This is a genomic window from Janthinobacterium sp. GW822-FHT07A03 (assembly GCF_058798815.1).
In genome coordinates this window covers 1-55,441 of sequence record NZ_JBXAKW010000005.1, presented here as the reverse complement: position 1 = coordinate 55,441, position 55,441 = coordinate 1, and the positions used below count along the sequence as shown (strand labels likewise).

The 55,441-nt window shown below is 65.0% G+C and carries 52 protein-coding genes (1 of these 52 cut by a window edge); 29 read left to right on the top strand and 23 right to left on the bottom strand.

Annotated elements, in window-relative coordinates; translation table 11 throughout:
• The 5 genes in view from motA to AC1RJW_RS15090 are tightly spaced (at most 16 nt apart) and all read left to right on the top strand, a layout consistent with a single transcriptional unit that may run on beyond the window.
• Positions 1-569, top strand: the 3' portion of a protein-coding gene (gene motA / locus AC1RJW_RS15110; protein WP_034757817.1) for a flagellar motor stator protein MotA. The gene continues 346 nt to the left of window position 1, outside the view; 569 of the gene's 915 nt are visible here — the last part of the coding sequence; the start codon falls outside the window, past its left edge; it ends in the stop codon at positions 567-569.
• Positions 496-1,557 (top strand): flagellar motor protein MotB, encoded by a 1,062-nt coding sequence (locus AC1RJW_RS15105; RefSeq protein ID WP_493045629.1) that lies wholly within the window; start codon positions 496-498, stop codon positions 1,555-1,557. The genes motA and AC1RJW_RS15105 overlap by 74 nt, the downstream gene beginning before the upstream one ends.
• Positions 1,558-1,573: 16 nt before the next feature.
• A complete protein-coding gene (gene flgM / locus AC1RJW_RS15100) occupies positions 1,574-1,864 on the top strand; it encodes a flagellar biosynthesis anti-sigma factor FlgM (RefSeq protein ID WP_493045628.1) in 291 nt (96 codons plus the stop codon).
• Positions 1,861-2,301, top strand: coding sequence for a flagellar export chaperone FlgN (flgN, locus tag AC1RJW_RS15095; RefSeq protein WP_493045627.1), 441 nt, complete (start codon positions 1,861-1,863; stop codon positions 2,299-2,301). Before flgM ends, flgN begins: the two co-directional genes overlap by 4 nt.
• The gene (locus tag AC1RJW_RS15090) at positions 2,288-3,040 is read left to right on the top strand and encodes a glycoside hydrolase family 73 protein (RefSeq protein WP_493045626.1); all 753 of its coding nucleotides are present in this window, start codon (positions 2,288-2,290) and stop codon (positions 3,038-3,040) included. The genes flgN and AC1RJW_RS15090 overlap by 14 nt, the downstream gene beginning before the upstream one ends.
• 7 nt (positions 3,041-3,047) lie before the next feature.
• Here AC1RJW_RS15090 and flgA read toward each other — a convergent pair whose 3' ends face one another.
• On the bottom strand, positions 3,048-3,587 hold the full coding sequence (flgA, locus tag AC1RJW_RS15085; protein WP_493045625.1) for a flagellar basal body P-ring formation chaperone FlgA: 540 nt from the start codon (positions 3,585-3,587) through the stop codon (positions 3,048-3,050).
• A 362-nt stretch (positions 3,588-3,949) separates the two neighbouring features.
• Here flgA and flgB point away from each other — a divergent pair, with 362 nt between their 5' ends.
• The 14 genes from flgB to AC1RJW_RS15015 all read left to right on the top strand — a co-directional run bounded on the left by flgB (position 3,950) and on the right by AC1RJW_RS15015 (position 16,092).
• On the top strand, positions 3,950-4,312 hold the full coding sequence (gene flgB, locus AC1RJW_RS15080) for a flagellar basal body rod protein FlgB (protein ID WP_493045624.1): 363 nt from the start codon (positions 3,950-3,952) through the stop codon (positions 4,310-4,312).
• Between the two features lie 8 nt (positions 4,313-4,320).
• A complete protein-coding gene (gene flgC / locus AC1RJW_RS15075; protein WP_034757795.1) occupies positions 4,321-4,737 on the top strand; it encodes a flagellar basal body rod protein FlgC in 417 nt (138 codons plus the stop codon).
• Between the two features lie 3 nt (positions 4,738-4,740).
• Positions 4,741-5,397 carry a flagellar hook capping FlgD N-terminal domain-containing protein gene (locus AC1RJW_RS15070; RefSeq protein ID WP_493045623.1) on the top strand — a complete coding sequence of 219 codons (657 nt, stop codon included), beginning with the start codon at positions 4,741-4,743 and terminating at the stop codon, positions 5,395-5,397.
• A 58-nt stretch (positions 5,398-5,455) separates the two neighbouring features.
• A complete protein-coding gene (locus AC1RJW_RS15065) occupies positions 5,456-6,634 on the top strand; it encodes a flagellar hook protein FlgE (RefSeq protein WP_493045622.1) in 1,179 nt (392 codons plus the stop codon).
• Between the two features lie 26 nt (positions 6,635-6,660).
• Positions 6,661-7,389, top strand: a complete 729-nt coding sequence (locus tag AC1RJW_RS15060) for a flagellar basal body rod protein FlgF (protein WP_046684898.1) — start codon at positions 6,661-6,663, stop codon at positions 7,387-7,389.
• A 30-nt stretch (positions 7,390-7,419) separates the two neighbouring features.
• A complete protein-coding gene (gene flgG, locus AC1RJW_RS15055) occupies positions 7,420-8,208 on the top strand; it encodes a flagellar basal-body rod protein FlgG (protein ID WP_170909686.1) in 789 nt (262 codons plus the stop codon).
• Positions 8,208-8,882, top strand: coding sequence for a flagellar basal body L-ring protein FlgH (flgH, locus tag AC1RJW_RS15050; RefSeq protein WP_493045621.1), 675 nt, complete (start codon positions 8,208-8,210; stop codon positions 8,880-8,882). Before flgG ends, flgH begins: the two co-directional genes overlap by 1 nt.
• A gap of 9 nt (positions 8,883-8,891) precedes the next feature.
• Positions 8,892-10,004 carry a flagellar basal body P-ring protein FlgI gene (locus AC1RJW_RS15045; protein WP_215409599.1) on the top strand — a complete coding sequence of 371 codons (1,113 nt, stop codon included), beginning with the start codon at positions 8,892-8,894 and terminating at the stop codon, positions 10,002-10,004.
• Positions 10,001-10,393 carry a flagellar biosynthesis protein FlgJ gene (locus AC1RJW_RS15040; RefSeq protein ID WP_414654670.1) on the top strand — a complete coding sequence of 131 codons (393 nt, stop codon included), beginning with the start codon at positions 10,001-10,003 and terminating at the stop codon, positions 10,391-10,393. The genes AC1RJW_RS15045 and AC1RJW_RS15040 overlap by 4 nt, the downstream gene beginning before the upstream one ends.
• 81 nt (positions 10,394-10,474) lie before the next feature.
• Complete coding sequence (gene flgK, locus AC1RJW_RS15035) at positions 10,475-11,836, top strand: flagellar hook-associated protein FlgK (RefSeq protein ID WP_493045620.1); 1,362 nt, start codon at positions 10,475-10,477, stop codon at positions 11,834-11,836.
• Positions 11,837-11,846: 10 nt separating this feature from the next.
• A complete protein-coding gene (gene flgL / locus AC1RJW_RS15030; RefSeq protein WP_493045619.1) occupies positions 11,847-12,758 on the top strand; it encodes a flagellar hook-associated protein FlgL in 912 nt (303 codons plus the stop codon).
• A gap of 5 nt (positions 12,759-12,763) precedes the next feature.
• Positions 12,764-13,807 (top strand): hypothetical protein, encoded by a 1,044-nt coding sequence (locus tag AC1RJW_RS15025; protein ID WP_493045618.1) that lies wholly within the window; start codon positions 12,764-12,766, stop codon positions 13,805-13,807.
• 170 nt (positions 13,808-13,977) lie between these two features.
• Positions 13,978-14,946, top strand: a complete 969-nt coding sequence (locus tag AC1RJW_RS15020) for an IS1595 family transposase (RefSeq protein WP_493045617.1) — start codon at positions 13,978-13,980, stop codon at positions 14,944-14,946.
• A gap of 45 nt (positions 14,947-14,991) precedes the next feature.
• Entirely contained in the window at positions 14,992-16,092 is a 1,101-nt protein-coding gene (locus tag AC1RJW_RS15015) for a glycosyltransferase family 9 protein (protein ID WP_493045616.1), read from the top strand.
• Here AC1RJW_RS15015 and AC1RJW_RS15010 read toward each other — a convergent pair.
• The gene (locus AC1RJW_RS15010; RefSeq protein WP_493045615.1) at positions 16,077-18,251 is read right to left on the bottom strand and encodes a putative bifunctional diguanylate cyclase/phosphodiesterase; all 2,175 of its coding nucleotides are present in this window, start codon (positions 18,249-18,251) and stop codon (positions 16,077-16,079) included. The genes AC1RJW_RS15015 and AC1RJW_RS15010 overlap by 16 nt on opposite strands.
• 117 nt (positions 18,252-18,368) lie before the next feature.
• Positions 18,369-18,827: a hypothetical protein gene (locus AC1RJW_RS15005; protein WP_493045613.1), complete on the bottom strand. Its 459-nt coding sequence runs from the start codon at positions 18,825-18,827 to the stop codon at positions 18,369-18,371.
• A gap of 194 nt (positions 18,828-19,021) precedes the next feature.
• Here AC1RJW_RS15005 and AC1RJW_RS15000 point away from each other — a divergent pair, with 194 nt between their 5' ends.
• The gene (locus AC1RJW_RS15000) at positions 19,022-19,489 is read left to right on the top strand and encodes a PACE efflux transporter (protein WP_314608180.1); all 468 of its coding nucleotides are present in this window, start codon (positions 19,022-19,024) and stop codon (positions 19,487-19,489) included.
• Here the strand turns inward: AC1RJW_RS15000 and AC1RJW_RS14995 are convergent.
• Positions 19,465-20,346, bottom strand: a complete 882-nt coding sequence (locus AC1RJW_RS14995; RefSeq protein ID WP_493045612.1) for a LysR family transcriptional regulator — start codon at positions 20,344-20,346, stop codon at positions 19,465-19,467. The two genes, AC1RJW_RS15000 and AC1RJW_RS14995, sit on opposite strands and share 25 nt — an antisense overlap.
• Before the next feature lie 87 nt (positions 20,347-20,433).
• Here AC1RJW_RS14995 and AC1RJW_RS14990 point away from each other — a divergent pair, with 87 nt between their 5' ends.
• Positions 20,434-20,637 (top strand): DUF3460 family protein, encoded by a 204-nt coding sequence (locus tag AC1RJW_RS14990; protein ID WP_475415815.1) that lies wholly within the window; start codon positions 20,434-20,436, stop codon positions 20,635-20,637.
• Between the two features lie 6 nt (positions 20,638-20,643).
• On the opposite strand, the gene AC1RJW_RS14985 is transcribed toward AC1RJW_RS14990, so the two are convergent.
• Positions 20,644-21,393 (bottom strand): YcbK family protein, encoded by a 750-nt coding sequence (locus AC1RJW_RS14985; RefSeq protein WP_373633025.1) that lies wholly within the window; start codon positions 21,391-21,393, stop codon positions 20,644-20,646.
• A gap of 99 nt (positions 21,394-21,492) precedes the next feature.
• Positions 21,493-22,329 (bottom strand): EAL domain-containing protein, encoded by an 837-nt coding sequence (locus tag AC1RJW_RS14980; RefSeq protein WP_493045611.1) that lies wholly within the window; start codon positions 22,327-22,329, stop codon positions 21,493-21,495.
• A 232-nt stretch (positions 22,330-22,561) separates the two neighbouring features.
• Between AC1RJW_RS14980 and AC1RJW_RS14975 the strand changes: the two genes are divergently transcribed.
• Positions 22,562-23,374, top strand: coding sequence for a class II glutamine amidotransferase (locus AC1RJW_RS14975; protein ID WP_493045610.1), 813 nt, complete (start codon positions 22,562-22,564; stop codon positions 23,372-23,374).
• Positions 23,375-23,450: 76 nt separating this feature from the next.
• On the opposite strand, the gene AC1RJW_RS14970 is transcribed toward AC1RJW_RS14975, so the two are convergent.
• Positions 23,451-23,981: a GNAT family N-acetyltransferase gene (locus tag AC1RJW_RS14970; protein WP_493045609.1), complete on the bottom strand. Its 531-nt coding sequence runs from the start codon at positions 23,979-23,981 to the stop codon at positions 23,451-23,453.
• A gap of 301 nt (positions 23,982-24,282) precedes the next feature.
• On the opposite strand from AC1RJW_RS14970, the gene AC1RJW_RS14965 reads away from it, so the two are divergent.
• Complete coding sequence (locus tag AC1RJW_RS14965) at positions 24,283-25,338, top strand: sulfate ABC transporter substrate-binding protein (RefSeq protein ID WP_326456096.1); 1,056 nt, start codon at positions 24,283-24,285, stop codon at positions 25,336-25,338.
• Positions 25,339-25,381: 43 nt separating this feature from the next.
• Here AC1RJW_RS14965 and AC1RJW_RS14960 read toward each other — a convergent pair whose 3' ends face one another.
• The gene (locus tag AC1RJW_RS14960; protein WP_493045608.1) at positions 25,382-26,644 is read right to left on the bottom strand and encodes a helix-turn-helix transcriptional regulator; all 1,263 of its coding nucleotides are present in this window, start codon (positions 26,642-26,644) and stop codon (positions 25,382-25,384) included.
• Between the two features lie 48 nt (positions 26,645-26,692).
• Between AC1RJW_RS14960 and AC1RJW_RS14955 the strand changes: the two genes are divergently transcribed.
• Positions 26,693-27,940 (top strand): hypothetical protein, encoded by a 1,248-nt coding sequence (locus AC1RJW_RS14955; protein WP_493045607.1) that lies wholly within the window; start codon positions 26,693-26,695, stop codon positions 27,938-27,940.
• A 17-nt stretch (positions 27,941-27,957) separates the two neighbouring features.
• Here the strand turns inward: AC1RJW_RS14955 and AC1RJW_RS14950 are convergent, their stop codons facing one another.
• Positions 27,958-28,443: a hypothetical protein gene (locus AC1RJW_RS14950; RefSeq protein ID WP_493045606.1), complete on the bottom strand. Its 486-nt coding sequence runs from the start codon at positions 28,441-28,443 to the stop codon at positions 27,958-27,960.
• A 173-nt stretch (positions 28,444-28,616) separates the two neighbouring features.
• Here AC1RJW_RS14950 and AC1RJW_RS14945 point away from each other — a divergent pair, with 173 nt between their 5' ends.
• Positions 28,617-28,835, top strand: a complete 219-nt coding sequence (locus AC1RJW_RS14945) for a TOBE domain-containing protein (protein WP_034757699.1) — start codon at positions 28,617-28,619, stop codon at positions 28,833-28,835.
• 53 nt (positions 28,836-28,888) lie between these two features.
• On the opposite strand, the gene AC1RJW_RS14940 is transcribed toward AC1RJW_RS14945, so the two are convergent.
• Genes AC1RJW_RS14940 through AC1RJW_RS14930 form a run of 3 tightly spaced genes read right to left on the bottom strand, consistent with a single transcriptional unit; the run spans position 28,889 to position 31,357 of the window.
• A complete protein-coding gene (locus AC1RJW_RS14940) occupies positions 28,889-29,317 on the bottom strand; it encodes a DsrE family protein (RefSeq protein ID WP_493045605.1) in 429 nt (142 codons plus the stop codon).
• A 43-nt stretch (positions 29,318-29,360) separates the two neighbouring features.
• Positions 29,361-30,110, bottom strand: coding sequence for a LytR/AlgR family response regulator transcription factor (locus tag AC1RJW_RS14935; RefSeq protein WP_493045604.1), 750 nt, complete (start codon positions 30,108-30,110; stop codon positions 29,361-29,363).
• The gene (locus tag AC1RJW_RS14930) at positions 30,107-31,357 is read right to left on the bottom strand and encodes a sensor histidine kinase (RefSeq protein ID WP_493045603.1); all 1,251 of its coding nucleotides are present in this window, start codon (positions 31,355-31,357) and stop codon (positions 30,107-30,109) included. Before AC1RJW_RS14930 ends, AC1RJW_RS14935 begins: the two co-directional genes overlap by 4 nt.
• Positions 31,358-31,773: 416 nt before the next feature.
• Here AC1RJW_RS14930 and AC1RJW_RS14925 point away from each other — a divergent pair, with 416 nt between their 5' ends.
• Complete coding sequence (locus tag AC1RJW_RS14925) at positions 31,774-32,652, top strand: serine hydrolase (protein ID WP_493045602.1); 879 nt, start codon at positions 31,774-31,776, stop codon at positions 32,650-32,652.
• On the opposite strand, the gene AC1RJW_RS14920 is transcribed toward AC1RJW_RS14925, so the two are convergent.
• Positions 32,653-33,585 carry a DMT family transporter gene (locus AC1RJW_RS14920; protein WP_493045601.1) on the bottom strand — a complete coding sequence of 311 codons (933 nt, stop codon included), beginning with the start codon at positions 33,583-33,585 and terminating at the stop codon, positions 32,653-32,655. It lies immediately after the preceding gene.
• A 119-nt stretch (positions 33,586-33,704) separates the two neighbouring features.
• On the opposite strand from AC1RJW_RS14920, the gene AC1RJW_RS14915 reads away from it, so the two are divergent.
• Positions 33,705-34,604 (top strand): LysR family transcriptional regulator, encoded by a 900-nt coding sequence (locus tag AC1RJW_RS14915; RefSeq protein WP_436501537.1) that lies wholly within the window; start codon positions 33,705-33,707, stop codon positions 34,602-34,604.
• Between the two features lie 7 nt (positions 34,605-34,611).
• On the opposite strand, the gene AC1RJW_RS14910 is transcribed toward AC1RJW_RS14915, so the two are convergent.
• Positions 34,612-36,489 (bottom strand): methyl-accepting chemotaxis protein, encoded by a 1,878-nt coding sequence (locus tag AC1RJW_RS14910; RefSeq protein ID WP_493045600.1) that lies wholly within the window; start codon positions 36,487-36,489, stop codon positions 34,612-34,614.
• 198 nt (positions 36,490-36,687) lie between these two features.
• Between AC1RJW_RS14910 and AC1RJW_RS14905 the strand changes: the two genes are divergently transcribed.
• Positions 36,688-37,350, top strand: coding sequence for a thiol:disulfide interchange protein DsbA/DsbL (locus AC1RJW_RS14905; RefSeq protein ID WP_493045599.1), 663 nt, complete (start codon positions 36,688-36,690; stop codon positions 37,348-37,350).
• 1 nt (position 37,351) lies between these two features.
• On the opposite strand, the gene recD is transcribed toward AC1RJW_RS14905, so the two are convergent.
• The 5 genes from recD to AC1RJW_RS14880 form a co-directional block, all read right to left on the bottom strand.
• Positions 37,352-39,310 (bottom strand): exodeoxyribonuclease V subunit alpha, encoded by a 1,959-nt coding sequence (gene recD / locus AC1RJW_RS14900; protein ID WP_493045598.1) that lies wholly within the window; start codon positions 39,308-39,310, stop codon positions 37,352-37,354.
• Positions 39,300-42,971 (bottom strand): exodeoxyribonuclease V subunit beta, encoded by a 3,672-nt coding sequence (gene recB, locus AC1RJW_RS14895; RefSeq protein WP_493045597.1) that lies wholly within the window; start codon positions 42,969-42,971, stop codon positions 39,300-39,302. Before recB ends, recD begins: the two co-directional genes overlap by 11 nt.
• Positions 42,968-46,402: an exodeoxyribonuclease V subunit gamma gene (gene recC / locus AC1RJW_RS14890; RefSeq protein WP_493045596.1), complete on the bottom strand. Its 3,435-nt coding sequence runs from the start codon at positions 46,400-46,402 to the stop codon at positions 42,968-42,970. The genes recB and recC overlap by 4 nt, the downstream gene beginning before the upstream one ends.
• 75 nt (positions 46,403-46,477) lie before the next feature.
• Positions 46,478-49,504 carry a CHASE domain-containing protein gene (locus tag AC1RJW_RS14885; RefSeq protein WP_493045595.1) on the bottom strand — a complete coding sequence of 1,009 codons (3,027 nt, stop codon included), beginning with the start codon at positions 49,502-49,504 and terminating at the stop codon, positions 46,478-46,480.
• A 143-nt stretch (positions 49,505-49,647) separates the two neighbouring features.
• Positions 49,648-50,538, bottom strand: coding sequence for a LysR family transcriptional regulator (locus AC1RJW_RS14880; protein WP_493045594.1), 891 nt, complete (start codon positions 50,536-50,538; stop codon positions 49,648-49,650).
• Positions 50,539-50,646: 108 nt separating this feature from the next.
• Between AC1RJW_RS14880 and AC1RJW_RS14875 the strand changes: the two genes are divergently transcribed.
• The gene (locus AC1RJW_RS14875; RefSeq protein ID WP_493045593.1) at positions 50,647-51,630 is read left to right on the top strand and encodes a cyclase family protein; all 984 of its coding nucleotides are present in this window, start codon (positions 50,647-50,649) and stop codon (positions 51,628-51,630) included.
• Between the two features lie 12 nt (positions 51,631-51,642).
• Here AC1RJW_RS14875 and cobA read toward each other — a convergent pair whose 3' ends face one another.
• The 4 genes from cobA to mmsA form a co-directional block, all read right to left on the bottom strand.
• Complete coding sequence (cobA, locus tag AC1RJW_RS14870) at positions 51,643-52,407, bottom strand: uroporphyrinogen-III C-methyltransferase (protein WP_493045592.1); 765 nt, start codon at positions 52,405-52,407, stop codon at positions 51,643-51,645.
• A 14-nt stretch (positions 52,408-52,421) separates the two neighbouring features.
• Complete coding sequence (locus tag AC1RJW_RS14865) at positions 52,422-53,600, bottom strand: CmpA/NrtA family ABC transporter substrate-binding protein (protein WP_493045591.1); 1,179 nt, start codon at positions 53,598-53,600, stop codon at positions 52,422-52,424.
• Positions 53,601-53,757: 157 nt separating this feature from the next.
• On the bottom strand, positions 53,758-54,396 hold the full coding sequence (locus AC1RJW_RS14860; protein WP_493045590.1) for an ANTAR domain-containing response regulator: 639 nt from the start codon (positions 54,394-54,396) through the stop codon (positions 53,758-53,760).
• Positions 54,397-54,469: 73 nt separating this feature from the next.
• On the bottom strand, positions 54,470-55,441 hold a 972-nt coding region (mmsA, locus tag AC1RJW_RS14855), incomplete at its 5' end, for a CoA-acylating methylmalonate-semialdehyde dehydrogenase (protein WP_493045589.1).

Below are 55,441 nucleotides of genomic sequence, written 5' to 3'. Positions count from 1 at the left end.
AAGAGCCGAAGCTGCTGGCCTTCATCGTCGACAACTTCCGTTTGATGGCGATGGGCAAGATCAACGCGCATGAACTCGAAGGCGTGCTGGAACAGGAACTGGAAGCCATCCACGACGAACTGCTGCAACCGTCGAAGTCGCTGCACAAGATCGCCGAAGCCATGCCCGGCTTCGGTATTCTGGCCGCCGTGCTGGGTATCGTGATGGCCATGAATTCCGTGGCCGACGGCGCCGATGCGGCGGAAATTTCGGAAAAAGTGGGCGCCGCCATGGTCGGTACCTTCATCGGCATCTTCTTTTGCTACGGCGTGCTCGATCCGATGTGCAACATGATGAAGCAATTGGTGGGCGAGGAAGGCTCGACCATGGAATGCGTGAAGGTCGTGCTGGTGACGCACGTGGCGGGCAAGCCGCCCCTGCTGGCCATCGATGCGGGCCGCCGCCTGGTGCAGCTGAACATCAAGCCAAGCTTCGCCCAGCTGGAAAGCTGGATCAATGCGCTGGAAGATGGCGGCGCCGAACAAGAGCAAGGCCAAGGCCGGGGAGGCCGCCGTGCTAAAGCCGCATGAGAAACATGAACAGGCCATCATCAAGCGTGCCGGACGCAAGCACGACGACGATGGCCATGGCGGCGCCTGGAAAGTAGCGTTCGCCGACTTTTGCCTGGCCCTGCTGTCGCTGTTCCTCGTGCTGTGGCTGATGGCCGCGCGCGAGCAGCAGGCGATGAAGGAAATCATGATGGATGCATCGGCCAGCAGCCGCCAGGGCGAAGGCCAGGGCGTCATGCCGGAACAGAGCGGCGGCCCCCGTGGCAGCCTGATCGAGCGCTTCCCCATGCCCCGCAAGGGCTCGGGCGACACGCGCACGGAAGGCAAGCAGACGCAGGAAGGCAAGGCCGGCGCCGCGCCGCAAAACCAGACGAAGGTGAGCTACCAGTCGCCGGAAGACTTGCTGGCCCTGTCGCGCGCGCTGGACAAGCTCAGCGACGAGGCGGGATTGAAGAGCAACCTGCAATCGGTGATCACGCCGTACGGCTTGCGCGTCATGCTGCACGATACGGACAAGCAAGGCATGTTCGTGCGCGGCAGCGCCGTGCCGACCGACCGTTTCCGCAAGCTGCTGCGTCAGATGGGTCCCGTGTTTGCGCAAATGGAGAACCAGATGCTGATCGTCGGCCACACGGACTCGATGCAATACGCCAATACCGGCTATGAAGGCTTTTCGAACTGGACCCTGTCGGCCAACCGCGCCATGTCGGCGCGCGCGCAATTGTTGATCGGCAGCATGAGTCCGGACAGCGTGCTGCAAGTGGTGGGCATGGCCGACCGCGCGCCGCTGGACGTGAAAAATGCCAGCGCCGGCATCAATCGCCGCATCGAACTGTTAATATTGACGCGTGGCCAGGCCGACAGCATCGCCGCCATGTTCGGCATGGCCGGACAAAAGCCGCAAGGCGACGAGCTGCAAGTGGGTGAACCGGACTCCGGCACCCTGCAGCGCCTGCGCGACAAACTGGGCCTGCCCGCAAAGAAGGAACGGGACGAGCATGCAAATTAAGGGCAAGGGACAACGTATGAAAATCTCCTCCGGCAATCCCGGCGCTGCTGTGCGCAGCAGCGCCGTCGCGCCGGCCGAGGCGATCGCCGAGAACGCGGGCGCCACGGGCGCCATGGGCGGCTCGTCGGCCGGGGCGGAACTGCAATCGGCCGTGCTGCAACCGGCCATGGCCGCCCTGCGCGCCATGCCCGAGATCGACCACGAGCGCGTGGCCATGCTGCGCGATGCGCTGGCCAAGGGCGAATTGCCGTTCGATCCATCGAAGCTGGCAGGCTTGATCCAGCGTTTCCACGGCGGCGAGTCGTGACCGCGCCGCGCAAGGGCATCACGCGCCAGGAAGCCGTGCGCCGCGTGCTGCAAGGCATGACGGACGACCGCGCCGGCTATGCCGCCCTGCAAACCTTATTGGAAGAGCAATTCCAGGCCACCTTGCAACACCAGAGCGCCCGGCTGACGGCGCTGGCCGACCAGGTCATCGCCGCCGTCGAACCGCTCGATGCGCGCCGCCGGCAACGGGTCAGCCTGGTCACTGCCCTGCTGGGCCCGCAAGGCGATATGGCACAATTGTTTGCGCTGTTGCAACAAGACGCGCGTACGACCGCCCAGCGTGACTGGGCCGCGCTGGAGCAGATGGTGCTCGAATGCAAGCGCCTGAATGCCCGCAACAGCGATTTATTAACAGAGCAGTACAGCATCATGCAGCGCGTGCTGCATGGCGAGGAAGATACGTATGCGCCAGGCTGATTTCCTGACCACCCGCGCCACGGCGGCGACGCCATCGACGGCGGCGACCCATGCCGTGCAAAGCAATATGCGCGCCACCGAATCCACGGCCTCCGGCGACAGCTTTGGCAGCGTGTTCCGGCAGGTACAGGGCGAAGTGGCCCGCTTCATCGAACAGGGCGGCGGCAACGCCACCAGCCTGAGCCCGCAAGGACGCGCCTACCTGGAACAGAGCCAGCCCGTGAATGTGCTGGGCGCCATCAGCCAGGGCGGCGAAATCGGCGAAACGCAGCAGCAATTCCTCGCCTCGATCAAGCCGTGGACGGAAGAAACGGGCGCGCGCCTGGGCGTGGCGCCGGAAATCGTCGCCGCCCACGCGGCGCTGGAATCGGGCTGGGGCCAGCGTCCGCTGCGCCAGGGCACGGGCGCGGATACGAATAACTTGTTCGGCATCAAGGCCGGCGGCAAATGGCAGGGCGACGTGGCCAGCAATGTCACCACCGAATATGAAGCGGGCAGCGGCACGGCCCTGAAGAAAACGGAGCGCTTCCGCAGCTACCCGGACCAGGCCAGCGCGTTCCGCGACTATGCGCAAGTGTTGCTCGACAACCCACGCTACCGCGCCGCCCTGAATACGGGCGCCGACGCGGGCGCCTTCGCGCAAGGCCTGGCGCGCGGCGGCTATGCCACCGATCCCAACTACGCCGCCAAGCTGACCCAGCTGGCGACGCGGCTGCAGCGCACGGCCGCCGCCGAGTAAGTCCCCCTCAACGGCCGGGAAGTTCGGCCGGTTCCACCACGCCCGCATCGACCACCCTGGCACGTATCACCGTGCCGCTGGTGGCGTTGCGCACGCGGATCACCTCGCCCAGCGCGCCCGGGTCCATCGCTTCGCCGGCCATGCTCACTTCCACCTGTTCCTTGCGCGCCACGATATTCACCGCACTGCCCCGCTTGACCAGCACGGGCGACGCCAGTTGCCCTTGCCGCAGCACTTCGCCCGTGCGCAAGCTGCGCCGGCTCGACAGGCCAACGGCGCCGGGCAAGGAAGAAATACTGTCCGGCACCATCGTCACGTCGCGCCGCGCCATCGTCAAGTCGCCCGCCTGCAGCGGCGTATTCGCCGTGACGGGGGCGCTGGTGACGGCCACCTGGGCCGTGATGCTGCCGCGCGCCAGCATTTCATAGCGCCATCCGTTGCTTCCAGGACACACCGCGACAAAGCGCATGCGCTGCGCCGAGCGGCTGTCCGCCGTTTCCAGCGCGACGGGCGCCGCGCACGCCGGCACGGGGCGCGTGCTTTTCACAACGGCCACCTGAAACTGGGGTTCCAGCAAACCTGCCGTGGCCGCCTGCTGTGCCAATTGCTCCCGCGCCAACTGTTCCACACGTGAAAATATATTGTCGGCTGGCAATTCTGCGCGACCTGCACTACTATATAGGCTGGTCAGTAAAAAGAGGCCAGGAAGCAGTATGTAACGACATTGCGCCTTGTTCCACATCACGGAATAGTTCTCAAAATGAATCATTGCTAACCTTAATCAAAGATACTGAAGCGGCATGACCTTACCATGCGTCAACATGACCAGGCTGGGATTTTACCTCTGCACCACCTATTTTCTGGCCCGAACCGCAAAAAGCACGATCGAATTCAATACAAAGGATGACCATGGGGATTAATTTCAAGGATGCGCTGGGCGTGCACGCCGATGCGCTCGCGCTGCGCGCCGACCGTACACGCGTGCTGGCGGCCAATATCGCCAATGAAAACACGCCCGGCTTCCAGGCCATGGACATGGATTTCGGCAGCGCCCTGCAGCAGTTGCAGGACAATGAAGCGGGCATGCTGTCGACCGATGACGATGCCAGCGCCCTGTACCGCGTGCCCTACCACCCCAGCCGCGACGGCAATACCGTCGAAATCGGCGTCGAGCAGGCGGCGTTCTCGCAGAATGCCACCGACTTCCAGACCAGCCTCACTTTCGTCAACATGAAACTGAAGGGTCTGTCCAAGGCCATTTCCGGACAATAAGGATCAGCATGAGCTTCCAGGATATTTCCAAGATCGCCGGTTCGGCGATGGCGGCGCAAACCGTGCGCCTCAATACCATCGCCAGCAACCTGGCCAATGCCGATTCCGTTGCCGGTTCCGAAGGCGAAACCTACCGCGCGCGCAAACCCGTGTTTGCGGCCGTGATGGATGGCCCGGGCGCCAGCGGCGCCGGCGGACGTGTGCAAGTGCTCGACGTGGTGCAAAGCGATGAGCCTCTGCGCAAGGTGTATGAACCAGGCCACCCGATGGCCAATGCCGATGGCATGGTGTTCTACCCCAACGTCAACCAGGTGGCCGAGATGACCGACATGATGTCGGCCTCGCGCGCGTTTGAAACGAATGTCGAAGTTCTGGGCCGCATCAAGTCGATGCAGCAATCGCTCCTCAAATTAGGTGAAGCATAATCCATGGAAACCAATCTCTTTACAAACAACAACAGTGGCGCCAGCAACAACGGCAGCAATGCCGTCAAGTCGCAAGGCAATGCCACCCAGGACATGTTCACCAAATTGCTGGTCGCGCAGATCAAGAACCAGGATCCCCTCGCGCCGACCGACCCGAGTCAGTTCGTCAATCAATTGACGCAGCAGGCGCAGACGGAAGCGATGCAGAACCTGTCGACGCTGACCAGCGCCAATGCCAGCGTGCTGCAATCGATGCAAGTGCTGGCCCTGGGCGCGCAAGTCGGTTCCGAAGTCATGGTCAACACCGACACGGTACAGCTCGACAAGAGCAAGGTCAGCGGCAGCATCGCGCTGGCCGCCGGCACCACCAAGACCACGGTGACCCTGAAAGGCATCGACGACAAGGAATACAAGATCGAACTGGGCGCCAAGGGAGCCGGCACGGTGCCGTTCACCATCGACCCCGTCGCGCTGGGCTTGCCTGCTGGTACCTATACCATGGCCGTGACCACCAGCGGCACCGAAAAGCCGACAGTCGATATCGCAGGCAAGCTCAACAGCGTGCGCCTGTCGTCCGGCGGCAGCATGATTCTGAGCGTGTCGAACCTGGGCGAAGTCAACCCTGGCGCGATCACCGGTTTTAACGGCAAGACGGCCTGATCCGCCCTTTCCTTCGTTTCCTGAACACTAATCTCGTCCTTCACTAAAGGAAGTCAACATGAGTTTCGACATCGCCCTGTCCGGTATCCAGTCCATCAACCAGCAGTTGAACAGCACCAGTAACAATATCGCCAATGCCGGCACCTACGGCTTCAAGAGCAGCCGCGCCAACTTTTCGGCCATGTACGCCGGTTCGCGCGCGACGGGCACGGAAATCGGCTCGCTGACGCAAAGCATGTCGCTCAATGGCGGCGTGCTGAACACGGGCCGCGCGCTCGACGCGGCCATCGACGGCCGCGGCTACTTCGTCACGCGCGATGCGCAGAACACCATGACCTACAGCCGCGTCGGAATCTTCTCGGCCAGCAATGATGGCAAGCTGATCGACTCGAACGGCCGCCTGGTGCAAGGCTATGCCGCCGTCAAGGGCAGCACCACTCTGGGCACCATGGGCGATATGCTCATTCCGACGGGCCAGATTCCTGCCGTGGCGACGACCAAGCTGGCATATGCCGCCAACCTGTCGTCCGAATGGACCATCAAGACCCCGGCCTTCGACAAGACCAATGAACTGAGCTACAACAGCGGCAAGTCCTCGATCGTCTACGATTCGCTGGGCGCCAAGCACTCGCTGGGCCAGTACTTCGTCAAGACGGCGACGGGCGTGGACGTGCACTACACCTTCGACAACACCGACGTGACGCCGGTGACGAGCATGACCTTCGACACGAACGGCAAGCTGGTGACCGGCACGTCCGCCTCGCCAGTGCTGCCGACGCCGCCTGGCGCGGCAGCGATGACGGTCGCCATCGATTACACGGGCACCACCCAGTTCGCCGGCGAAGCGACGACCTCGACCGACCGCGCCGACGGCTATGCCTCGGGCACCTACACGGGCGTGGAACTGGCCAACGACGGCTCCGTCGTGGCGAAATACACGAATGGCCAAAAGCAGAGCATCGGCGTGATCGCCCTGGCCACCTTCCCCGACGAAGGCGCGCTGACGGCCGTCAACGATACCAGCTGGGTCGCCTCGACCACCTCCGGCACCGCCATGTATGACCGCCCGGGCGTCGGCATGGCTGGCAAACTGGTGACGAGCTCGCTGGAACAGTCAAACGTCGACATCACCTCCGAACTGGTGGGCCTGATGACGTCGCAGCGTAACTACCAGGCGAACTCGAAGGTCATCTCGACCGAGAACGCCATGCTGCAATCGCTGATGCAAGCGCTGTAATCCACGATACGCAAAGGTAAAGAGCAATGGATGCGCTGATTTATACCGCCATGAGCGGGGCCGACCGTGCCCTGCGGGCACAGCAGGTACACGCCAACAATCTGGCCAATATCGAGACGGGCGGCTTTCGCGCCAACCTGGAAGTGTCCACTGCCCAGCCGCTGCAAAACGGCTATGGCTACGACGACCGCCACATGACGCAGACGCAGTCGAGCGCCGTCGGCACGCGCACGGGCGCCATCAAGGAAACGGGACGCGAACTCGACGTGGCCGTCACGGGTCCCGGCTTTCTCGCGGTGCAATGGCAAAACGGCGAAGCCTACACGCGCGCCGGCGCCATGGACCTCGATGAAACGGGCGCGCTGACCATCAATGGCCGGCCCGTGCTGGGCGAAGGCGGCCCCATCACGATTCCCGAGCACACCAGCCTGTCGATCGGCGCCGATGGCACGATTTCCATCCAGGTGCCGGGAACGGCGCAGATGCAGACCGTCGACAAGCTCAAGCTGGTCAATGCGGAAGCGGGCGAACTGACGAAGAACGAGGCGGGCCTGATCGTGGCGCGCAGCGGCGAAGACTTGCAGGCCGATCCGGCGGTGCGCCTGCGCGACCGCCACCTGGAAGGCAGCAACGTCTCAGCCGTCGAGGAAATGGTCGCCACCATGAGCCTGAACCGCAGTTTCGAGATGCAGATGAAAATTTTCAAGGCCAGCGACGCGATGACCGAATCGGGCAACCGTCTTCTGGGCGCGTAAGCCCGCTGCCAACCAACTCAAGGAGTAACCATGAATCCAGCAATGTGGATCAGCAAGACCGGCGTGCAGGCACAAGATGCCAAACTGCAAGCCATCGCGAATAACCTGGCCAACGTCAACACCGTCGGCTTCAAGCGCGACCGCGTCGTCTTCGAAGACCTGTTCTACCAGGTCGAGCAGCAGCCGGGCACGCAGCGCGCCGACAATACCCTCTCGCCATCGGGCGTGCAGCTGGGTAACGGTACCCACATGGTGGGCACGCAAAAGGTGTTTACCACCGGCAGCCTGCAAACGACGAGCCGCGAATTCGACGTCGCCATCACCGGCAACGGTTTTTTGCAGGTGCTGCGCCCGAACGGCGAGGCGGCCTACACGCGCGCCGGCCAGCTGGGCATCAATGAAAACGGCGTGATGGTCAACGCCCAGGGCTTGCCGCTGGTGCCGCAGATCACCGTGCCGAACAATGCCACGGCGATCACCATCGGCGAAAACGGCATGGTCACGGCCACCGTGCCGGGCAATGTCAACGGCACCCAGCTGGGCCAGCTGAACCTGACCAGCTTCGTCAATCCGACGGGCTTGCTGGCACTGGGTGAAAACCTGTTCCAGGAAACGGCATCGAGCGGCACGCCGACGGAAGGCCGTCCCGGCGAAGGCGCACTGGGCAAACTGAAGCAGTTCGCGCTGGAAGGCTCGAACGTGCAGGTGGTCGAAGAGATGGTCGACATGATCGCTGCCCAGCGCACCTATGAAATGAATACCAAGGTGCTGTCGGCCGCCGACAATATGCTGCAATACCTGGCGCAAGCGGCACGCTGATGACGGTCGCCATGAAAGCCACGGCGGCCCTGCTGCTGGTGTTGATGGCCGGTTGTGCCAGCCAGCCGGCCGCGCCGGTGGCGCCCAGCTTTTCCGACACGCCGCTGCCCGTGGCGCCGCGCAGCGCTGCGCGCGGCGGCGTGGGCGGCGGCGTGTTCAATCCCGATGCGGGCCTGGACCTGATCTCGGACAGCCGCGCCTTCCGCGTGGGCGACGTCGTCACCGTGGCCCTGCAGGAAACCACGCAGGCGAGCAAGAAGGCGGGCACCTCGTTCAACAAGGGCTCGTCCGTCGGCGTGAAGGCGGCCAACATCCTCGGCAAGACCCTGCCGAAGACGGGCATTGACCTGTCGGCAGACCGCAACTTCGCCGGCGACGCGACCAGCACGCAGCAAAACGCGCTGTCCGGCGCCATCACCGTGATCGTGCAGGAAGTGCTGCCGAACGGCTTGCTGCGCGTGCAGGGCGAGAAAACGCTGACCCTGAACCAGGGCGAGGAATTCGTGCGCCTGCGCGGCTACCTGCGCGCGGCCGACATCGATTCCAACAACCAGGTCTCGTCCTTGCGCATCGCCAATGCACAGATCGCCTATTCCGGCCAGGGCACCCTGGCCGAAGCCAATACACCAGGCTGGCTGACGCGCTTCTTCGTCGGCCCATGGATGCCGTTTTAAGGTGAGCTCATGAAATTTCGTTCCGCCCTGCCCCTGGCAGCCATGCTGGCCGCGCTCTCCGGCCTTGCCCTGCCCGCCAGCGCCGCGCAAGTGCTGCGCAACCTGGTCAGCATCGAAGGCGTGCGCGACAACCCGCTGGTCGGCTACGGCCTCGTCGTGGGCCTGAACGGCAGCGGCGACACCACCCAGGTGAAGTTTTCCAGCCAGTCCGTGGTCAACATGCTCAAGCAGTTCGGCGTGAAGATGCCGGACGGCGCCGAAGCGAAAAGCAAGAACGTCGCCACCGTCATGGTCAGCGCCGTGTTTCCACCAGGATACCGTCGGGGCCAGGCCATCGACGTCACCGTCTCGTCCCTGGGCGATGCGAAAAGCTTGCGCGGCGGCACCTTGCTGCTGACGCAATTGCGCGCGGCCGACAATGAAACGTATGCACTGGCGCAAGGCAACGTCGTCGTCGGCGGCTTGAACGCCACCGGCAAGAGCGGCTCGTCCGTCACCGTCAATACGCCCACCTCGGGCCGCATTCCCAACGGCGCCAACATCGAGCGCGAGATTCTCAGCGATTTCTCGACCAAACCGACCGTTACCCTGAACTTGCGCCACCCGCATTTCGAGACGGCCATCAATATCGTCGAAGCCGTCAACCGCCGCTTCGGCGCCGTCGCCACCACGCGCGACGCCACCAGCGTGGAAGTGCTGGCGCCGGAAAACCCGACCCAGCGCGTGGCCTTCATGGCCAAGCTGGAAGCGCTGTCCGTCGACGTGGGCGTCGATACGCCGAAAGTGGTGTTCAATTCGCGTACCGGCACCGTGGTCATCGCCGAAGGCTTGCGCGTCAAGGCCGCCGCCGTCACGCACGGCTCGCTGAAAGTGGTCATTTCGGAAAGCTCGGCCGTCAGCCAGCCGGCGCCGTTCGGCCGCGGCCAGACCACCGTCACGCCGCAATCGAAGGTGTCCGTCGACCAGGGCAACGGCAATATGTTCAAATGGCCGGCCGGCGCCAAGCTGCAGTCGATTATCGACGTGGTCAACAGCCTGGGCGCCTCGCCCGATGACATCATGGCAATTCTACAGGCGCTCGACCAGGCCGGCGCCATCGAAGGTGAACTGGTGGTCATATGATGAATATCAACGACAGCAGCAGCGCCCTGCCCTCGGCGCTCGACGACCGCTCCCCTGCGGCAGCCACGCCGGCCGATCCCCGCTATGCGGCCAAGGCCACCGAGGCGGCCGTCAAGTTCGAAGCCTTCTTCATCTCGCACATGCTGCGCCAGATGCGTTCGGGCACGCGCGAGATGGCGGGCGAAGACAGCGTCTTCAAGGACCCCGTCAACAGCGACATGCTGGAAATGGCCGACAACCTGGTGGCCGACAAGATGGCCGGCCAGCGCGCCTTCGGCATCGCCGACGCCATCCTGCGCCAGCTGCTGCCGCCTGCCGGCGCCCCTGTGGCGGCCCGTGGCGCTGTCAAGACCGACAATATTGCAGCGCCGCTTAATAAATCCGTCTGAAGCGTCGCCTGTACAAGGTAACAACGATTCAATGCCTGCCCACCCGCACGCGCCACTCTCTTCACGAAAGAAACTTGCCCAATGAGCATCATCAGCAATGCATTGTCAGGCAGCATCGCCGCCCAGGCCGCACTCAATGCGGCCAGCCAGAACATCGCCAACCTGCAAACGGCGGGCTATACGCGCCAGGGCGTGCTGTTGTCCTCGCTTGGCGCCGGCGTGGGTGTGCGCTCGGCCGGCAATGGCGTGGAAGTGTCCGCCCTGCTGCGTTTTGCCGATGCCTATAAAAGCCAGCAAATGTGGCGCGCCGCGTCCGACCAGGGCGCCCGGTCGCAGACCCAGCCTTACCTGACCCAGCTCGAGCGCGTGATGGGCGACGATGCCTCCAGCATCAGCAACGGCATCGACGGCTTTTTCGCCGCGCTGAACGCCTCGGCCGTCGACCCGACCTCGACGCCGCTGCGCCAGCAGATCGTCACCTCCGCCGACGCCATGGCGCAGCGCTTCAACAGCATCAGCACCGTCATGAGCAACCAGTTGCTGTCGGTGCAGCAGCAACGGGCAGCGATCGTGCCGCAAGCCAATACGACGCTGGCGAATATCGCCGCGCTGAACCAGCGCATCAGCACGTCCACGGCCTCGGGCACGAATGTGTCGTCGCTGATGGATGCGCGCGACCAGCTGATCGATGGCCTGGCCTCGCAAATGGGCATCGAAGTGCTCGACCAGCCGGACGGCTCGCGCAATGTCTCGCTGAAGTCGGGCCAGCCGCTGGTCATCGGCAGCATGGCCGGTACCCTGAGCAGCAACATGACGAACACGGGCGAGCAAACCCTGAGCCTCGATTTCGCCAAGTCGACCTATACCCTCGATCCGGTGGCCATCGGCGGCCAGATGGGCGGCCTGGGCGAGTTCGAGCAAAATACCCTGAAACCGCTGCAGCAGTCGCTGCAGGACATGGCCACCCAGCTGACCAGCAAGGTCAACGCGCAGCTGGCACTGGGGAAAACCATGACCGGCGCGGTCGGTGGCCCCCTGCTGGCCTACGCGAATGGCAAGCTGAGCATTACTCCCGGCTTCAACGCCAAGGACCTGGCCCTGTCGCTGACGGGCCAGGCCGGCGACAGCGGCAACTTGCAGAAATTGATCGATATCAAGAATCAGCCGATCACCGTCAGCTGGGTCGGTTCCGTCCTGCTGAGCGACGCGGACACGCAGCTGGTCGGCAAGCTGGGCATCTACAGCCAGCAGAACCAGGCCTTGCTGAAGACGGCCAACACGGTGCGTTCGCAGGCGATCGACGACTGGAAATCGACCAGCGGCGTGAACAAGGATGAAGAAGCGATGAGCCTGGTCGAATTCCAGAATATGTATCAAGCAAACATGAAAGTCATTTCCGTGGCGAACAGCTTGTTTGACGCCACCTTGCAAATGATGGGTTAAGGAGAAGATCATGCGTGTCGCCAGTAGCCAGTACCAATCGCTGATCAATATTTCGCTTCAGCAAAATCAGGAACGCATCAATTTCCTGACCCAGCAGATGTCTTCGGGCCTGCGCATCCAGCTGCCATCGGACGATCCGATCGGCAACGTGCGCATTTCGCGCCTGACGCGCGAGCAAGCCATGGTCACCCAGTACCAGGATAATATCGCCACGGTCAAAGTGCGCCTGCTGAAGAATGAAAACTACCTGTCGAGCATGGTCACCGACATGGGCCAGGCGCGCGACCTGCTGGTGTGGGCCGCCGACGGCAGCAACACGCCGGGCGACCTGAATGCGATGACGCAATCGCTGACGGCCATGCGCGACAGCGTGCTGTACACGGCCAACCTCAAGGACCAGGAAGGCCGCTACATGTTTTCCGGCACCGCCACCGACCAGCCCGCGATCAAATACGATCCGGCGGCAACCGTCGGCTCGCGCTACAGCTACATCGGCAATACCGACACGCAGACCGTGGTGGTGGGCAATGGCGTGACGCAGGCGGCCAACGTCGACGTGAAGAACCTGGAAGTGTGGCTCAACAAGATCGACCAGGTCGTCGCCACCCTCGGTGCGCCGGGCGTGAACCCCAACGATCCGGCCGTGCGCGCCATCGTCAATGACGGCCTCGGCGGCACCGATGATGGCATGGATTTGCTCTCCGGCAAGATCGCCATCTTCGGCGGCGCGCAAAATATTCTGTCCACCTTGTCCGGCAACCTGGCCAATGTCTCGCTGTCGAACGATTCGGCCCTGCTGGACCTGAAAAAGACCGATATGGGCGCGGCGGCCATCGAACTGACCGGCTACCAGACGGCCCTGCAGGCAACATACAAGGCCTACGCCAAGGTTGGCACCATTTCCCTGTTTGATCTTCTCTGACCATCATGCAAATCGTTCAGACCTCCTCCTCTTCCGGCGTCAATGCCAAAGGCGCCGGCACAGCCCGCGTCGTCGATGACGCGTCCGCCGCCATCAACGGCAGCGCCAGCGCGCGCAGCGAAGCGCCGGCGGCAAAGAGGTCGACGGCGAGCCTGCAGCGTGGCCTGAGCAACTGGGATCACCAGCTGCAGGGGGAGATTTCCAACGCGCAGCAAACACTCGACTACCTGGAACGCAGCAGCAGCCAGCTGCAGGCGCTGAAGAGCGAGCTGGCGGCCAAGCTGGCCGCGCGCCAGGGCCGCGAAGGGCAAGTCGAGGCCAGAGTGCGCCAGTTCAGCAATACCTGGCGCCAGCGCGCCAGCGCCTCGGGCGGCACGCTCGACGCACAGCTCAGCTATACCAGCCCGCAGGCGGCCCAGCAGCAATTCAGCATCCGCGGCCTGACCATGGCCAGCCTGCAGGAAGGCCCGCAGGAAGTGCTGGCGTTTTCCGTCGGCGGCGCGAACCAGGCCTTGCGCTCGGTCAATATCGAGCCTGGCCTGAGCGCGAACGAAATCGTCTCGCGCTTCGACCGCGCACTCATGCCGTCAGGCATCAGCGTCAAGCAGGGCGAGAACGGCGAACTGGTGTTCAGCACGCCGGAAGCGGCCTGGGCCAACGTGCGCGACAGCCTGTCCGTGCGCGGCAGCGGCATCCGCTACCCGACCGGCCAGATGAGCCGCGTGCGCACGGATGCGGAACCGGCCGCCATCGCCCCGGAAGAATGGAATACGGGCGACGTGGAAGCCTTGCGCGCCACCTTGCAGCAGGTGGTGCAGGCGCTGGCGCAACTGCAGGCGGCGCGCAGCTCCGTCAGTCTGGCCCTGGCGCAAGCGACGGGACGGGTCGCCCGCGCGCAACCGGTGCAGGTGAACGTCAGCATGGATACCCTGGCGGAAAACTTCACGCAAAAGGCCAGCGAGCCCGGCTATGAATCGCTGCTGGCGATCAGCTCGGCATTGGTCGGCATCAGCCGCGAGCGCGTCGTCGCCCTGCTGGGCCTGGAATAAGCGCTCTTCGCCCGTGCGCCGCCCTGGCGCACGCGGCAATAATGGGGTACGCCCCCTGGCTCAGGACGCTGGAAATCCGTAGGCTCTGTCCCCGGCAAATAGGGGAACTCAAGGAATCTTCCCCAGCCCCGGCTGTCTGACGGTACCTATCAGACAAACGGGAGCCTCCCATGCAGCCAGCCGAATGGAAAACCTTCATCGCCCAGTTTGCCGCACTGAGCCGTCGCCAGCGCCTGGCAAGCACTGCTCTGCTGCGCGGGGCCGGATCGCAGAACGCCGCCGTGGCACTGGTCGAAAGCGTGGCCCGGCAGCGGCTACATTGTCCCGCCTGCAACAGCAGCCATGCGCACCGGCACGGTCATGCGCACGGACTGCAGCGCTACCGCTGCGTGCCGTGCGGGCGCACCTTCAATGCGCTCACCGGCACGCCGCTGGCGCGCTTGCGCCACAAGACCTTATGGCTAGCCTACGCCGGCTGCCTGCTCGAGTCGGCTTCCGTGCGCAAGGCAGCAAGCCAGCTGGGCGTGCACCGCAACACCGCCTTTCGCTGGCGCCACCGGTTTTTAAGCCTGGCCAGGACGGACCGGCCCCATTGCCTGCATGGCATCGCCGAAGCGGACGAGCTGTATGTGCTGGAGTCAGAAAAGGGCGCGCGGCATCTGACGCGTCCGGCGCGCCGCCGTGGCGGCCATGCCCACAGGCGCGGCATTTCCAGTGAACAAGTCTGCATCCTGGTGGCGCGCGACCGCACGGGACAAACCCTCGATTTCGTCGCGGGAAAAGGGGCGCTGACCAAGGCGCAGCTGCATGCTTGCCTGCCACCCGTGATCGACAAGGACGTCTTGCTGATGACCGACGGCCACGCTGCCTATCGCGCCTTCGCGCGTGAAGCGGGCATCAGTCACCAGGCCGTCAACTTGCGTGCCGGCATCCGCGTGCAGGGCGCCGCCCACGTGCAGAACGTCAACGCGTATCACGGCCGCTTGCGCGGCTGGCTGCGCATCTTCCATGGCGTGGCCAGCCGTTATCTGCCGAATTACCTGGGATGGCGCTGGATACTGGACGCCGGGCGCATCCGCTCCCCAGAAACATTATTGAAGGCAACACTGGGCGAGTTCCCACATTTGACGGTGACATAGCCAATCCGTAAGATGCTGCTGTCGCCATCCACTTCCGGAGTTTCCTTGATAAAAACCGCCGCCCGGCTGATCAGTTATGCCCTGCTGGGCAAATCCGGCAAGCAGCCCCTCGATATCGCCAAGGTGCGCAAGGTATTGATTTTGCGCAATGACAAGATCGGCGACATGATCGTCACCTCGGCCCTGCTGCGCGAGCTGAAGAAAAACTACCCGCACTGGCAGATCGACGTGGCCGCCAGCAGCGCCAACCGCGATGTCATCGCCGATAACCCGCATGTGAACGAGATCCTGATCTGGGACAAGCAGCCGCTGCTGCGCGACTTGCGCACCACCATCGCCGACCTGCGCCGGCGCCGCTACGACGTCATCTTCAACCCCTACAACCGCTTTTCGATTCCCTTGCTGCTGCGTATCAAATGGCTGGGTGCGCGCTATTTGACGGGCTTTGCCATTCCCAAGTACGGCACCTCGACGGCGAAGCTGGGCATGTTCGACCATACGGTACCCTGCGACCGCAGCCGCCACATCCTGCACAGCTTTTTCGCCACCTTCGAACAATTTGGCTTGCGCGACATCGATACGCGCTATGAACTGTTCGGCGTGGATGCGCACGCGGCCAGGGTCGACGCCGCCTGCGACACCCTGCTGCGCACGCATGAGGGCTTGTTCTGCCTCAATTTCCAGGGCAGCAATGCGCAGCGCACGGTCAGCGTGGCCGACGCCCAGCGCTGCTGCGCCGCCCTGGCCGCACGCTATCCGCGCCATGCGCTGCTGGTGATCGCCGCGCCGGGCACGGAGGCGCGCGCCGCCGAGATCGTGCGCGGCGCCGGCCATGCCAACGTGATGAGCGCGCCCCCCACCGGCCACATCCTGGAGCTGGCGGCCCTGATCCGCCGCTGCGAACTGGTGCTGTCGCCCGATACGTCGGTGATCCACATCGCCTCGGCGTACGACAAGAAAATCGTCGGCTACTACATCCGCACCGACAACTACCGCTGGTTCTATCCGGCCAGCCGCCATTACCGCGTCATCCTGGCGCCGGGCCTGACCCTGGCCTCGGTCAGCGCCGCCGAGACGCTGGCCGCCGTGGAAGAGCTGATGGAGGGCGACGGTCAGGCGCAGGAGACGCTTCAGGCCGCCGGCTGAGACGCCAGCAGGCGGTCCATCTGTCCCGCCGGCAGCGCGCGCGAAAAGAAATACCCCTGTGCATAGTCGCAGCCGGCAGCGCGCAGCAGATCGCGCTGCGACGCCGTCTCCACGCCTTCGGCCACGACTTTCAGCCCCAGCCGCTGCGCCAGCGCAATGATCGCCTCGCACAGGCCCTGCCCGGCGCCATCGCGTCCCAGTTCGCCGACCAGGGAACGGTCAATCTTGAGAAAGTCGATATCGGCCTTCTTGATGCACGCGAGCGACACCTGGCCGCTGCCGAAATCGTCGAGCGCCAACGCCAGGCCCATGGCGCGGAACTGGCGCAGGCGGTCGACCACCTGGCGCGCCTCGTCGAGCAGCACCGCTTCCGTGGTTTCGATGACGATGGCGCCCGGCGCCAGCCCCTGGCGCGCCAGATGCCCGCCCCAGTCCTGGTACAGCGCGGCGTCGCAGCGAAATTCCATCGCCGACTTGTTGATGCTGATCTGGAATGCGGCGCCATGCTCATCCTGCCACAGCCGCGCCTGGCGCACGACCTGGCGAAACACCCACTCGCCGATATCGATGATCAGGCCGTTCGCCTCGGCAAAGGCGATGAAATCGGCAGGCACCAGCAAGCCGCGCAGCGGATGGCGCCAGCGCAGCAGCGCCTCGGCCCGCTCGATGGCGCCATCGCGCAGGCGGATGATGGGCTGGTAATGCACTTCGAACTGGTCCTGCGCCAGCGCCAGGCGCATCTCGCGCACCGTGTTGCGGCGCAATTCGGCCGCCTGCTGCAAGGCGGGCGTGAAATAGCTGTAGCCATTGCGCCCCGCACTCTTGGCCGCGTACATGGCTTGGTCGGCATGCCGCAGCAAGGTGTCCGGCGCCTCGGCGTCGGCCGGATACAGGGCTACGCCCACGCTGGCCGACACTTGCGCCGTGTCGCCGTCGAGCATGAAAGGCAGGGCCAGCGCGGCCGTCAGCTCCTGCAGCACGCGCTCGATGCCGCCCAGCTGCCCCACGCCGGCCAGGATGACGGTAAATTCGTCGCCGCCCAGGCGCGCCACCGTATCCGTGGCGCGCACGCGCTCGCTGATGCGGCGCGCCGCCTGGCGCAGCAGCATGTCGCCCTTCTCGTGGCCAAGGCGGTCATTCACCTGCTTGAAATGGTCGAGGTCGATGAACAGCAGGGCCAGGCAAGCGCCTTCGCGTTTGGCATGGGCCGCCTCGTGCTGCAAGCGGTCGAGAAACATGTGGCGGTTCGGCAAGCCCGTCAGCTGGTCAAAATTGGCTTGCCGCCAGATGCGCTCGGACGCCGCGCGCTGCGCCGTGATGTCGCTGACCAGCGCCAGCGCGCCCAGGTAGGTGCCGGCGGAGTCGAAGATGGGATTCGTGGCCAGGGTGGCCCACAGGGTGCTGCCGTCACGCCGCAGGAACTTGAATTCGTGGCGCTCGACGATGCCGTCCTGGCGCCGCGCAATGTTGCGCTCCAGGATGGCGCGCCCCTCCTCATCCATGAAGGCGGCCAGCGGCTGGCCCAGCATATCCTCGATCTGGCAATCGAGCATCTGCGCCATCTTCGGATTGACAAAGCTGGTCAGCGCCTGCGCATCGATTTCCCAGATACCCTCCTCGGCACTGTGCACGATGCGCCGGAAACGCTCTTCGCTGCGTTCCAGCGCGGCCAGCTTGCCCTCGGCCTGCTCCAGCACCAGGCGCAGCGCCTGGCCATTCGGGTCGGCGCTGCCCAGCAGGCTGACGGGCAAGCAAGCCTCGCGCGCGCCGGGACGCGGCGGCGGCAGCTGCACCTGCAGCTGGATGCGCTCGGGCTCGCTGCTATTGAGCACGCGCTGCACGAACTGCTCGTAATCGTGGCGGAACGCCTCGTGCACATAGGAACGGAACAGCACGTGGCCAGGACGCCCGCGCGCCAGGCCGAACAGTTCGGCCGCCACCAGGTTGACCTGCAGGATCACGCCATCGAGACCGAGCACGAAATAGGCAACGGGCGCCAGCAGATATAAATCGTTGAAATAGGCTTGCTCGCGTTCGGCCTTCATCCGTTCCGGACTGAAGACGCCATCGTCAAGCAGGGGCGCGACATGGCGCGGCACGCCGTCGTGGACGCGCGGGGAGGAATCCGGAGCAGGTACCGCTTGCGGTGGTGTGTCCATGGCTGTCCTTTGCACCGCCGCCCTGGCAAACAGGTGGGTGCAGTAGCGAGACTAGCACGCGTCACGCGCAGTGTCGAGCCATGCCTGCCGCAGATAACTTTTCTGCAACAAGGCCGGTCAGCGGCCCTGCCCCATGCCGCGCCGGCGCAAGCCGAAATCATGGCCCACCACCAGCAAGGTGCTGGCCACCAGGCTGGACAGGCCCACGATCAGCTGGATCAGCTTATCGTCAGGTAATATCCACAAGGACGAAGCGGGCGTCTCGCAACCCGTGGCCGCGCTGATCAGGGGAGAAACCCAGGCCGCGTCCGGCGTCACGTCGAGCACGACGGCGCCGTCGGCGCTCGTCTGCATATAGATATCGCCCCCTTCGGCCAGGGTAAAGCAGATACCCACGCCCGTTTCCGTGGCGCGGATATTGTCCTGCATGCTACGGTTATGTTCCTCGATCCACACTTCCACGTCGTACGGCGTTTCCAGGTGCTCCCACGGACGGGGGCGGAAACGGGGACGTTCGTCCGCGCTGGCGGGGGAATCCGGGATGTCGGGGATGTTGCTGTCTGCTGCGCCTTGCATGCTCGTTGACCTTTTCTGCGGTGATGTTCTGCGGTGATGCAGGCGAGCGTTTGCCCGCCAGCCGCCATTATCCCTCGTTCGCAGGCAATATGCGATTACGCGCATCAATCAATCAGAAAAACTGACAGCTATTAACTTTTAACATCAGCATGACTGACTTAAAATACGCGCCATCTCTTCTTTACAGGTTTTACATGCAAGGCATCAAACGCAAAATCGTCTACGTCACCGCCTTTGAAATCATCGGCATGGCCATTTCCACGGCCTGGCTGACCCTGCTTTCGGGCGAGTCGCCCACCAGCACGGGCCCGCTGGCGATCATGATCACCACCATCGCCGTGATCTGGAACCTGCTCTACAACACGGCGTTCGAATACTGGGAAATCCGCCAGGTATCGCGCACGCGCACCGTCTGGCGCCGCATCCTGCATGCGATCGGCTTCCAGATCACGCTCGTCATCTACCTGATCCCGCTGATCGCCTGGTGGCTCGATATCAGCCTGTGGCAAGCCTTCGTGCTGGACTTCGCGCTGATGCTGATCATCCCCTGCTACAGCTTCATCTTCAACTACTTCTTCGACGGCCTGTTCGGCGTGCCCCTGTCGGCGCAGCAGCCCAAGGAAGAGCCCAGCGACGTTCAAGCCGCTTCGCTGAGCAACTGAAGAAAGGACCGCGCCGCCATGCCCAGCGGCCGGTCCTTCATCCATACCAGGTGGATGGGCACGACCAGGCCATTGCCCGTATTCTTGAACGCCACGCGGCGCACCCGCCCCGCCGCCAGAGAATGGGCGATGGCCGAGGCGGCAAAGTTGCCCCAGCCCAATCCCGCCTCCACCATCGCCAGCGCCATCGGCAAACTGTCCGTGCGCCAGTACGACAGCCCCACCACGGGGCGCGCATCGGCCAGGTCGAGTTCGCGGCTGGCGACGATGATCTGGCGCAAATTCACCAATTCCTCGATATACAGGGGCCGCCCCGCCACGTCGGGCGGATGCTGGGTGGAGATAATCGCCAGCAAGGCATCGCTGCCCACCAGCTGGAACTGTTCCTCGTGATTGATGCGCCCGCCGGCAAAGGCCATGCAGGCGCTGATGCGGCCCCGGTGCAGCATGTCGAGCACATCGTCCTGCGGCGCCGTCAACACTTCGATGTCGAGCAGCGGATGGCGCTGCGACAGCGCGCGCACGGCGGCGAGAAAAGGCGCATGGTCGAGTTCGGCCGCGATACCCAGCGAAATACGGCTTTCCAGCCCCTGCGACAATTCCTGCACGTGCAGGTGCAACTGCTTCAACTGCTCGGCAATCAGACGCGCGTGGGGCAGCAGCGCCATCGCGGCCGGCGTGGGCACGGCTTCGCGCGCGCCCCGGTCGAACAGGGCGATGCCCAGTTCCGCCTCGATATTGGCCATCGCCATGCTGACGGCGGACGGCGCCCGGCGCAAGGCGCGCGCGGCGGCCGAGAACGAGCCGCCGTCGACGACGGCCAGGAACAGTTCGATGTTATGGCTGGACAGTTTCATGGGAAGGGGGAATGGGAAGCTGGAAACGGGCGACGCGTTCCTGCCGCCGGCGATAGAATGGCAGAAATCTCGATAGCAGGAGGGGCCATGACTCGTCCACTTCCCTACCGCCGCGGCGGCTATGTCTCGGAGTTTACCCGCTTTATCGACGGCTATCTGCGCGAACATCCCGAAGCGCAAACCAGCCAGCGCCTGGGCTGGCGCATTTACTGGGAACGCCCCGTGAATTTCGATGAATGGCGGCGCACCAGCACCGATAGCGTGCCGGAGCCGCCGTATCACTACGATTAGAAAGCCTCAGCCTTTCCAGACGCGCTGCAATCCTGTATCCGCATGGATCCAGCCGCCACGGGGTCCCGAGCGGTAATAGAAGCCCACGCCGCCCTGCTTGAAGCTGCGCACGAGCGAACCGAGCACTTCCGCGTTCAGATTCGCCACGCGGATGTCGGCGGCACGTCCCGAGATATGCAGCGACTGGCGCGCGGCCGGCACGCCCGCTTCGCGCAGCTTGCCATTCGATTCGGCCGTGCGGTAGCCCGACAGGATTTCCAGCGGCTGCTCGATGCCGTAGCGGGCCACGAACGCTTGCGTGCCCCACAGGGTTTCCAGCAGTTTCGGGTCGATGGGCGCCGTCTTCTTGCCGTTCACGTCGCGCAGCAAGTGGCACAGTTCCTGGTAGGCCGAATCGATGACTTCGCCATCTTTCCAGTACAGCAGTTTCGCCTTTTCATTGCTGGCCGGACGCACCACTTCCAGGGTGCGGGGCTTGAGCCAGAATTCCAGGTCCAGCGCCTGCGCATCGAAGATATCGGGAGGCGGTTCCATCTCCGTGATGGCCTGGCGCGACTGCGAGGTGATCGAGCGGTCGACGCTGGCCAGCTGCGTCGGCTGGGGCGGCACTCCCGTGCGCGGCGCGCGCGGCTTGGCGCTGGCCGAAGCCGAGGCGGGAGCGGCCGTGCGCGAGGCGCAGCCGATGAGAGGGGTGGCTACCAGGCCCAGCGCGGCCAGGCCCATACCGTGATGTAGAAAATTTCTGCGCGATGCCATAGTCAGTCCAATTTAACGATGGGAATACTATAGCGTATTGTGCTGCGAAGAAAAACCCTCAATGCCTATCGTGTCACCCTCATTTCAGCATTGGACGCCCTAGGCGGCGGCCGTGCTGGCCGCGACCTCCTGCTTTGCCAGCGCCAGCGCCGTCAGGGGCTTGTCCAATAAATATCCCTGGGCGACGATGGGCAAGCCCGTGATGGCGGCGACGCGCTGCAGCGCGGCCAGCGCGGCCGGCGTGTCGAGGCGCTTGAAGATGACGCGGATCTTCGCCGCATGGCATACGGTGACGAAGCCGGCGACGGCTTGCTCGTCGCTGAGGTTGCCCGCGTCGAGCTTGAACGCATGCGGGTGCAAACGCTCCAGCATGCCCGTGGCCTCGTGCACGCTGGCCACGTTGATGGCCAGGCGGAAACCGTTGCGCCGGTAATTGTCGGCCACGTAATTGAGCAGCCAGCCCTGGTTCGGCGTCACCGCCGGCAATTGCAGCACGATGCGCTCGATGGGCAAGCCCAGCGCGTCGAGGATGCGCTGGAAGGCGTGGCCGTGATTGCTGCTGACGGCACTCAGCAGGCGGTCATGCACGTTCAGGTACAGGTCGGACTGCTCCGCTTCGCTCTGGCGGAAGAAATTTATGGCGTGCAACATGCGGCACAAGCGGTCCAGCTCCACCGATTCATCGTCGCTGGCCGCGTGATCGAGCAAGCGCCACAGCGACAAGCCCTCGTCCGCCTTCGACACGCTGCGCGCCAGCCCCTCGAACGCGACCAGCTTGCCGCTGTCGAGTTCGCGCAGCGGCTGGAAGGCGCTCGTCATGGTGCAATTGAAAAAGCGCCCCAGCGCCCTGCCCTCCCCGTCGAGCCAGACGCTGGTGCCGGCCTGGGTTTGATGCGACAGGCGGGCCAGGTAGTTTTTCAGGACGGGAAATGGCATACATGCTCCTTCATCGGGCTGCGCCGGCATCCCGCATGGGGACGATGGCGCCAAAGTGTGCAGAGTAAGGCAGCATCAACCAAAGGAGAACGAATGGTTTCGCCATTTGATATGCAGCCAGCACATAAGGCATGCGGCGGCCAGCGCATAACGATAGTCGGAAACATTCGTTCCAGCGGCCCGCCCCGGCCTTTACTGTGGGCGGGTACCGATACCATCAGGAAGGGCCGCCATGTGCCAGTTACTCGCAATGAACAGCAGCAAGCCGGCCGCGCTGGGATTTTCCTTTGCCGGCTTCGCCGAGCGGGGCGGCCGCACGGACGAGCACCGCGACGGCTGGGGCATCGCCTATCATTCCAGTAGCGGCTGCACCTTGCTGACGGATCACCTGGCGGCCATCGATTCGCCGCTGGCCGCCACGGTGCAGCAGCATCCCGTGAAGGCGAAAAACATCGTCGCGCACATCCGCAAGGCCACGCAGGGCCGCATCGCGCCGGAAAACACCCACCCGTTCGCCCGCGAGCTGTGGGGCAAGACCTGGTCCTTCGCCCACAATGGCGACCTCAAAACCTGGCGCGCGCCCGCCAATGCCCACTACCAGGCGAGCGGCGACACGGACAGCGAACAGGCGTTCTGCCACCTGCTGGCCCGCTTGCGCGCGCAGTTTCCCGCCGGTGAGCCCACGCGCGCCGCCCTGCGCGCCGCCATCGCCGAGGTCGCCAAGGACATCGCCGCGCACGGCACCTTCAATTTCATCCTGTCGGACGGCGAACTGCTGTTTGCCCACTGTTCCACGCATCTGCACTATGTGATCCGCGAATACCCGTTTTCCGTGGCGCAGCTGATCGACTGCGAGCGCAGCATCGATTTTCGCCAGCACAACCATCTGGACGACCGCATCGCCGTCATCGCCACGCATCCGCTGACGCAGAACGAAGACTGGCTGGCGTTCGCGCCCGGCGAACTGAAACTGTTTGCGAACGGCACCTTGCTGCAGGCGAGCGATGGCGCGCCGCAAGGCGTGTATATCCAGATCAGTTACTGAAGGGAAATTAAAGGGAAATCGTCAAGGGAGGGAAAGGCCCGCCGCCGGATGGGCGGGCTGAAGTGCTGGCGGGCCGTCAGGCCGAATTGCAGTTGCAAAAGCGCTTGCGCTTGGGGTCGCCGCTGGCGATACCCGCGGGATCAATCTGTTTCCAGCAAAAAATTGTTTCCACGCCATACGGCGAACGCACATTCCCCGCCTCGATATAGCCCTGCTTGACGAAAAAGGCCTGGCTGCTGGCCGTGCTGTGCAGTTGCAGGGCCTTGATGCCCCACTCGCGCGCCTGCGCTTCCAGCTGCTCCACCAGCGCCTTGCCGGCGCCGCGGCCTTGCGCCTCGGGCAGCAGGTAGCACAGGGCCAGCTTGCCGGCGCGCGTCAGCAAGCCGACGCCGACGACGGCGCCATGCTCGACTGCGACCAGCGAAAAATTAGTAGGCGACGCGAACCAGCACGCCACCATCTGCGGTGTTTTATTGCCCAGCCAGGCTTCCAGGATGGCCGGATCGTCCCGATGATCGAGGCTGCAGCATTCGACGATGGAGCGTCGTAATACGTTGCACGCCTCGAAAGCGTCGGTCGATGTTGCAATACGAATTTCAAGACTCATGTACGCTCACAAAATATTCCAGTTGCCGATGCAGACGGTTTTACCCCTGTATCGCGCGATTCGACTATACACCAAGCGGCGCAATCGGGTTTTTTGCCGCACGCCACGCGCTGATTTTGCCTATGACGCCATGCTTGCAGACTAAGTGCTGATGCGCGCCTTGCCCACGAATGTTTCCAAAAAACGATATCTGTTTTTTAGCGCAAACGGGAATCGGATCTAAGCATATTACGAAAAATTCGTTTCTTTTCCGGCCGGAATTTTAGACTATGTCTGTCTATTCTCACAACAAGAGTTCAACATGACCCATTCCAACGCCGTATCGACTGCCGCAGCGACACTCACCCAACGCTCGCGCCGCTGGTTCCTGGCCAGCGCCCTGGCCGCTTCCGCTGCCGCCATGAGCCTGCCCATGAGCGTGTCCGCCGCCGAACCCGTGGTCTTGCTGAACGCCTCCTACGACGTGATGCGCGAACTGTTCAAGGATGTGAATCCCGCGTTTATTGCTGACTGGAAAGCCAAAACGGGCGAAACCATTACCATCAAGCAATCGCACGGCGGCTCGAGCAAGCAGGCGCGCTCCGTCGCCGACGGCCTGGAAGCGTCCGTCGTGACCATGAACCAGGCCAACGACATCGACATCCTCGTCGACCGCGGTCTGGTGGTGGCCGACTGGGCCAAGAAATTCCCGAACAATGCGGCGCCGTTCTATTCCACCATGGTATATCTGGTGCGCAAAGGCAACCCGAAACACATCAAGGATTGGGACGATCTGGCCAAGCCCGGCATCAAGGTCATCGTGCCGAACCCGAAAACCTCGGGCAACGGCCGCTACACCTACCTGGCAGCCTGGGGCTATGCCGTGAAAAAAGGCGGCAGCGAAGCGCAGGCGCGCGACCTGGTAGCCAAGCTGTTCAAGAACGTGCCCGTGCTCGACGGCGGCGGCCGCGGCGCCACCACCACCTTCACGCAACGCGAAATCGGCGACGTGCTGGTGACGTTTGAAAACGAAGTGCAGCTGGTGCGCGCCGAATTCGGCGACAACTTCGAAGTGGTGTATCCAAGCATCTCCATCCTGGCCGAGTCGCCCGTGGCCGTCGTCGACAAGGTGGTCGACCGCCGCGGCATCCGCAAGGAAGCCACGGCCTACCTGCAATACCTGTACTCGGAACCGGGCCAGGAACTGGTCGCCAAGCATTATCTGCGCCCCCGTTCGGCCGCGGTAGCGAAGAAATACGCGGCCAGCTTCAAGCCGATCACCCTGTTCACCATCGATGAGGTGTTTGGCGGCTGGAAACAGGCACAAAAGAAACACTTTGACGATGGCGGCGAGTTCGACAAGATTTATCAGAAGTAATCTGATCTGCATCAACACAAAACCGGGACTTGTCCCGGTTTTTTTATGGCGGTGCGCCAGCGTCCCACTCCAGCGCGCTGAACAGGCTGGCGATCTCGCTGCTGCGGCGCGTGCCTGTCTTGGCCAGGATGGCCTGGATCTGGCTGCGCACGGTGCTGATGCGCACGCCCTTGCGCTGCGCGTATTCGGCAGGCTCCATGCCATCCGCCAGCGCCAGCGCCAGCGACCACTCGGCGCCCGTCAAGCCGCATGGCCGCTCGAGCGCCCCGGGCCAATGCCGCCCTGCCCGGAACAGGGGCCGCAAGGACAGCATGGCCAGGCCGGCGCCCTCCCCGCCGGCCTGGCCTATGCGCAAGGGCAAGGGCAGGATGCCAATTTCCAGCGCCGGACGGCCATCCTCATCGCTCGCATACAAGGGGGCTGGACGGTGGCACGCCAGCCCGGCACACGCTTGCCGCACGCGCTGCGCCAGTTGCTGTTGCAGCTGGCTCATGCGCACAGCCACGTTACCGCCATGCAAGGTGATCACGGAGGCGAGCGGCGACGTGGCCCCCAGCAGCCGCTGCGCCGCCAGGTTCATGAAAACCAGCCGCAGGCAGGCATCGGCCAGCAAGATGGCGCGCGGCAAGGCATCGAGCGCTTCCCAAGCCAGCGCGCCATGCGCCTGGGCTTGCTGTGCCGTATCGCGCAGGCGAAACACATTCGGCAGATGGTCGAGCACGCGCTGCAGCTGACCGCGCGTGTTCCGGTCATAGGGGCCCTGGCCCGCTGCACGGTGCGCGGACAGGATGGTCAGCGCACCGTTGTCCCGCACGACGCCGCTGCATGAATAACGCACGCCCGCGCGCAAATAGAAATCCTGGAAATACTCGCTGCGCGCCACGGCCTGCTCGCTGAAATAATCTTGCATCAGATGCATGCGCCCGGGCGGCGCGCGCGTGAGAATCGCATAACCGGGATCGAGCGCATGGTAGTAGCGCCGGTAGCCATCCTCCCAGGCCCCCTGGTCCAGTCCGGTGACATGGCCGCGCGAGGGTACCGCGCCCGTTTCCGCTTTCAGGAAACAGCAGGCCACCTCACCGCCCGCCAGGCGGGAAAACGCGCGCATGGCCACGCTCCACTGCAGCGGTTCCAATGCCGCCCGGTAAAAGGCGGCAATGACGGGATCGGCGCCGTCCTTGTCCATCGCGTCCCTTGCCTGTAATTGCCCCGCCCCTGTAAAAACTGGCGCCGCATCCTTCACATGAAGGATGCGCGGCACCGGTCCGGCAAGCACCATGGCATCGACGGCTGCCGCCATGCGCATGCCATCGCCAGTGTTTTTCCGACTTCGCCCTCATCAAGGAGCAGCATCATGCATACAATTGATACCGGTCGCAACACTCTCCACCTGGTCCGCGCAGGCAACAAGCCCTTGCGCCTGGCCGCGAGCGCTTCACTCCTGCTGGCGCTGTCCGCATGCGCCAACCTGCACACCATCCACCGCTCGACCGACTTGCCAGACGATGGCAAGGCCATCCACCTCGATGCGGCCCAGCGCGTGATTCATGTCACGAAAGACGGCAAGGCCTGTGCCGAGCCAACGCCGGACGCCCTGCAGTCGTACGCGTCCGCATTCGGCAGCGCGCTCAACGCGGGCGCCGATGGCGCCTCGTTCTCCAATGCGCTGCGCGCCAATGCCGCCAGCGTGGGGCTGCACTCGCAAAGCATCACGCTGATGCGCCAGCATCTGTTCAACATCTGCGAATATGCGCAAAACAAGTGGCTCAACGATGCTGACGTCATGCTGCTGATGGAACGTTCGCAAGACCTCACCCTGGGCATATTGGCCATCGAGCAACTGACTGGCGCCGTGGTGGCGCGCCAGTCCTTGCCCGAAGACAACACCGACGTGGCTGCCGCGGCAAAACAGCGCCTGCAGGCTTCGCAAGACGCCCTGGCAACGCAAGCCAGACTCGACCTGGCAATCAAGAAAGAACAAGCCTTGCAAGCCGATGCCGCTGCCCAGATCAAGCCAGCTACCCTGGCCGCCGGTGACAAGGAAGCCGTCCTGCTTAAGACAGCGCAGGAAAGCACAAGTTCTGACAACGGCACGGATGGCAAGACCGGCAAGGCACAGGCCGGCTCCAGCGCGGCGCTGGCGCAGGCGCGCGCCGAACGGACCGAGCTCGAAGCCCAGCTGGCCGAGCAGCTGGCGCAAAGCCAGTCCGGCGCCAGCGGCCGAAGCGGCATGGCGACACCGCTGCATGCCAGCAACATCAATGACAAAACGGCGGCGCACCTGGCCAGAGCCGGCACCGAGATCGTCAACATGATCTTGAACAAGGGCTATTTGACGGATATGTGCATCACTTTCATCAACCATCCGAAGAAGTACGTGGAAATGTGGGAGCACTACAAGGAAGTGATGAACCAATGCAAGGAGGTCCTGACGGCAGACCTGCGCCCCGGCACGACGCGTCCATACAGCATCACCTTCGACATCAAGGATGGCCCGGCGCACTTGCCTGACGCCGCCGACGGGAGCGTCGTCATGCCAATGACAAGCAAGCCGAAGGGCAACACGGCGCCTTCCGCCAGCAGCAAGCCCGCAGGGGAATAGGCGTGGCCGGCGCAACCTTACTGTTTCGTCAGCAGCAGCTTGAATTGCGGTACCCAGCGCCCGTCCACCAGCATCTCGCTGGCCGCCTCATAGGCATTTCCCGATGGCGTCCAGCGCACGCGGTACGTCAGCGCCTTGCCGCTGGCGCTCACGTACTGCGTGGCGGGAAAGTCGAGGCCGCCTTCCGCCGGCAGCATCGTGCCGCGGCTATGGCCGCCGCTGTTTTCTAGATACAGGAACGCCACCTTGCCTGCGGCGGGATCGTGGTAATACGTGGTTTCGCCCACGTAATCGGGCTTGCCGGGACTGCGCACCGTGTGTACGTCGCGCAGCATCTGGCCGCCGTACAGCCACTGGAAACAGTGCTCATCCGTTTGCTTGCCACCAGGAAATTCGCCCTTCCAGCAATGCCCGGCCAGGAAGGCCATCGGTTGCAGCGCCGCGATGGGGTCCGCCAGCACGGCAAATGAGGGCAACAGCAGCAGCAAGGGCAATGGGCGCATGGCAAACCTCCAGGTCAATGCAAACGAGTATAGGCGAATAATATGCTTGCAACAGCGGATTCGCACACTTTGCGCATATCGATATGCGCATCGATTCGTGGTCAAAAGCGTGCGCGCGCCGTACTCTGGCCCTGTCGCGCCGCACGGCGTATTACGGGCACAAAGGAAATATCATGGCTATCTCGGAAGTGAATGTACGCAACCAGTTTCGCGGCAAGATCAAGGAAATCATCTTTGGCCCCGTCGTGTCCGAAGTGGACGTGGAAACGCCGCACGGCATCGTCACCTCGGTGATCACCTCGCGCTCGATCAAGGACCTGGACCTGAAAGTGGGCAGCGAAGTCATCGCGCTGGTGAAATCGACGGAAGTGTCGATCGCCAAGATCCAGTAAGCGTTGCCCAGCCACTCACGCCGCGCCCTTGCCATCCGGCGGCGGCGCGTGCGTCAGGGCTTGATATACACATAGCCTTCCTGCCACTGCAAGCGGCTCAGCTCGGCCACGCCCGACGGCACGATGACGGCTTCGGGCAGCACGCGCTGGCGGTCGATGTTGCGCCCTTGCAAGGTGTTATTGCAGACGCGAAAGCTCACGCCCCGCTGGACGAGCTCGCGCACCACCACGCCATACGGCGCGCCGCTCTTGTCGACGGCGCCGTCGAGCAGAAAATCGATGCCGGGGCCATGCGCGACGAGCACGATGGTGGCTTTGGGGCTGACGTCCAGGTGGTTGCGGATATTTTTCAGCGCAGCCGTGGCATTGCTGGCGTCATTGACGTGGTACACCACCTTTTCCTCCTTCTGCGCGGCCGTGGCGGCGGTGCAGGAGAGCAAGGCGAGGAGGATGGCGGTGAACCAGCGGCGCAAGATTGTCATGAGATGTCCATTTCAGTGGCAGATTAAAAACATTGCCATCATATCAATCCCTGAACAAATAGGTAAACGTGCGGCTGACGGGCAGCTTTTCCGTACTGCCCCGCACCAGCACCTGCATGCGCTCGGCGTCGATGCGTTCGGCCGCCTCGATGGCTTTCACGTTGACCATGGTGCCGCGGTGGATTTGCCAGAATTGATCAGGATCAAGTCCCCCAAGCAAATCCTTCAGCGGCGTGCGCACCAGCGCTTCCGAGCCGGCCAGCACCACGCGCGTGTACTTGGTGTCGGCCTGGAAGAACAGCACTTCATTGACGTCGATCAAACGGATCTGCTTGCCCACGCTGGCCTTGATCCACTTTAATTTGTCGCGCGGCACGGCCGGCAGCGCGGCGCGCAGCGACTGCAGCAAATGGGCCATGTCGGCCGGCTGCGCGCCCAGCTTGTCGCGCAGCCGGGCCAGCGCGCGCTGCAGCCGCTCGGCCTGCACGGGTTTGAGCAGGTAGTCGACGGCGCCCGCGTCAAACGCATCGACGGCGTACTGGTCGTAGGCCGTGACGAACACGACGTGGGCGCGCTTGCCGATGCGCTCGGCCACCTCCAGGCCCGACAGGCCCGGCATGCGGATATCGAGGAAGACCACATCCGGCTCATGCTCGAGAAAGCCGTCCCAGGCGTCGTTGCCATTTTCCGCCACCAGCACGACCTGTGCCTCGGGCCAGGCGTGCGCCAGCATCGTTTCCAGGCGCTCGCGCATCAGGGGTTCGTCTTCGGCGATCAGGATGGTGGGATTCATGCGGCGGCTTCTTTCAGGCTGGATGCAATTTTGATGGGCAGCACTATGTCAGCGATCACGCCGCCCTCTTCGCCGTTGCGCAGGATCAAGCTGGCGGATGGAGCGGACAGCAACAGCCGGCTGCGCACGTTTTCCAGGCCCAGGCCGCCTCCGGACGCGCTGTCCTCGCCGCTTTCCGGCAAGCCCATGCCCGTGTCCCGCACGCGCAGGCGCAGCATGCCACCCACCCGCAGCGCCGACAGGCTGATCTCGCCGCCGCGCAACGATGGTTCAATACCATGCTTGATGGCATTTTCCGCCAGGGTCAGCAAGATCATGCTCGGTATCGTCGCGTGCGCCAGCTCGGCCGGCAAGTCCAGCGCATAGCGCAGGCGCGAGCCCAGGCGCGCCTGCATCACGCGCAGGTAGGCGGCCACCATGTCGAACTCGCTTTGCAAGGGCACTTGCTCGCTGCGCATCTCCGCCAGGCTGGCACGCAGGAAGGCGATCAGGTCCGCCGTCAGCGCCGCGGCCCTGGGCGCGCCCTGCTCGGCCAGCTGCTGCACGGCGCCCAGGGTATTGAACAGGAAATGCGGCTCGATCTGCGCGCGCAGCAGGCGCAGCTGCGATTCGCTCAGTTCGCGCGCCAGGCGGTCGCGCTCGGCATCCTGCTGCAACTGCAGGGTCAGCGCTTCGTACTGGCGGTTGCGCCAGGCAGTCACGATCGCCAGCGGCACCATGTAGAACAATCCGGCCACCAGCAAGGCGATGCCGCCCACGCGCAGCAAGCGCTCGAAGGCCATGCCCATGGAACCGGTATCGCTCAAGCCGGCCAGCAGCACGCCGGCCGCTACCCCTGCCGCGCAGGTCGAGACGATCAGCAGGAGTTTCTTGAACTTGTAGCGCACGGAACTGCGGTAATTGAACCACACGCCCACCAGGCCCCAGGCCAGCGCAAAACCCAGGCCGTTGCTGAAGACCAGGGCCTTGAGCAATTCGAAGCGGGCCGGCAGCAGCAGGTGCAGGGCGACGCCGATGGCGCTGAACAGCAGCATCAGCTTGAACGCCGCGATGTAAAAACCGGCGCCGCGGTACTTGAGCAGGAAATCGTGCAATTGCTGGCGTTCGATCGGCGTCAGCTTCGCCAGCTTCAAGGCGACGTAGCGGCGCACCCGCCCCTGGACCTGCGCCGCCATCTCGGGGTGTTTCAGCACCCGCAGCGATTCTTCGTCGATGCTGCGGTACCAGTCCGTATATTTTTTTAACATGATGCGTTCTCCGTAGTCCGTGATGCAGGCATGCACGCAGTCTACGGCGCCCCGGTTGCGGGGCCCAGCGCGGGGCGACGAAGCACGAAGGGGCAGGCATCAACGACGAAGCGCGCGGCGCCTGCCGGATCGAGTCTGCCAATATTGCTGAAATCATACGAAGTTTCCAAGATGAAATCAATAATTGCGCAACAATTTTCACTACGGCAAGAATAGCCCCATTTATTTGCCAAATTGGCCGCAACGCCGCCTGTCGCGGGCTTGTACCGTAGACATCGCTTGATCTTTAATGGTATTGTTTAAGCTTGGCAAATATTGCCTCCGAGATACACGCCGCGTCCCCGCGCGGCCCCGTTCCGGATTTGCGCGCAGCGCCCACGATGGCGCCCCAAAACTGCTTTCCCACATACAATCCCATGCTCAAAAAAATGTTCGCCGCGGTGCTGATGACGCTTTCGACAGCGGCCATCGCCGTGCCTTTCGGTTCCCAGTCGATCCTGGTGGTCGAAGACGGCACAGGCAAAGTCTTGCTTGAAAAAAATTCCAACGTGGTGGTGCCCATCGCCTCGCTGACCAAACTGATGACGGCCATGGTCGTGCTCGACTCCAAGGCGAATATGCAGGAAGAGATCAGCATCGACCGCGAGGATGTCGACACCCTGAAACACAGCACCTCGCGCGTGCCCGTGGGCGCCACCCTGAGCCGCCACGACGTGCTGCAGCTGGCGCTGATGTCGTCCGACAACCGCGCCGCCGCCTCGCTGGCGCGCACCTTCCCCGGCGGCCCGACGGCGTTTGCCGTGGCCGTCAACGCCAAGATCAAGGCCCTGGGCATGCGCCAGACCGTGATCGAGGAACCGACGGGCTTGTCGCCGAACAACCAGTCGACGGCGGCAGACCTGGTCAAGATGGCCGTGGCCGCTTCGCGCTACCCGGAAATCAGCCGCATCACCACCGATTCGAAGGACGTGATCCAGATCAAGGGCCGCGACGTGGAATACCACAACACGAACCGCCTGGTGGGCGCCAAGGGCTGGGATATCGGCCTGTCGAAGACGGGCTACACGAATGAAGCGGGCCGCTGCCTGATCATGCGCATCAAGTCGGCCGGCAAGTTCGCCACCATGATCCTGCTCAACGCGCGCGCCAATTCCGTGCGCGCCATGGACGCCGTCAACATCCGCCGCATGCTGGCGGCCGAGAACGGCATCGAAGAGCCGAAAGTGATGCGTGCTTCCGTCAGCCGGCATAAAAAAGCGCCGGCCAAGCCTGGCAAACGCCGACGCGCCAAATAATTACTTCGCTTGCCGGTTGGTCATCACCACGCCGGCAATCGTCACCGCGCCGCCCACCAGCATCGAGGCGAGCACGGGTTCGCCCAAGAGCCCCGCCGCCAGCACGATGCCGAACACAGGCACGAGGTTGTTGAACACGGCCGTGCGCGACGGGCCCAGCGCTTTCACGCCCTCGTAATACCAGACAAAGCCGATCACCGTGCCGAACACGCCCAGGTAGCCGATGGCGGCCCACACTTGCCAGCCGAAACTGTGCCACGGCACCGTCGGGAACTCCACCACCGCCCCCACCAGCAAAAAGGCCAGGCCCCACATCGAGGCATACGTGGTGGCGGCGATGGGCGACAAACCCTTCAGCGCGACCCGGCCGATCAGGGTGTAGGCGGCCCAGCTGGAAATGCCGCAGAACATGAACACTTCGCCCATGCCGATGCCGCCGCCCGTGCCCTGCAGCACGCCGGCCAGGTCGGCGCGCGTGATGACGATGGCCGTGCCGCAAAACGCCAGCATGATGCCCAGCCACTTGAACGATCCCAGCCGCTCACGGAACAGCATGGCCGAGGCCAGCGCCGTGACGATGGGATTCAAGGCCACGAACAGGGCCGTGCGCCCGGCCGGCATGCGCGACAGGGCCGCCAGGAAGCACAGGTTATATAAAAAGATGCCCGTCAGGCCCAGCGCCGCCGTCGTCGCCAGCTGCTTGCGGTCCAGGCGCGGCAAGCCCCCTTCCAGTTTCCATGCCAGCACGACCAGCAGCAGCACGGCCACGCCGAAGCGCCCGCTGGCGGCCGTCATGGGCGGCATCTGCTGCGCCAGCACGCGGCCCGCGATAAAGGTGCCGCCCCAGAACAGGGCGACGAAAATCAGTTTGAGGTAGACGAGCGGCGATTGCGCGGCAGGCAAGGCGGCAGAGGGCAAGGCGGATGAAGACATGGGATTTCCTGTGAGGCCGCTTGCGCGGCGGGTGGTGTACATGCTGTACACTTATATATTAATACTAATATCAACTCATGAAATAATGAGCAAATACTCATAGAGCAGGAAAACCACAGATGACCTTCACGCAACTGGAAATTTTTACCCTGGTGGCCGAACTGCACGGCTTTTCCGCCGCCGCCGCGCAGCTGGGCATCAGCCAGTCGGCCGTCTCGCATGCCTTGAAGGCGCTGGAAAAGGAGATGGGCGTGGACCTGATCGTGCGCCACCAGGCGTCGGCCGAGCTGACGGACGTGGGCCGCCAGTTGCTCGTGCGCGCGCGCGAAATCCTCGGTCTGTCGGAAGCCATGCGCCAGGAAGCGGCCGACGTGCTGGGCCAGCGCCAGGGCAGCCTGCGCATCGGCTCCTTCGGCCCCACTTCGTCGCTGAACCTGCTGCCGGCCATCACGGCGCAATTCCGCCTGCGCTATCCGGGCATCGCCCTGCGCATCGACGAAGGGGCCGACCATGAAGTGGTGCAGTGGATACGCGAGCGCCGCGTGGATGTGGGTTTCGTCGTGCTGCCCGACGAGCGTTTCGATACGGCGCCGCTGGTGGAAGACCAGATGATGGCGCTGGTGCCGCGCAGCCACCCGCTGGCCAGCGAAACCGCCATCACCCTGGCGCAGCTGTGCGAAGGGCCGTTCATCATGTCCGAGGCGGGCTGCGCCTGCCTGATCGAACCCCTGTTCGCCAACGCGGGGCTGCAGCCGAATGTCCCCTACCGCATCAGCCAGGTGATCACCATCCTCGACATGGTCAGCCGCGGCGACGGCGTCTCCATCGTCGCCGAACTGGCCCTGCCGCAGCGCTTGCGGGAACAATATCCGGAACTGGTGGCCCTGCCCTTGAATCCGCCCGTCAGCCGCAAGGTGGGCCTGGCCGTGCGCGACCGGCGCCAGAACACGCCGGCCACCAATGCTTTTTTCGAGGTGGCCAAGCAGATGGCGCCGACCCTGGCGCCCCGGCGCGCCTGAACGCTGCCTAGAACGTTTCCCACTCCTCGCTCGCTTCCGGCTTGCGCTGCGCCACGGGCTTGACAGCCTGCGGCGCGGCCGCCTGCCCGTCATCGAGCTTGAACACCCCCACCACCTGCGCCAGGGTGCTGGCCTGATCCTGCAGGCTTTCCGCCGCGGCGGCCGCCTCTTCCACCAGCGCTGCATTCTGCTGCGTCACCTGGTCCATCTGCGCGATGGCCTGGTTCACCTGCTCGATGCCCGAGCTTTGCTCGGCGCTGGCGGCCGTGATCTCGCCCATGATGTCGGTTACGCGGCGCACGCTGTCGACGATTTCCTGCATCGTCGCCCCCGCCTCGTCGACGAGGCGCGCGCCCGAGTCGACCTTGCCCACCGAATCGTCGATCAGCAGCTTGATTTCCTTTGCCGCCCCCGCGGAGCGCTGCGCCAGGCTGCGCACCTCTGTTGCCACCACGGCAAAGCCGCGTCCCTGCTCGCCCGCGCGCGCCGCTTCGACGGCCGCATTCAGGGCCAGGATATTCGTCTGGAAGGCGATGCCGTCGATGACGCTGATGATGTCGACGATCTTCTTCGAGGAATCGTTGATCGAGGCCATGGTGTCGACCACCTGCGCCACCACTTGCCCGCCCTTGCTGGCCACGCCGGAAGCGGATTGCGCCATCTGGTTGGCCTGGCGCGCATTGTCCGCGTTCTGTTTCACGGTACTGGTCAACTCCTCCATCGAGGCGGCCGTTTCTTCCAGCGAACTCGCCTGCTGTTCCGTGCGCGACGACAGGTCCTGGTTGCCGGCGGCGATTTCCGACGACGATACTTTCACCGATTCGCTGGCCGTGCGGATCTTCACCAGCACGGCGGCGATCTTGTCGATGAAGCGGTTGAAGGCGCCCGCGATCTGCGCCAGTTCATCCACGCCGGAAGCGTCGAGGCGGCGCGTCAAATCGCCCTCGCCCGAGGCGATGTCGTCGAGCGCGTCGCGCACCAGTTCCAGCCGCTTGAGCATTTTAAAGACCAGCAGCGACAGCAGCACCGCCGCCGCGCCGGCCAGCAGCACGGCCGTGACGGTGGCCGTCGTCAGCATCGTCTGCAAGGCTTGCATGGCTTCCTGCTGGTCCAGCACCACGGCCAGCAGCCAGTCGGTGCCCGCCACGCGCGTGACATACAGCTTGCCGTCGCGCTCATTGAGGCGCACGGCCTCGCTCGCGCGCGTGCTTTCCAGCCGGTTCACCTGCGCCGCCGACAGCGCCGCGTCGAGTTTGGCCACCGGCTGCAGGCTCAGTTCCTTGTCCGCGTGGGCGATGATGGTGCCGCTCTGGTCGACCAGGAAGGCAAAGCTGTGCGGCGTCGGCTTGATCGCCACCACGTTGGCGATCACCGTATCGAGCAGCACGTCCGCGCCCGCCACGCCCAGCAGCGCCTCTTTCGGTCCGACGGGCGCCGTGAACGACACCACCAGCTTGTGGCTCGCTGCATCCACGTACGGCGGCGTAAGCATCGGCACGCCCGCCTTGACGGTGTCCGTGTACCAGGCGCGCGCCGTCGGGTCGAAATCGGCCGGGCGGCCCGGATGGGTAAACACGGAGCGCTTGTCCGCATAGCCGATGAACACTTCCGCAAAATCGCCGGCCTTTTCCGCGATCTGGAAGGCGCGCAGCGGATCGGGCGTCTCGGCCGACATCACGACGGACGCCATGACCTTCTTCTTGCCGTCGACCCATTGCGCCAGCACGGCGGACTGGCTGTGCAGCAGTTGCTGCATCTGCTGGTCGGCCGACGCCAGCATGCTGCTGCGCGTGGTGACGTAATTGGCGACCGACAAGGCCAGCATGGACAGGACGACGATGGCCACGCAAATGAGCACCAGCCGCGTGCGAAGGGAAGACAACATGATGGACTCCTGGTTTTGATTTTGATGGTATGACATGGCGCTGTCGCCCTGCCAGCCGCCTTTGCATTTTCACACAAAAATCGGAACATTATTATTCAATATTCGGAATAATAAACATTTATTACATCAAAGCAACACCATCATCTGTTGACGCTCTACTACAATTGCCTCATAGTTAAGTTTTACCGAGGAACCCCCATGCGTTTGCCCCACGTCATCCTGGCCTGCGCCAGCTTCGCCGCCGCCGGCGCCTTCGCCTCGCCGCAAGCGCCCGTGCAGGGTGCCGAATACCTGATGCTGGCGACGCCGCAACCCGTGCAGGCGGCGCCGGGCAAGGTGGAAGTGATCGAATTTTTCATGTACCACTGCCCCGCCTGCAACGCGCTGGAGCCGGGCCTGGCGCGCTGGGTCAAGGAAAATGCCGCCACGGTGTCGTTCCGCCGCATCCATTTGCCGCACACGCCGGAAAATGATCCGGAAGCGCATCTGTTCCTGACCCTGGAAGCGCTGAAGAAGGAAGAGGCGATGCACGCGCAAGTCATGCATACCTGGCATGTGGAGCGCAAGCGCCTGGCCAGCGACAAAGACAACCTCGATTGGGCGCTGAAAAATGGCTTGGACAAGGCCGCCTTCGAAGGCGCCTACCAGTCGTTTGGCGTGCAGACCAGGCTGAAAAACCTGCCCCGCCTGGCCGCCAGCTACCAGGTCGACAGCACGCCCACCCTGATCGTGGGCGGGCGCTACCTGACCAATCCATCGATGGTCGCCGGCGCCAATCGGGGCTTGCCGCGCCAGGATGTGGAGCAAGCCACCCTGCAGGTGGTGCAGGCGCTGGTGGCCAAGGCAAAGCTGGCGAAGTAAATCAGCCGATCAGGCCCCGCAGCCCGCTGGCGCGCTGCGTGCGGCGCAAAATCGCGTCGAACAGCACGGCCTGCGTGGGCGAGACCAGGGTAAAGAAGTCGCGCGCGCGCGTGATGCCCGTGTAGACCAGTTCGCGCGCCAGCATGGCGCCGCCTTCCTGCGGCAGCACCAGCACAGTATGGCGGAATTCCGAACCCTGCGACTTGTGCACCGTCATGGCAAATGCCGTTTCCACGTGGCGCAGGCGCGTGGCCAGCACGCTGCGCACGTTCTCGCCTTCCAAAAAGTACACGCGCAGGGAGCCGGGCCGCGCAGGGTCGCGCAAGGTCAGGCCGATGTCGCCATTGAACACGCCCGTGCCGTAATCGTTGCGCGTGACCATCACGGGACGGCCCACATACCATTCGCTGCGGCGTATCAGCCCTTCCTTTTCCAGCCGCAGCTCGATGGCCGTGTTCAAGCCCGCCACGCCCCACTCGCCTTCGCGCACGGCGCACAGGATGCGGAACGACTCGAAAGCGTGCAGCACGGCGCGCACCCAGTCGTCGTGCCGCGCGTACGCCGCCTCGCCCGCGTTCACCAGCGCCAGATAGGGCTGGTAGCCGCCCGGCGCATCGGCCCGCCCGCGCAAGGCCAGGCGCAGCACGTCTTCCTGCTGCGCCGGCACGCTCCACGCCAGCTGGCCGCCGCTGTCGGCGGCGAAGCACGCCCTGGCCAGATCAGGCCTGCCGCCATTCACGGCCAGCGCCAGCTCGCCGATCGGACCGCTGAAGCGGTGGCTGTGGCGCAGCATCACCGTCTGCTGCGCCAGCGCGCCGGCGTTACCGGCAAACTGCGCGGGAATGGCCACGCCGCTGGCCGCCTGCGCATACGCGATGGTGTCCCCCGTGTAGCCGCCCGTCTGCGCGTCGTGGCACAAGTCGCCCAGCACGGCCCCCGCTTCCACGGACGCCAATTGATCCTTGTCGCCCAGCAGAATCAGGATCGCCGTGGGCGGCAAGGCGTCGAGCACGGACGCCATCATTTCCAGGTGCACCATCGACGCTTCATCGACAATCAGCACGTCGACGTCGAGCGGATTGCCCGCATGGTGGGCAAAGGCGCGCGTATCGGGCCGCGCGCCCAGCAAGCTATGCAGGGTGCGCGCCGCGCCCATGCGCCGCGCCAGTTCCAGCAGGGGCAAGGCTTCCCCGACCTTTTCCGCCAGGCCGCTCAAGGCCTTGTCGATCGACTGTTTCAGCCGCGCGGCCGCCTTGCCCGTGGGTGCGGCCAGCGCGATGCGCAGCTGCTCCGGCTGCGGCGAGACGGCAAACAGCAGGGTCAACAGGCTCGCCACCGTGTAGGTCTTGCCCGTCCCAGGGCCGCCCGTGATGATGGCGACCTTGCCGCGCAAGGCGACGGCGCACGCCACCTTTTGCCAGTCCGGCCCACCATCCTGCGTGGGCTGGTCGAACAGGATGTCGAGCCATTGCCGCACCTGCGCCAGCGGCGGCTCGCTCAAGTCCTGCGCGCGCGCGGCGATCTTTTCACCGACCAGGGTCTCGTCGCGCCAGTAGCGGCGCAGGTACAAACGGTCGCCGTCGAGCACCAGCGGCTGGCGCACGTCGGCGGCACCCACCTGCCACACCTGCGGCGCGCCGGCCAGCAGCGCGCGCCAGCCGTCGACGCCGTCCGGCAGCGGGCCGGAAACGGCCAGCACGGCATGCCACAGCTCTTCGCTCCAGCCCAGCAGCTGCGAAGGTTCACTGGCCAGATCGGCCAGCATCAGGCAGCTGTGGCCCCGCCCTTCCAGTTCGGACAGCACCACGCAGGCCACGGCCACGGCGGGCGCATGCGGCGCCTGCTCGTCCAGGCTGGCGATGAAGCGGGCAAAGGCGGCGCTCAGGCGGCGCAGGTGGCCCGCCTCCGCGACACCGTCGACATGGGTAAACAAAGCGTCCATCTGCGCGTCATGCTGCATGGTGTTCCGTTTCTTCTAACAGTTGATCGAGGCCGTCCAGCAGCTCCAGCTGCGGCGCCAGCCAGTAGCAGCCATGCGTGTCCGCATTCGCTATGCCGCGCAGGAACAGGAAGATGGCGCCGCCCAGGTGTTCGGCCGGGTCGTAGGCGTCACCGAGGCGGCTTTTCAGCAGCCGGTGCAGGGCCAGCATGTAGATGGCGCCCTGGATATCGTAGCGGTGCTGCGCCATGCCGGCCGCCAGTGCCGGCGTGTGGTAGGCGGCGTCGTTGGCGCCCAGCGCATTCGACTTGTAGTCGAGTACCCAGTAGCGCCCATCCTGTTCGATGACCAGGTCGGCAAAGCCTTTCAGCATGCCGTGCAGCTGGCGCCGTGGCAGCGCGGGGCGCGGCGCGCCATCGAGCAGCAGCCGCGTGCACAGTCTGTCCAGCGCCTCGGTGGACAAATGCTCGCTGGGGAACCAGAACTCCATTTCGGACAGGGTGCTGTCCAGCTGCGACAGCGATGCATCGAGCAGCGGCAGCGGCGTGAGGGCGATTTCCCTGAGCCAGGCGATGGCGTCTTCCTGGCGGTGGCCCCAGCCAGCCCGTTCGCAGCGCGCGGCCAGGCGCGTGTTGAAGTGCTCGTCGTGGACGCCGTCAAAGCCTTCGCTGCCCATCCACTCGAGCTGCTCGTGCAGGAAATTGCCGGGCACGGAGCCGCGCGGGAAGCGGTGCCATGGCGCGTCGCCCATTTGCGTCGGCGCGGCCACAGCCACAGCCGTGCCATCTTCCAGCAAGGTCTCTTCCAGCGCCCGCTGCGGCACGTGCGCGGCTGCCACGGCGCCGATCTGGCGCGTCAGCGAGGTAAAGCTGCCCACCGACCAATCGCGCTCGAATTCGCCCACGAACACGGGCGCGGGCCGCAACTCGGGACGCCGCTCCACGCGGTCCAGCACCGTGCAGGCGTCGGGCTGCGCCAGCGCGCTGACGTAGATGGCGTCGCAGCTGCCCGCCACCTGCTGCCAGCGCAGCAGCAGCTGGTCAAACGGCAGCTTGTCGCCGCCCGTCAGCAGGTAGCCGAGCGCCGATTCGTGCAGGGTATTCTCGCCCGCCTTGCGCGCCGCCAAGGCGGCCACGCCCAGCCACAGGAAGTGGCGCGCGCGCGTCAGGGCCACGTACAGCAGGCGCAAGTCTTCCTCGATGCGCGCCTCTTCGACCGCCGCCATGGCTTCGTCGGACAGCGACAGGTCGAGGCGGCGCTCGCCTTTTTCATCCGCATACTCGAAGAAGCTGCGGTTGCGCTTATCCACCTTGCGCGCCGTGACGGCAAACGGCAGATACACGAGCGGATATTCGAGGCCCTTGGATTTGTGCACGGTGATGACCTTCACCAGCTCCGCATCGCTTTCCAGGCGCAGCACGCGCTCGTCGCCGTTTTCGCCCTCGCCGGCGATCTGCTCGGCCAGCCAGCGTATCAGCGCCTGCTCGCCATCGAGCTGGCGGCTGGCCGATTGCAGCAGTTCGGCCAGGTGCAGCAGATTCGTCAGGCGCCGCTCGCCGCCCGTCTGCTGCAGCAGCATGGCGGGCAATTGCAGTTCGTGGATGAAGCGGCGCAGCATGGCCAGCACGCCCTGGCGCTGCCAGATCAGGTGCAAGGCCTTCAGTTGCTCGACCCGGCGTTCCCATTCCAGTTCGTCGCTCGACAGGCGCGCCAGCTCGCCCAGCGACAGGCCGATGGTGCGCGTGGCAAAGGCGGCGCGCGCCAGTCCCCCGTCGAGCGGGTTGGCCAGCGCCGCCAGCCAGCGCAGCACGTCCTGCGCCTCCTCGCTGTCGATGACGGAATCCTTGTCGGACAAATAGACGCTGGCGACCCGGCGGCGCGCCAGCGCGCGGCGGATGGCCGCCGCTTCCTTGCGGTCGCGCACGAGGATGGCGATATCGGCCGGCTGCAGGCGCGTGAAACCGTCGGGGCCATCGAAACCGGCTTGCGCATCGCCCAGCATGGCGACGATGTGTTCCGCGCAGTGCTGCGCGAAATACTCGCGGTAGCTGTCGCCGCGCAGCCCTTCATCGCTGGCGCAGGCGGCCAGCAGGGCCGGCAGCGGGCCGCCCGCGTTCACCAGCCATTCATCGCGGCCCTTGGCGTCGACAGCCTCGAACGGCAGCGGATTCTCGCCTCCTTTGCGGTAGCGGAAGGCACCGGCCGGCACCTCGTCGCGCTCGGCGTGCAGGAACAGCTGGTTGACGGCGGCCACCAGGGGCGCCGTCGAGCGGTAGTTGGTGCCCAGCTGGTAGTGGCGCCCTGCCGTGGCGCGCCGCGCCGCCAGGTAGCTCTGGATGTCGGCGCCGCGAAAGCCGTAGATCGACTGTTTCGGGTCGCCGATCAGGAACAATCCTTGCGCGGGATCATTCTCCGCAATGCGGTACAGCAAATTGAAGATCTGATACTGTGCAGGGGCCGTATCCTGGAATTCATCGACCATGGCCAACGGATACTGGTCGATGATGCGCTGGCGCAGGGTCGCGCCGTTTTCGCCCGCCAGCGCATCGTGCAGGCGCTGCAGCATGTCGGCAAAGCCGAACTGGCGCGACTGGCGCTTCAACTGGTCCATGCGCCGCGCGATGGCCGCCGCCGCATGCAGGTGCAGCTTGTGCGCCAGCGGCGTCAATGCCGCCAGAGCGGTCCCCAGCGCCTCCGTATGTTCGAAGCACTCGGGTACCTGGGCCGTGAAACTCTTGGCAAACGCATCCTCGATGCCGAACGGCGTCAATCGCTCCCAGGCCTTGGCCGTGATGGCAGGCAGCAGCAAGAGCGGGTCCTGCGCCCAGCGGCGCAAGCCGTCGAACCATTTCGCCAGGTTTTCCGGCTTCATCTTGACGCCGTTAAAACACTTGGGATTGGCGGCGCGGTGGTCGTTGATCCATGCAGCCATCTGGTCCACGCGCTCGACCCAGCCCGCCTTCAGGATGGCCAGTTGCGCGGCCAGCGCCCGCTGTTCGCGCGCGATCAGCAGCGATAAGGGCTCATCGTCTGCCATCTGCATGCTGCCGGCGCGGCGCGCCAGCTCGCGCGCGCCCTTCTTCAGCGCTGCCACGTCGGGCCAGCAGGCCAGCAGCACGTCGAGCGCCTGCGGCGGCAAGGGATAGACTTGCTGGCGCCAGTAATCGTGGGCCGCATCCTCGAACAGCGCTTGTTCGTCGCTGACCAGTTCTTCGTCGAACAGGCTGCCGCTGTCGAACGCGTGCTCGCGCAGCATGCGCTGGCACCAGGCGTCGATGGTGAAGATGGCCGCTTCATCCATCGTCTCGGCGGCCAGCATCAGCCGGTGCGCGGCCTTTTGCCGTTCGCTCTCCTCAGGATAGGATTCCAGCAAGGCATCGAGAAACGGGTCGCTGCCGCCGGATTCCATGCCAGATTCGTGGCGAAAATAAGCGGCCGCCTCGATCAGGCGCTCGCGCACGCGGTTCGACAATTCGCGCGTGGCGGCGCGGGTAAACGTCATCACGAGGATGTCGGCCGGCAGCAGCGGGCGGGTAAAGCGGCTGTCGTCGTCGCCGTGTCCCAGCACGAGCCGCACGTACAGCGCGGCGATGGTCCAGGTCTTGCCCGTGCCGGCCGAGGCCTCGATCAGGCGCGAACCGTGCAGGGGGAATGCCAGGGGGTTGAGCAGATGGCTCGTCATTGTTCTTCTCCCGCGCCGTCATCGGGCGCGCTGATCGGGTCGATCGTGATGTGCTGCTGCAGCCAGTCTGCCAGCGGGCCATACAGCTCGCGCGTGCAGTCCTGCCACGCTTCCTCGGCAGCCAGCGCGGAAAACTCGGGCCACAGGCGCGCCAGGCACAGTTCCTCGCGCTCGCCCGAGATGTCAAAGCCGCCGTCATACACGGCGCGCGGGTCGCCCTGCTGCACCAGCGCCAGTCCCGTCTTGCACGCCGTGGGCAGCGGATGGTTCATGCCTTCGCGCCACAGCGCCAGCAGGGTTGCCAGCGCGTCGCGCGAACTGGCCGGATCGAGCGGCGCCATGCTGACGATGGCGTCGCGCGCCACCAGATAGCCGGTGACGGGGAGGCCGAGGGCGGCGGCGGCCAGCTGGCGCAGCCACATCAGCATCAGCTTGTCGCCGCGCGCCTGGCCGCCCTTGTCCGTCACCTTCGAGGAAATCTGCATCAGCCAGGCCGTCTCCTGACCGTTGCTGCACAATCTGTCGAGCCAGTCGTCGATCTGCACCTCGCCGAACGGCAGGTTGATGGCGCGCTTGTCGGCCGCCAGCGGGAACGAGGCGCGCAAGGACAGCCACGCGCTGCGCACGGGCACCAGTGCCTCGACCAGCTGCGCCTGCACCTGCCGGCCGATCAGGCCGATGGGCAGCACGCCCTCGCGCGCCAGGCGTGCCGCGCGCACTTCCAGGCTGCTGCGCACGTCGTCCAGTGCTTCCACGGCGCCGCCGTCGTCCAGCATGGTGTCTTCCAGCAGATAGCGCTCGAGCGCATTCAGGCCGAACGGCTCCTCATCCTCGCCCAGCATGGCCGCATCGGCGAAATGGACGCTGAGGCGGCGGCGGAAAAAGTATTTGACGGGCTGGCGCAGGAAACTGGCCAGCTCGCCCAGCTTCAGGCGCGTGCCGGGATCGAGCTCGTAGGGCCCCAGCGCCAGTTCCCCGGCCTGCGCATCCGCATCGGCCGCATCGGCATCGGTATGGGCCACGCGCCATTCGCGCGCATAGGTCAGCAAGCCATCGGCCTCAAAATAGCGGCGGCTGAACGGCTGCAGCGCGTGCTCGGTGGTCAGCGACACCAGGTGCCGGTCCAGCGACCAGCCGGCGGCCAGGTAGTCGCGCAGCTGCGACACCAGCACGGACGGCGGCTGCTCGGAATTGTCGCGCACATTGCGCCCCACCCAGCTCACGTACAGCTTGTCGCGCGCGGCCAGCAAGGCTTCCAGCATCAGGTAGCGGTCGTCGTCGCGGCGCGAGCGGTCGCCCGGGCGCGCCATGCCGGGCAGCGCCAGCAGGTCGAAATCGGCCTTTTGCGCGCGGCGCGGGAAGTCGCCATCGTTCATGCCCAGCAGGCAAACCACGCGAAACGGCACGGCGCGCATCGGCATCAGGGTGCAGAAGGTCACGCCGCCGGAGACGAACTGGTGGTTCAGGGTCGGCTCGTCCAGCGCGCCCAGCCACGCCACGCGCAGCACGGACAGCGGCACCGGCTCGACAAAGCCCGCATGCTCGCAGGTTTCCAGCCAGCCCTGCAAGGCACCCTCGAGCTGTGCCAGGGTCAGGCGGTCGCCCTCGTCGTCGGCATCAAAAAAGGCCGCCAGCAGCGCGCGCGCCTGCACGCCCCACTCGGCGGGCGTGCAGGCGCCGGCCAGTACGGTGCGCCAGTGCAGCAGCGCCTCGACCAGCTGCGCCAGGGAGCCCGCCAGCGCCGCATCGAGGCCGCCCACTTCCGCATACGGCTCGATGCCGCCAAAACTGACGCCAACGCCGCTGGCGTAACCGAGCAGCATGCGCCGCACGCCGAAAATCCACGCATTCTGCTCGCCGGCCGCGCCCAGTCCCAGGCCGCTGCGGTGATGCTGGTCCAGGCCCCAGCGCACGCCGGCCCCTTCGATCCAGGCGCCCAGCGTGACCAGGTCGTCCGGCTGCAGGCCAAAGCGGGTAGCCAGCGCCGGCACGTCGAGCAGGTCGCGCACCTCGCTCTGGCGGCAGCGCTGCTGCGGCAGCTGCAGCAGCCACTCGAGCGCGACGAGCAGCGGGTTGACGCTGCGGTCCTTCACGTCGCCGATCTCGAACGGAATGAAACGCTCGTCGTTGCGCCGGTACTGGCCGAAAACGGCGTGGATGGCGGCCGTGAAGGTATCGATGTCGGGCACCATCACCACCACGTCGCGCGGACGCAAGCCCGTCTCGGCGCTGTGCGCGAACATGGCCAGCAGCTGGTCGTGCAGCACTTCCACCTCGCGCTGCACGCTGTGCGCCACGTGAAATTCGATCGAGCGGTCGCCGGCGTCGGGCGGCGTTTGCTCATGTTCGGCCAGCGGGCGCAGTTCGCGGATGGCCACCTGCACCTGCTGCAGCAGGGTTTCCCCCGTTTCCTCGCCAAACAGGTCGATGCGCAGGCTGTCATCGCGCCCCTCGGCCTGCGCGTGTTCGTCGAATTCATCAAGCATGCGGATGAAATCGCGCCCTTGCCTGCCCCAGCTGGCCAGCAGCGGGTGGCTGTGCGCATGCAGTTCTTCCAACGGAATTTGCGCCAGGTCGGTGCCGTTGCGCTGCCGCTGGCGCTTGTTTTCCGCGCGCAGCAAGTCGCGCCCGTCGATGATATCGCCCCAGTAGAACTGGCACGGGTTGGGCACGGCCAGCACCACCTGCGCGTGGCGCGCCAGCGCGGCCAGCGCCTGCAAGGTCTGGTACGGCAAGGCCGACACGCCGAACAGCACCACCCGGCGCGGCAGCTTGCCAGCCGGCGCATCGCCGGCGGCGATCGCCGCCAGGAAGGCATCGTGGATATCGGCGCGGCCCGTATCGCGCTCGAACGGCTCGACGTCCAGGCCCACGGCGCGCCACAACTGCGCCTGCCAGCGCTGGTCGTCCTTCAGCACGATGGTTTCGCCGCGCGCCGTGCGCAACTGGTCGCGCCCGGCCGCCCAGTCGGCCAGCCAGTCGGCGCGGTAGACCTGGTACTGGTCGAACAAGTCGGCCAGGCGCTCGGCCAGCTGCAGCCGGCGTTCGCAATCGCCATCGGCGAGGAAGTAGCGCAGCGGCGCAAACACGGGGTCGGCCAGCAGCGACGGCAACAGGCGCATCAAACGCCAGGTCAGCGGCGATTTATCGAACGGCGAGACGCGCGGGACGCGCTCGCGGCCCAGCATGCCCCGGTAGCTTTCCCACAGCAGGCGCGCCGGCAGCGCGATGCGCGTGGCGGCGCACACGCCCATTTCCTCGGCCAGGGCGATCTTCAGCCACTCGGCCACGCCGTTCGACTGCACCAGGAAGATATCCGTTTCCAGCGGCGCCAGCGGATGCTGGCGCAGCCACTGGAAAACGGCGGCGCGCAGCTGTTCCAGCTGGTTGCCATGCAGGATGAGGAGGCCGGGCGTGACGGGTGTATGCATGCTGATCCGATGAGTTGCCGCGTCTCCGGCCGGCTGGCCGGAGACGTCAAACGCCTATTATCGCCGCTGCTTGCGTCAAGGGGCGTCGCTGGCGGCAAATTCCATGGAAATTTGTTCTGCCACCTGCGCCAGCGCCGGCCCGAGCGCCGTCAGCAAGGCGCGCGCCTGCTGCAGGTCGCCGCCCAGGCGCAAGCCTTCGATCGAGGTGCACAGGCCGGCGAAGGCATGGGCGCCCACGGCCAGCGCGGACGATTTGCTGCGGTGTCCCAGGTCGGCCAGGCGCCCCAGGTCTTCCAGCGCCATGGCTTGCTCCATTTCGGCGATGCCGTCGCGCGCCGTGTCGAGAAACAGCTGGGTGTACTTGCGCATCTTCACGGCGTCATTGCTGAACGTGAGCGCCAGGGTGGCCAGGTCGAGGATGGCCGTGTCGCGCAGCTCCGGCGCGGCGCCCGCCGGCGGCGCCTTCGACAGCGCCGCCAGCCTGTCGCGGCCGATGCTGCCGATGCCGCCACGCAGCCGGAACCATTTCGCCAGCAGATGAAACAGCAGATTCGGGGCGATCGGCTTGGTCACGAATTCATCCATGCCAGCCGCCAGGCAGCGGGCGCGGTCCTCGCTGCCCGCGTTGGCCGTCATGGCGATCACCAGCAGGCCCGCAAGTTTCGGGTCGGCGCGGATGCGGCGCGTCGCCTCGAAGCCGTCCATCTCCGGCATCTGCACGTCCATCAGCACGCAGTCGTAGCGCTGGCGGGCCAGCAATTCCAGCGCCTCGCGGCCATTGCTGGCGACGCAGACGGTGGCGCCGGCGTCTTCCAGCAGTTCGCAGCCCACCTGCTGGCTGAAGATATTGTCTTCCACCAGCAGGATGGAGGCGCCGCGGATCACCCCCAGTACTTCCGGCTCGACTTCCGCGATGCGCTCGTCGGCCCCCTGCGCGCTTTTTTCCAGGCGCGCCGTGAACCAGAAGGTGCTGCCCAGGCCCGGCTGGCTGTACACGCCCACCTTGCCGCCCATGAGCTCCACCAGCTGCTTGCTGATCACCAGTCCCAGGCCGCTGCCGCCATACTTGCGCGTGGTCGACGGGTCGGCCTGGTGGAAGGAGCGGAACAGCTGCGCCACTTCTTCCTGGTTCATGCCGATGCCCCGGTCCTGCACCTCGAAGCGCAGCATGCCGTGGCTGCCGCGCTCCTCGGACTGGCGCACGCGCACGAAGATGCTGCCATTGTCGGAAAACTTGATGGCGTTGCTGGTCAGGTTCAGCAAGACCTGCTCCAGGCGCAGCGGGTCGCCGCGCCAGCGCTGCGGCAGCTCCGGCGCGATATCGAACTGCAGCGCCAGGCCCTTGACGGCGGCCGCGTCGCCCAGCTGGCTGGCGATGTTCGCCAGCAGGGTGTCGAGACGGAAGTCCAGCACTTCCAGTTCCAGCTTGCCCGCCTCGATCTTGGAAAAATCGAGGATATCGTTGATCAGGCCCAGCAAGTGCTGGCCCGAATGGAAGATTTTCTGCAGGTAGTCGCGCTGGCGCGCGTCGGCCACCGATTTCAGCGCCAGGTGGGCCATGCCGATGATGCTGTTCATCGGCGTGCGGATTTCATGGCTCATGTTCGACAGGAAGTCGCTCTTGGCCTGGCTGGCCGCGTCGGCCTGCTCCTTCAGGCGGTGCAGTTCCGTCACGTCGGTGGACAGGCCGATCAGCCCCGTGACGGGACCGGGCAAGCCCAGCGGCACCTTCACGCTCCACAGGTGATGCACCTGGCCCTGCGCATCGACGAAGCGCTCTTCGCCAACGAACTTGGCGCCGCTGTCGAAGACCTGGCGCTCGGTCAGCTGCGCGGCGGCCGCCGCATCGCCGAGCATCAGCTCGCCATCCTGGCGGCCGATCAGCTGCTCCGCCGGACGGCCCAGTATCTTCGCCGTGCGCGCATTCACGTAGCGGTAGCGCAGGTCGGCATCCTTCATGTACACGTAGGCGTCGACGCTGTCGAGCACCGTATCGAGCAGGGTGCGCTGCGCCACCGCATTGCGGCGCGACCGGTACAGGGTAAAGATATAGCCATAAATGAGCAGGGTGCCGGCCACGCCGACGCCCAGCGCCAGCCACGGAAAATAGCGGTCGAAGGGGCTGTACAGCTCCGCCTTGCGTACGCGGAAATGGGCTTTCCACAGGCCGCCCTGGTAAGTCACCGGCAGCACCTGGTCGAAATAGTCGGCATCGCTGCCCGGTTGCGGCGGCGCCGCCGCCAGGTCGCCGTCATCGTTGAACAGCAGGCGGTCCTGCGGCGTGATGGCCAGAACCCCGCTGGCCGGCAAGGGGTCGGCCGCGCTGTACAGGGTCAGGTGCAGCGGTTCCAGGGCGCTGCGTTCGAGCGCGCTGTGCACCAGCTGCGCCACGCCGAAGCCGATGCCCACGGAGCCCTGGTAGGCGGCGCGGCGCTCTGCCACGCTCCCCTGCGGCATGCCATTGCGGTACACGGGCAAGCGCATGCCCAGGCCCACGTGCGCGGGCGGCCCCTTGATCATGATCACCTGCCCCGACGCGCTGACCTCGCCGCTGTCGCGCGCCTGCGCCAGGGACTGCGCCACCAGCGGGTTGGCGCCGATATCGACACCCATGCGTTCGGCCAGCAGGGAATCAGGCTCCAGGTAAGTGAGCACCGTGTATTCCGGCCGCTCGCCGGGCGGACGGATGGTGAAAGCGGGATAGCCGCGCGGCGCCAGGCTGGTATCGCGGCGCACGTCGGCGACATACGCCGCGCGCTGCGCCTGCGTCAGCGCCACCGCATAGTTGACCGATTCGATGGCAGGGAACTGGCGCGCGATATCGAGGCCGGTGACGTAATCGTGGAACTGGCGGCGCGTCAGCTGCTCGCTGGTGCGGAACAGGGCTTCGAGGCCGCGCAGCAGGTCGGAATAGCTTTTCACCCGCGTTGCCAGACTATGCTGGGCGCCATGCGTGAGATTGTCGAAACGCTGTTCGGCGTCGTCATTGACCGTGCGCGCCGCGCCCGCGTACAGTGCGCCGCCCACCGCCAATGCCAGCAGCACGCCACCCGCCCAGATCCTGATGCCTGATCCCGCCCCGCCCTTGCTCAAAGTGTGCATTGTCGATCGCTTATTCCGGTTTCCTCGAATGTGCGGCGCTGCGGCCGCCCAGCAGGTACGAGGATACTATCAAAGCTCATGCCCGACGCGCTTGTGGAAGAAAAAAAGCGCGCATGATGGTTGCACTGGAAAACACCGGGCGCCTAGGCCCCCTGCAGCGCCCCGGCCAGGAAGTCGCAGAAGGCGCGCACCTTTTCCTGCACGTGGCGTCCATCGGGCATCAGGGCATACACGCCGCGCCTGGCCATGCCGTGCGACGGCAGCACGCGCACCAGGGCGCCGCTGGCCAGCAGCGGCGCGGCGACGAACGACGGCAGCGCCCCCACGCCGATGCCCGCCACCAGCATATCGGCCAGCAGCAGGCTGCTGTCGGCGGAAAAGCGCACGGGCAGGACGATGCTGCTCGCCCCTTCCGGGCCGGCCAGCTGCCAGACGCCGGGACTGTCGGCCAGGCGGTAGGCGAGGCAATCGTGGCCGTGCAAGTCCTGCGCCTGGCGCGGCGTGCCGCGCCGCGCCAGGTAGGCCGGCGCTGCGCAAATCATCTGCTCGACGTCGCCCAGGCGGCGCGCCACCAGGGACGAATCGGCCAGCGCGGCGCGGATGCGCAGCGACACGTCATACCCCTCGCCCACCACATCACGCAGGCGGTCGTCCAGGGTCATCTCGATCTTGACGTCCGGATAACGGGCCATGAAGTCCGGCAGCAAGGGCGACAGCACCTTCAGGCCAAACGACAGCGGCGCATTCACGCGCAGCCGCCCCGCCACCTTGCCGGCGCAGCCGCGCGTGGCCAGTTCCAGCGCATCGATTTCATCGAGCAGGCGGCAGCATTCAAGATAGTAGGCACGCCCGCCATCCGACAGGCTCATGCGCCGCGTGGTGCGTACCAGCAGCAGCGTGCCCAGGCGCGCTTCGAGCTGGCGCACCTGCTTGCTGATGGCGGCCGCCGACTGGTTCAGATCCTGCGCCGCCTTGCTGAAGCTGTCGCGCTCGACCACCTTGCGAAACACGCGCATGTGCGCCAGGACATCCATTATTCTTTCCTTGCAGTTGAATATCTTATTATTTTATCGCTGATTATCATTGAAATGAAAGACAATATGATGGCGGCTTCTTCATTCATGTCACGCAAGGAGTACCCCATGTTCAAACCATCCGCCACCCTGACTGCCCTGCTGCTGGCCCTGCTGGCAGGAACGACGCAAGCCGCCGCCCTGCCCGAAGTGGGCACCAGCCCCTGGGGTCCGAAAGACGAGATCGGCCGCCTGAACCTGATGACGCCAGCCTCGCGCGCCGCCATCCTGGCGCGCATCGATGGCGGCAAGAGCTACGACCTGGCCGTCGATTTCTATATCGGCATGCCCAGCTGGCAGGCGGCAGGCGACCCGCCCTACCAGATGTGGATGACGCACACGCCGAAAGGCAACGTGGTGGCCGACTCGATGCAGGTGGGCGAACAGATGAACCGCCACGTCAGTTACACGGGCTCGGCCGTATCCATGTATGCGCACATGGGCACGCATATCGACGCCCTGAACCACTTCGGCCTGAACGGCAAGATCTGGAACGGTTTTACGGAGGAACAATACCTGGGCGACCGGGGCTGGACCGTGACGGGGGCTGAAAAACTGCCGCCGATCGTGGCGCGCGGCGTGCTGATCGACGTCGCCGTGGCCAAGGGTCTCAAACAACTACCCGACAATTACCGGGTCACGCGGCAAGACTTGCGCGCGGCGCTGGCCCACCAGAAGATCACGCTGGAAAAGGGCGACGTGGTGCTGATACGCACGGGCCGCATGCAGCACTATGAGCAGGCGCAAGCGTACATGGCCAATCCGCCCGGCCTGTCGCTCGATGCGGCGAAATTCCTCGTGGAAGATGGCGGCGCCATGGTGGTGGGCGCGGACAACCTCAGTTTCGAGGCGTTTCCGTCCGAAGTGGCAAACAATTACCTGCCCGTGCACACGTATCTGCTGGCGCAGCAGGGCACGCCCATCCTGGAACTGGTCGACCTGGAAGCGCTGTCGCGCGACAAGGTGTACCAGTTTGCCTTCATCGGCGCCTCGCTGAAATTCCGTGGCGGCGACGCGGCACCCATCCGCCCCGTGGCCCTGCCGATCCGCTAGGCGCCGACAGGCTCAGATGCAGGCAGTCTGCAAGGCACCATGCTCATCCCAGGCATCGGCGCAGCGCACCACCTCGCCCACGACGATGATGCTGGGGCTGCCCAGGCCGCTGGCCAGCAAGTCGGCGGGCAGCTCCTGCAAAGTGCTCAGCAACTGGCGCTGGGCCGGCAGGCTGGCCGATTGCACCACGGCCACGGGCGTGCCGGGCGCCATGCCGCCGGCCAGCAAGCCGGCCTGGATGGCGGCCACCCGCGCCACGCCCATGTAGATGACCAAGGTCAAACCGCTTTGCGCCAGCGCAAGCCAGTTCGGCTCCGACGCGCTATCCTTGCCGTGACCGGTGACGAAGATGGCGCCCTGGCTCCAGCCGCAGTGCGTCAGCGGCACGCCGATGCTGGCGGGCGCGGCCAGGCCGCTGCTGATGCCGGGGATCACCTCGACGGCCACGCCGTGGCTGCGCAGATAGGCGCGCTCTTCGCCGCCGCGCCCGAACAGGTAGGGATCTCCCCCTTTCAGGCGCACCACGTGCAGGCCGGCGCGCGCTTCGGCCAGCATCAGCCGTTCGATGAACGCTTGCGGCGTGGAAGCGCAGCCGCCCCGCTTGCCCACCTCGACCACGCGCACGCCTTGTGCCGCATGCGCGAGGATGGCCGGATTGACGAGGTCATCGATCAGCACCACGTCAGCCCGCGCAATGGCTTTTACTGCCTTGATCGTCAGCAGGTCCGGATCGCCGGGACCGGCTCCGACCAGTGTCACGCTTCCAAGTTGCGCCATGATGCAGTCTCCAGTCAGAAAAAATGGCCGATGGCAAACGACGCCGCATACGCTTCCGGCGCGCTGCCGTCCCACACCACGCCGTCGCACAGGGTCGAACTGCGCATGGGAGCCTTCGGTACGGGCGTGGCCGTCATCTCCGCCGCCTGGCGGTACAGGTCGATGCGGTTGACTTGCCTTGCCACCGCCAGGTAATCGGGTTCCTCGCGCAGCAAGCCCCAGCGCCGGTGCTGGGTCATGAACCACATGCCGTCGGAAAGATACGGAAAATTCACCGTGCCATCGCCGTAGAACTTCAAACCGTGCGCCTCGTCCCAGGTCTTGCCCAGGCCATCCTGATAATGGCCGAGGATGCGCGGCGCCAGCGTTTCCTGCGGCGTGTTCAGGTAAGCGGGCTCGGCCAGGGTGGCCGCCATGGCCAGCCGGTTGGCATCGCTGGCGTCGATCCAGCGGCCCGCCTCGAGCACGGCGGCGATCAGGGCGCGGCAGCTGTTCGGATGCTGCTGCGCAAACGCGGCGCTGGTGCCCAGCACCTTGCCCGGATGGTCGGGCCAGATGGCGCCGCTGGCGGCGGCCGTCACGCCCACGCCATCGACGATGGCCTTGTAGCCCCACGGTTCACCGGCGCAAAAGCCATCCATCTGGCCCGCGCGCAAGGCGGCCACCATCTGCGACGGCGGCACGGTCATCACGCGCGCGTCGCGCAGCGGATCGATGCCATGCGCGGCCAGCCAGTATTGCAGCAGCATCGCGTGGTTGCCGGTCGGGAAAGTATGCGCAAACGCAAACGGCCGCGACGAGGCCCGCATGTGGCGCGCCAGCGAATCGCCATCGTGGGCACCGTCGCGCGCCAGCGCCGCCGACAGTGTCACGGCCTGGCCGCTGTGATTGAGATTCATCAATACAGCCATGTCGCGCTGCTGCCCGCCGATGCCCATCTGCACGCCATACACAAGGCCGTACAGCACATGGGCCGCATCGAGTTCGCCATTGTTCAGCTTGTCGCGCACGCCGGCCCACGACATCTCGCGGCTCAGTTCGATCTTGATGCCGTATTTTTCATCCAGGCCCAGCTTCGACGCCATCACCAGCGAGGCGCAATCGGTCAGCGGCAGGTAGCCGATGCGTATCGTCTGTTTTTCCGGCTGCAGGGTCCGCGCCACCTGGGCGCTGTCTGCCATTTGCTCTGTCATACCATTCCTTGCTGATAAGTACTGTTGTTCCGCGCCACCGTGGGCAAGGCTCTTCCCTCCCAGCAGCAAGGAGCGTGCCCGTGCATGCCCGGTTTATGGCGGCGGGAAACGCACCGCGATGGTGCGCTGCACCAGCATGTATCAGAAAATGGACGTTTCATCCCAGCAAGTCCTCCACGTCGAGGATGCGCTGGGCGATCTCTGCCAGCTTGAGTTTCTTGTTCATGGCCATGCTGCGCAAGCGCTGGTAAGCCTGCTCTTCCGTCAAGCCGTGATGCGTCATCAACAGGCCCTTGGCCCGCTCGATCACCTTGCGCTCCAGCAATTTATGGCGCGTGTCGTGCAATTCGGCGCGGAGTTTTTCTTCCTGGCGGAAGCGCGCCAGCGCCACGTTCAGCACCGGTTGAATGCGCTCGGCATGCAAGCCGGCCACAATATAGGCGGACACGCCGGCCGCCATGGCCGCGTCGATGCTGGCCGTGGCGCCGTCTTCCGTAAACAGCACGATGGGGCGGCGCTCGTCGCGCGTGGCGATGACGATGTGTTCGAGCACGTCGCGCGCATCCGATTCCGCATCGATGATGATGAGATCAGGCTGCAGTTGCGCGATGCGCTCGGGAAGGTAGAGGTCGGCTGGCAGGGAGGCGACGATGTCGAAACCCGATTCCAGCAAGCCGATGCGCAAGGCATTGCCGCGCTGCACCTGGGCAGCCAGGGCCGCATCCGCGTGCACGCCGTGCTCGACAATGGTGTTGACGACGACGATGCGCAAAGGCTGGGTACGGCTGGACGTCATGGGAGCGATCTGCAATGGCTAAACACAACCATTGCAGCAAGCAAGAAGCGAACCAGCCGGCTTTACAGCGGGATTACTTCAGGGTCGGCATGGCAAACTCGGCCCCGGCAGCCGTCGAGGCCGGCCAGCGCTGCGTCACCGCCTTCTGCTTCGTATAGAAACGCACCGATTCCGGGCCGTGCGCATGGTGGTCGCCGAACAGGCTGCGCTTCCAGCCGCCGAAGCTGTGGAAGGCCATCGGCACGGGAATCGGCACATTGACTCCGACCATCCCGACCTGCACGCGGTGCGTGTATTCGCGCGCCGTGTTGCCGTCGCGCGTGTAGATCGCCGTGCCGTTGCCGTATTCATGCGCATTGACCAGGTCCAGCGCCGCCGTGAAATCGGGCACGCGCACGATGCACAGCACGGGCCCGAAGATTTCTTCCTGGTAGATCGTCATGTCCGGCGTGACGTGGTCGAACAGGCTGCCGCCGAGGAAAAAACCGTGCTCATGGCCAGGCAGCACGAAACCGCGCCCGTCGGCCACCAGTTTGGCGCCTTCCTTGACGCCCGTGGCGATGTAGCCGGCGATCTTGTCCTTGTGCACCTGCGTCACCACCGGCCCCATCTCGGCCGACAGGTCCATGCCCTGCGTGATCTTTAACGCCGCGATGCGCGGCACCAGGGCTTCCACCAATTGATCCGCCACATTGCCGACCGCCACGACGACGGAAATGGCCATGCAGCGCTCGCCGGCCGAGCCGAAGGCGGCGCCCATCAGGGCATCGACCGTCTGGGGAATGTCCGCATCGGGCATGACGACCATGTGGTTCTTCGCACCGCCGAGCGCCTGCACGCGCTTGCCCTGGGCGCAGCCCGTCGCATAGATATACTCGGCGATCGGCGTGGAACCGACGAAGCTGACGGCGCGCACGTCCGGGTGGTGCAGCAAGCCGTCCACGGCTTCCTTGTCGCCCTGCAGCACATTGAAGACGCCGTCGGGCAAGCCCGCGTCCGTCAACAGTTGCGCCAGGAGCAGGCTGGCCGACGGGTCGCGCTCCGA

What these genes read in the sequence shown, in the direction of transcription:
- AC1RJW_RS14905 (WP_493045599.1), top strand. Translation starts at nt 36,688, where the DNA reads ATGCGTTTGCCCCACGTCATCCTGGCCTGCGCCAGCTTCGCCGCCGCC.
- AC1RJW_RS14990 (WP_475415815.1), top strand. Translation starts at nt 20,434, where the DNA reads ATGACTCGTCCACTTCCCTACCGCCGCGGCGGCTATGTCTCGGAGTTT.
- AC1RJW_RS14935 (WP_493045604.1), bottom strand. Translation starts at nt 30,110, where the DNA reads ATGAATCCCACCATCCTGATCGCCGAAGACGAACCCCTGATGCGCGAG.
- AC1RJW_RS15040 (WP_414654670.1), top strand. Translation starts at nt 10,001, where the DNA reads ATGATGAATATCAACGACAGCAGCAGCGCCCTGCCCTCGGCGCTCGAC.
- recB (WP_493045597.1), bottom strand. Translation starts at nt 42,971, where the DNA reads ATGACGAGCCATCTGCTCAACCCCCTGGCATTCCCCCTGCACGGTTCG.
- AC1RJW_RS14965 (WP_326456096.1), top strand. Translation starts at nt 24,283, where the DNA reads ATGACCCATTCCAACGCCGTATCGACTGCCGCAGCGACACTCACCCAA.
- AC1RJW_RS14920 (WP_493045601.1), bottom strand. Translation starts at nt 33,585, where the DNA reads ATGTCTTCATCCGCCTTGCCCTCTGCCGCCTTGCCTGCCGCGCAATCG.
- AC1RJW_RS14885 (WP_493045595.1), bottom strand. Translation starts at nt 49,504, where the DNA reads ATGCACACTTTGAGCAAGGGCGGGGCGGGATCAGGCATCAGGATCTGG.
- AC1RJW_RS14955 (WP_493045607.1), top strand. Translation starts at nt 26,693, where the DNA reads ATGCATACAATTGATACCGGTCGCAACACTCTCCACCTGGTCCGCGCA.
- AC1RJW_RS14975 (WP_493045610.1), top strand. Translation starts at nt 22,562, where the DNA reads ATGTGCCAGTTACTCGCAATGAACAGCAGCAAGCCGGCCGCGCTGGGA.
- AC1RJW_RS14940 (WP_493045605.1), bottom strand. Translation starts at nt 29,317, where the DNA reads ATGACAATCTTGCGCCGCTGGTTCACCGCCATCCTCCTCGCCTTGCTC.
- AC1RJW_RS14930 (WP_493045603.1), bottom strand. Translation starts at nt 31,357, where the DNA reads ATGTTAAAAAAATATACGGACTGGTACCGCAGCATCGACGAAGAATCG.
- AC1RJW_RS14960 (WP_493045608.1), bottom strand. Translation starts at nt 26,644, where the DNA reads ATGCGCATGGCGGCAGCCGTCGATGCCATGGTGCTTGCCGGACCGGTG.
- AC1RJW_RS14880 (WP_493045594.1), bottom strand. Translation starts at nt 50,538, where the DNA reads ATGGATGTCCTGGCGCACATGCGCGTGTTTCGCAAGGTGGTCGAGCGC.
- flgH (WP_493045621.1), top strand. Translation starts at nt 8,208, where the DNA reads ATGACGGTCGCCATGAAAGCCACGGCGGCCCTGCTGCTGGTGTTGATG.
- recD (WP_493045598.1), bottom strand. Translation starts at nt 39,310, where the DNA reads ATGCAGCATGACGCGCAGATGGACGCTTTGTTTACCCATGTCGACGGT.
- AC1RJW_RS14950 (WP_493045606.1), bottom strand. Translation starts at nt 28,443, where the DNA reads ATGCGCCCATTGCCCTTGCTGCTGCTGTTGCCCTCATTTGCCGTGCTG.
- AC1RJW_RS15045 (WP_215409599.1), top strand. Translation starts at nt 8,892, where the DNA reads ATGAAATTTCGTTCCGCCCTGCCCCTGGCAGCCATGCTGGCCGCGCTC.
- recC (WP_493045596.1), bottom strand. Translation starts at nt 46,402, where the DNA reads ATGCATACACCCGTCACGCCCGGCCTCCTCATCCTGCATGGCAACCAG.
- AC1RJW_RS14860 (WP_493045590.1), bottom strand. Translation starts at nt 54,396, where the DNA reads ATGACGTCCAGCCGTACCCAGCCTTTGCGCATCGTCGTCGTCAACACC.
- AC1RJW_RS15065 (WP_493045622.1), top strand. Translation starts at nt 5,456, where the DNA reads ATGAGTTTCGACATCGCCCTGTCCGGTATCCAGTCCATCAACCAGCAG.
- flgG (WP_170909686.1), top strand. Translation starts at nt 7,420, where the DNA reads ATGAATCCAGCAATGTGGATCAGCAAGACCGGCGTGCAGGCACAAGAT.
- AC1RJW_RS14995 (WP_493045612.1), bottom strand. Translation starts at nt 20,346, where the DNA reads ATGAAACTGTCCAGCCATAACATCGAACTGTTCCTGGCCGTCGTCGAC.
- AC1RJW_RS14865 (WP_493045591.1), bottom strand. Translation starts at nt 53,600, where the DNA reads ATGACAGAGCAAATGGCAGACAGCGCCCAGGTGGCGCGGACCCTGCAG.
- AC1RJW_RS15025 (WP_493045618.1), top strand. Translation starts at nt 12,764, where the DNA reads ATGCAAATCGTTCAGACCTCCTCCTCTTCCGGCGTCAATGCCAAAGGC.
- AC1RJW_RS15090 (WP_493045626.1), top strand. Translation starts at nt 2,288, where the DNA reads ATGCGCCAGGCTGATTTCCTGACCACCCGCGCCACGGCGGCGACGCCA.
- AC1RJW_RS14945 (WP_034757699.1), top strand. Translation starts at nt 28,617, where the DNA reads ATGGCTATCTCGGAAGTGAATGTACGCAACCAGTTTCGCGGCAAGATC.
- flgM (WP_493045628.1), top strand. Translation starts at nt 1,574, where the DNA reads ATGAAAATCTCCTCCGGCAATCCCGGCGCTGCTGTGCGCAGCAGCGCC.
- flgL (WP_493045619.1), top strand. Translation starts at nt 11,847, where the DNA reads ATGCGTGTCGCCAGTAGCCAGTACCAATCGCTGATCAATATTTCGCTT.
- AC1RJW_RS15010 (WP_493045615.1), bottom strand. Translation starts at nt 18,251, where the DNA reads ATGGACACACCACCGCAAGCGGTACCTGCTCCGGATTCCTCCCCGCGC.
- AC1RJW_RS15060 (WP_046684898.1), top strand. Translation starts at nt 6,661, where the DNA reads ATGGATGCGCTGATTTATACCGCCATGAGCGGGGCCGACCGTGCCCTG.
- AC1RJW_RS15105 (WP_493045629.1), top strand. Translation starts at nt 496, where the DNA reads ATGCGCTGGAAGATGGCGGCGCCGAACAAGAGCAAGGCCAAGGCCGGG.
- AC1RJW_RS15005 (WP_493045613.1), bottom strand. Translation starts at nt 18,827, where the DNA reads ATGCAAGGCGCAGCAGACAGCAACATCCCCGACATCCCGGATTCCCCC.
- AC1RJW_RS15070 (WP_493045623.1), top strand. Translation starts at nt 4,741, where the DNA reads ATGGAAACCAATCTCTTTACAAACAACAACAGTGGCGCCAGCAACAAC.
- flgB (WP_493045624.1), top strand. Translation starts at nt 3,950, where the DNA reads ATGGGGATTAATTTCAAGGATGCGCTGGGCGTGCACGCCGATGCGCTC.
- AC1RJW_RS14985 (WP_373633025.1), bottom strand. Translation starts at nt 21,393, where the DNA reads ATGGCATCGCGCAGAAATTTTCTACATCACGGTATGGGCCTGGCCGCG.
- AC1RJW_RS14910 (WP_493045600.1), bottom strand. Translation starts at nt 36,489, where the DNA reads ATGTTGTCTTCCCTTCGCACGCGGCTGGTGCTCATTTGCGTGGCCATC.
- AC1RJW_RS14970 (WP_493045609.1), bottom strand. Translation starts at nt 23,981, where the DNA reads ATGAGTCTTGAAATTCGTATTGCAACATCGACCGACGCTTTCGAGGCG.
- AC1RJW_RS14875 (WP_493045593.1), top strand. Translation starts at nt 50,647, where the DNA reads ATGTTCAAACCATCCGCCACCCTGACTGCCCTGCTGCTGGCCCTGCTG.
- AC1RJW_RS15000 (WP_314608180.1), top strand. Translation starts at nt 19,022, where the DNA reads ATGCAAGGCATCAAACGCAAAATCGTCTACGTCACCGCCTTTGAAATC.
- flgC (WP_034757795.1), top strand. Translation starts at nt 4,321, where the DNA reads ATGAGCTTCCAGGATATTTCCAAGATCGCCGGTTCGGCGATGGCGGCG.
- flgK (WP_493045620.1), top strand. Translation starts at nt 10,475, where the DNA reads ATGAGCATCATCAGCAATGCATTGTCAGGCAGCATCGCCGCCCAGGCC.
- cobA (WP_493045592.1), bottom strand. Translation starts at nt 52,407, where the DNA reads ATGGCGCAACTTGGAAGCGTGACACTGGTCGGAGCCGGTCCCGGCGAT.
- AC1RJW_RS14980 (WP_493045611.1), bottom strand. Translation starts at nt 22,329, where the DNA reads ATGCCATTTCCCGTCCTGAAAAACTACCTGGCCCGCCTGTCGCATCAA.
- AC1RJW_RS15020 (WP_493045617.1), top strand. Translation starts at nt 13,978, where the DNA reads ATGCAGCCAGCCGAATGGAAAACCTTCATCGCCCAGTTTGCCGCACTG.
- AC1RJW_RS14925 (WP_493045602.1), top strand. Translation starts at nt 31,774, where the DNA reads ATGCTCAAAAAAATGTTCGCCGCGGTGCTGATGACGCTTTCGACAGCG.
- AC1RJW_RS14915 (WP_436501537.1), top strand. Translation starts at nt 33,705, where the DNA reads ATGACCTTCACGCAACTGGAAATTTTTACCCTGGTGGCCGAACTGCAC.